We start from the raw sequence: 57,671 nt of genomic DNA on the forward strand, positions 1-57,671 counted from the left end.
ATCCCGGACCTACTAATTTCTCATCGGTCAATTTATGACAAGAAGAACATTTAACGGATTGGATTTTTTCTCCTTCGGCAGCCATTGCTGCATCCAATTTATCGCCTAAATCTACTGAGGTGTGTTTTCCAATACCTCTGTTTGGATCATACGCAACTGCATCCGTTGGGTTAGTCGCAGATTCCTCAGAAGGTGCGGCAGTATCTTTTGAAAAGTCATCATTAGTTTTGGTTTTATCACCACATGAAGTTAACATTACGAATGCAACTACAAAAAAAGTTAATTTGTACATAGAAATTGTTTTTAGAATTGTTTAACAAATTTGCGATTAGATTAGCGCATTAATTATGACTGGAATCATACTTAATCAAGTATTTTTTTGATTTTTTACTTCTAATTAGAGAACTAAACGATAAACTTTTGTTAACGATTAAACTTTTCAAACCTATCCTTGTCTTATAGCTATAAAACTTAAAACAATACAAATGAAAAAATTATTTATCGTTGCATTATTAGTTGTCGGAATGACAAGCTTTGCACAAGAAAGAAAAGCAAGACCAGAGAGAGCTCAAATGGAGCAAATGACTCCGGAGCAAAGAAACCAATTGCACTTAAAAAAGATGACTTTGGAATTAGATTTGAATGCTTCACAACAAAAAGAAATGAGTAAAATCATTGCGGAACAAAGTGCAAAAAGAGAAGCTAGAATGGCAGAACGAAAAGCAAGTAAAGATTCGGCTAAAAAACAACTTACTGCTGACGAACGTTTTGCTAAAAAAAGTAAAATGTTAGACGAGCAAATTGTGATGAAAGAAAGAATGAAAAAAATTCTTTCAGCAGACCAATACAAAAAATGGGATGACATGAAAGGGAAAAGACATCACGGAATGAAAAAAAGAATGATGCACCATAAAGATGGAAAACCTGCAGAAATGAGTGATAAAAAATAATCCGTTTACTTAAACTATTTCATCTTAGTTCATAAAAAAGCCCCAAATTTGGGGCTTTTTTTATTAAAATGTTTTCGAAACTTTATCTATCGCTCGAATGGTAAAATCTAAATCCTCATACGTTAATGCATCGGTAATAAACCACGTTTCATAAGCGGATGGCGCAATATAAATTCCTTCCTGCAATAATCCGTGGAAGAATTTCTTGAACGTTTCGTTATCGCCATTTGCAGCGGTTTGAAAGTCTATAACAGGAGCAGCGTCAAAATGAACTGAAATCATCGAGCCAATGCTGTTGATTGTAAAGGTAACATTATTTGCTTTCAACACTTTATCAATTCCTGCAGCCAAATACGCTGTTTTTTCCTCTAATCTTTGAAAAATAGCACGATCAGTATCTAAAGCTTGCAGCATTGCTAATCCTGCAGCCATTGCCAACGGATTTCCAGACAATGTTCCTGCCTGATAAACAGGACCTAACGGAGCTAGATAATTCATAATTTCTTCGCGGGCGGCAAAGGCACCAACAGGCAATCCTCCACCGATTACTTTCCCGAAGCAAACGATATCAGCCGTAATATTGAATAATTCCTGAACACCGCCGGCAGCGAGTCTGAAACCAGTCATAACCTCATCAAAAATCAACAGAATTCCGTTATCGGTACACAATTGGCGTAAGCCTTCCAAAAAGCCTTTATTGGGCGGAATACAACCCATATTCCCCGCAACAGGTTCTACGATTATAGCTGCAATTTCATTTTTATTGGCTTCTATTAAAGTAGCTACATTTTCTAAGTTATTGTATTTTGCAAGCAAAGTATCCTTGGCTGTTCCTGCCGTAACTCCAGGGCTGTTTGGTGAACCAAAAGTAATGGCTCCACTTCCGGCTTGGATTAAAAACGAATCCGAATGACCGTGGTAACAACCGGCAAATTTTATTATTTTATCTCTTTTGGTAAATCCGCGAGCTAGTCTTACAGCACTCATACAAGCTTCGGTACCCGAGTTTACAAATCTAATTTTATCAATATTTGGAACCATCGCAACGGCTAAAGCAGCAATTTGTGTTTCCAATTCTGTTGGCATTCCAAACGAGGTTCCTAACTTCGCTTTCTCTATCACGGCATGTACTACCGGTTCGTAAGCATGTCCTAAAATCATTGGCCCCCAAGAATTGATATAGTCAATCAAACGGTTTCCATCTTCATCGTACAAATAAGCACCTTTGGCACTTTTGACAAAAATTGGAGTTCCACCCACTGCTTTAAAAGCTCTTACTGGTGAATTTACACCTCCCGGAATTACTTTTTCTGCTTCAGCAAAAAGCTGACTGCTTCTTTTATACAACATTTATGAATTATGAATTATAGTTATTTAAAATTATTTTACTACCAATTTTTGTCCAATAGAAAGGGCATTGTCCGAAAGATTATTTCTTTGTTTTAAATCCTCAACCCTTAACTCAAATTTTTTCGAAATAGAATACAGCGTATCTCCTTTTTGAACCACATATGAAGTTAAACCTTGATCTATTGGCTTTTTAGATTCTATTGTTAATTCCTGCACCATTTGTTTTTCATTCGACACGTAATTTACATCTAAAACCTGATTGTCATACTCGTGCAAATTATACCGCTCAATATAAGAAATTAATTTGTCTGGATATTTTGGATCAGTAGCATATCCCGCAGCTCTAAGCCCCTTTGCCCAAGCTTTGTAATCTCCTTTTGAAAATCCAAAAAGCTTAGCATATCTGCTTCTGCCAGTTAAAAATAACGCATGATCTTTGTACGATTCTGATGGATTATCGTATTTTCTAAAACATTCCTGTGCGGCATCATCATCGTGTTTCACACTTTCTCCTGTCCAGCCAGCATGGCATTTTATTCCAAAATGATTATTGGAGTTTTTGGCTAAATCGCCTCTTCCAGCGCCAGATTCAAGAATTCCTTGAGCTAAAATAATACTTGCAGGAATTCCATAATTCTTCATGTTTCCCATTGCAATATCCTTAAATTGATAAATATAAGTTTTAATTACATCATTCGTGACAAGTGTTTTTGAAGTTGAAACGATTACCTCCGTTTCTTGATTACTCTGTTGTTGCTGTTGTTGTTTTACTGGTTTTGAAAGTATTTGTTTCGTTGTGTTAGAACGTATAGCAGCAGTTTTTTTGGTAGTCTGAACTATTTCTGTTCTTTGTTTTAAAGGCGCTTTTTTTGAAGTTACAATAACCGGCTTTGTGGCATTACAACCAATCAAAGAAATTATTGTAAAAGCTAGTAGGATTTTTTTAAACATAGATATCTATTGTTGGTAATTGTTTGCTTTTTAATTTAATGTTCATTCCTTGGATTCCCTGAATTCCACCCGTATGAATTAGTAAAATTTTTGATTTAGCCGGAAAATAGTTTTTTTTGATTAAATCTATAACGCCAAAAACCATCTTTCCCGTATAAATGGGATCCAAGGGAATTTGATTTTCGGTATAAAACTGATTGATGAATCCGATTAATGCTTCATTTACTTTTCCGTATCCACCAAAATGATACTCGGTAATTACCTCCCAATTCTCATTTTGGGTGAAATTATGAATTTCCTCTTTTAAAAAATCACCTTTTAAGGCGGGAAAACCTAAAACTTTTTGATGCGGTAAAACGCTGTTAATAATTCCCGAAATGGTTCCGCCAGTTCCAATTGAGCAACAAATATAATCAAATTCAGCATCATCTTCAGTTAGAATTTCCTGACAGCCTTTGATAGCTAACGCATTAGTTCCACCCTCTGGAATATGATAAAAACTGCCAAATTTTACTTTTAAATTTTCTAAAAATGAACTCTCACTTTTCAAACGGTATTCTTCTCTTGAAATAAATTCCAGTTGCATGCCACAATTTTGAGCGAATGATAACGTGGGATTCTCCGCGATTTTACTACCTAATTCATCTCCACGAATAATCCCAATCGTTTTAAATCCTTTTTCTTTTCCTGCAAAAGCTACTGCGGCAATATGATTGGAAAAAGCACCTCCAAAAGTAAGTAATGTTTCCTTATTTTCTTCTTTCGCCTGAAGCAAATTATACTTCAACTTTCTAAACTTATTTCCAGAAACAAAAGGATGTATCAAATCTTCCCTTTTGATTTGCACTGAAATAGAGTTCGGAAATAATGTTAGTACCTTTTGATTCAAACTATTTTATTTTTTACAAAGTAAATTTATATATACTAAAAATGCAACCTCTACAGATTGCATTTCTATTATTTGTACCAAAATCAAAAATTAATTTTTAATTATAATCTTTTTCCCAAGTTCTATTTTATCCTCTGTTGCAATTTTAACAATATAAATTCCATCACTTAAACCGGATGTGGAAAAATTATAAGTAGCATCCATGCCTAAATCTTTTTTACTAAAAATTAACTTCCCAACAATATCATACAAATTACAAGTAGCAATATCTAATTGAAAAGGATTGCTAATGGTTAAATTTTTTGCATTATTATTTTGAAAAACAACAAAATTTTCAACTGCTAAGTCTTCCGATCCTAAAGTAATTCTATTTCTAAAGGTTAATTCAAACTGTGTATTATTGACACCTCCGGGTAGCGTTAATTCATAAAAATCATTTTTTACATCGTGATAAACATCCGTAATCTTATCATGCAAATAGATATTTTCAGCTTCCGTGAAATTCAAAATTTCTTGCACTGTGATTTTGAAATTGGCTTGGTCCGTATTTTTAAAACCAATTGGGATTTTTGTATCTATGGTAAACGGTCTTGCATCAATAACATATTCTGACTCATTCATTGCAAAATAAACATCGGCTCCAGCGCTATCACCCGCTAACATAGCATCCATCGCGTGATCTACTCCATCTGTAGCATCAGGAACAAGCGCCAAAACCAATTGACGAATTCCTTGATTGTTTAATAATGTATTTAATCTAATTTGTGGGGCAGGCTTTGTGTTTACTGTGGTATAATCAAAACCGGATACTGATTGAATTACTGGCAAAAATTCATCGGTATTTTTAGTTTTATTAGAACTAGTACTTCTTTCAAATTGAGAAAAATTTAGCACATCCTCTTTTACAAACACACGATAGCTATTTTTCATTTCTACTATTCCGTCAGTAATACCATCTAACATGAAGCCCTGTCCAACAGGACAAAATCGTCTTTCAAAAACATTTCCTGAACTTCCTAAATCTGTGACTTGATTCCCGCTGCCATCATACGTGTAAAATCTTGCAGGAGTGTATACTCCCATATTTCCATTCGCACCATTTACTACACCTCCAAGTGGAGAATAGGCGCCATATCCTCCTCTGAAATTATCAATATAATGCGAGTTCGCAGTTTTATCATGCTCCCAGAAATAGGCAATCCCAGTTGTTTTTGCCGCATCCGACAAGAATAATTTTAAATCTATTGCGGATGGATATGGGTTTCCAGTTAATGTATATTGAAGATTAAGAACGTTAATTGCAATAGTTCCGTCATTAGGTTTTCCTCTAAAATCGTATCGTTGCTTACTCCCTGAATTGTTCATAACACCATTTACGGTTGTCGCATTGGTTCCCGAAGTTCCTTTCATGGTAAATCCTTCTCCTGCATTTATGGTAGATGCTGTACCCACGGAAATCCAACTCGAATAAGTATTAGAAGTTACTAATTTATTAATCCAATAAGGCGCTATCGCAAATGGACTGGCGGTGCCATTATAATTATTCATTGCTAAAGGCGTTGAACTAACACTAGAAGTCAAATCGACAATATCTTTAAGTTGGGTAATTCCAAAAGGAGAATTTCCTGCGGCAGCAATATTTCCACCAACTGGAGAACACCAATAATTATATTGGAAATTATTGGTAGACCCTTCTTGAAACACAGATAAACTACCAATTCCTTTGTTTGTACTTGTAGATTGAGAACCTTGTAACAACTGTGCATCTTTTCTTAAATAAAAGTTACTGGTAGCATCATTTAATTCCAAATCTTGTTTAACATAAACAACTTCGTTATTTGCAAAAACATAACTATTTGGACTTACATACATCTGGGCACTAACATTGTTTTGAATTAAAAATCCAGTAACAATCAACAGTGTTTTTTTAAGTATTTTTGAGTTCATAAGCATAAAATTTGTTGTTGAAAATTACAATAAAAATATAACTTTTTTAGACAAAGTACTCGATAAAAAGAACATAAATCCGTTTAAATACATGTTTACACATGTTAAACATATAATTTCTTACAAATTAATTTATTTACAAATAGTAAATTCATTTAATTATTCTTACGTTTACCAAAAATTATAAATTCATCATTTATGAAAAAAACTATACTTTTATTCTTTGGATTTACATTCCTCTTTATTTCCTCAAATGCATCCGCACAAGTTGGCATAGGAACAACAACACCAAGAGGAGCCCTTGATATTAGTTCCTCTACAAACGGGTTCGTTCCTCCTCAAGTAGCGCTAACATCTGTAAATGTGGCTGCTCCTATAGTAAATCCACAAGGTGGTATTCTAGCCTCTGGAACAATTGTTTACAATACTGCTATTGCAGGATCAAGTCCAAATAATGTAACTCCAGGCTATTATTTTTGGGATGGGAGTGTTTGGATAAAATTTAATACGGGAAATACTGCAATAGATGTAGATGACGATTTGAGAGTTCCTCTTGATAAAGGATCTGCTTCGGCATCATTAGAATATTTTTCCGGTTCATCTGGGCCACAAATTTGGGTTTTCCGAAATAATGCTGCCGTAGAAGCAATGTCATTCACCTTACAATTACCTCACAACTGGAAAGATGGCACAACAATTTATCCTCATATCCATTGGATTCCAAGAGCTACTGCAACCGGTAATATAAAATGGAATTTAGATTACACTTGGGCAAATTTAAATACTGGAACTTTTTCTGCAATTACAACAATTTCTGGTATTAATACCGGACCTTTTACTATAAACCAGCATCTTTTAGCTGATATTGGCACAGGAATAAATGGTACAGGAATGACATATTCAAGCGTATTGATTTGCCGCATTTGGAGAGACTCCAGTGCAACAGAAGATACATACAATGCAGATGCAGCTGGATTGTCAATGGACTTTCATATATCAATCAAAGATTTATTTGTAGGAAACTAATAATAATTTTTAAAATTTACAGATAATTCCAAAATTTATAAAAAGACCTTTGCTTTAGATAGTAAAGGTCTTTTTCATTTGCATAGGCTTCTCGTTCAAAACTGATATTTCTGTAGGCCAAATCGGCATTTTTATATTGAACTAACCGAACAACATACTCTGTCAAATACCATACAAAAAAAGGAATTATTAAAAGTTCTATTTGTTGCCGAAGATGGATTTTTTCGTGATTAACAAAAATAGCATTTTCCTTATCTTCCGGATATTTTACAAATACAAAAGGAAATACAGCCAATCCACGATATCCTTTAGGAATTAAATATTTAGCAACAATCAGAAACATTCGCTATAAAATTTATAAATTTGTAATGATAAAACGGTTCTATTTAATGAAAAACTCAATCCTTTGAGTTGACTTTAAGGAATTAGGTAATCCAAATGACTTATACAATAGAATAATCCCAAATATGATTGACCAAAGTAATGAAAATAAATTAATAGAAGGGGAAGATTTCTATTACACGCCCGAAGGTTATAAATGTTTTACTGAAAAACACCATTTAAAACGTGGTTATTGCTGTAAAAGTGGTTGTCGACATTGTCCGTATGGTTTTGATAAAAAAACAGGAACCAATAAAAAGTAAACAGTTTTTAGATAGCAGTTTTCAGTGTTCAATTACAAAATCAACTAACCCTAAAATATGGATAATCAATCATTAAAATATAGGATTAAAATATACAAATCCTACCATCGATCGGATATCCGTTATCCATAATCGTTTTTTTATTGGCTGCATTCCTCAAGTAAAATGAGGAACAAAATGCAAATCGAGTATAAATACAATTCGAAAATGAATTAATTTGAAGACATAAAAATGTAGAAAACATTGCTATTTTTTTAAATTTTTCAATATTTAAATTTTTCAATAAAAAAACATGACTTTTCAAGAACAAATACAACAAGGAATTCCATCGGTTTTACCAAAACCAAAACCATACGAAATAGACATCAATCACGCACCAAAGCGTAAAGAAATCCTTTCGACAGAAGAAAAAAAACTGGCGTTACGCAATGCCTTACGCTATTTTGAACCGCAACATCATGCTGAATTAATCAAAGAATTCTCAGAAGAACTGGAAACTTACGGACGTATTTACATGTACCGCTTGCGTCCGGATTATAAAATGTATGCACGACCAATTGCTGAATATCCCGGAAAATGTGAACAGGCCAAAGCGATTATGTTGATGATTCAAAACAACTTGGATTATGCCGTAGCACAACATCCGCATGAATTGATTACTTATGGTGGAAATGGAGCCGTTTTTCAAAACTGGGCACAGTATTTATTGACTATGCAATACTTATCGGAGATGACCGAGGAACAAACTCTGACCATGTATTCCGGTCATCCAATGGGATTGTTCCCTTCTCATAAAGAAGCACCACGAGTTGTCGTGACGAATGGCATGGTAATTCCTAATTATTCTAAACCAGACGATTGGGAAAAAATGAATGCATTGGGCGTTTCTCAATACGGACAAATGACTGCAGGAAGTTACATGTACATAGGTCCGCAAGGAATTGTACACGGAACAACCATTACCGTTTTGAACGGTTTTAGAAAAATAAAACGCAGTCCTAAAGGGGGATTATTTGTCACCTCTGGATTAGGCGGAATGTCTGGCGCACAACCAAAAGCCGGAAATATTGCCGGTTGCATCACTGTCTGCGCCGAAGTAAACCCAAAAATAACGCACATTCGCCACAATCAAGGATGGATCAATGAAGTCATTGAAAATGTGGATGAATTAGTAAAAAGAGTCACTTTAGCGCAAGCCAATAATGAAATTGTCTCCATCGGATATCTTGGAAATGTAGTTGATGTTTGGGAAAAATTTCACGAAGAAAACATCCATATCGATTTAGGATCTGATCAGACTTCGTTGCATAATCCTTGGGCGGGTGGTTATTATCCTGCTGATATTTCCTTTGAAGAAGCAAATGTAATGATGGCTGATAATCCTGATTTATTTAAAACAAAAGTACAGGAAACATTACGCCGTCATACGACAGCTATAAATAAACACACTGCTAGAGGAACCTATTTCTTTGATTATGGAAATGCTTTTTTATTAGAAGCTTCCCGTGCCGGTGCTGATGTTATGGCAGAGAATCATATCGATTTCAGGTATCCGAGTTACGTACAGGATATAATGGGACCTATGTGTTTTGATTATGGTTTTGGTCCTTTTCGATGGGTTTGTGCTTCGGGAACACCAGAAGATTTAGCTAAAACAGATGTAATTGCTTGCCAAGTTCTCGAAGAAATGGCAAAAACTGCTCCCGAAGAAATTCAGCAACAAATGCAGGATAACATTCACTGGATAAAAGGCGCCCAGAAAAATAAACTGGTAGTTGGATCTCAAGCCCGAATCTTGTATGCGGATGCTGAAGGGCGTGTAAAAATTGCAGAAGCTTTTAATCAGGCTATTGCCAAAGGCGAAATAGGAACAGTCGTTTTGGGTCGCGATCACCATGATGTTTCCGGCACTGATTCGCCGTACAGAGAAACTTCAAATATCTATGACGGCTCCCGTTTTACAGCAGATATGGCGATACAAAACGTTATTGGAGATAGCTTTCGTGGCGCCACTTGGGTTTCCATTCATAACGGCGGAGGAGTTGGCTGGGGCGAGGTAATTAACGGTGGATTTGGTATGGTTCTTGATGGTTCAAAAGAAGCGTCAAAACGTTTAGCATCAATGCTTTTCTGGGATGTCAACAACGGAATTTCCCGAAGAAGCTGGGCTAGAAATGAAGGCGCGCTATTTGCCATCAAAAGAGCAATGGAGACGCAACCTTTGTTGAAAGTCACCATCCCTAACATAGTAGCCGACAATTTGTTGGATTTTTAAAAATTTGAACGTATCTTTAATAACATTTAGTAATCTAATAATCAAGCCATGAAAGCAATTAAACTCCTCCCAGTACTTTTACTTTTCTTAGCTGCCTCTTGCAGTTCCGTAAAAGTATATTCCGATTATGATAATAATGTGGATTTTAGTCAATACAAAACCTATGCTTTTCACAAGAAAGGTATCGATAAAGTTGAGATTTCAGAATTGGATAAAAAAAGAATACTCAATGCCATAGACAGAGAATTAAGCCGAAAAGGAATGACCAAAAGTGAAAATCCAGATTTGCTGATTAATATACTTACCAAAGAAAGAGAACGAATAGACGTTAACCAATACAACGCCGGTTGGGGTTATGGTTGGGGATGGGGATGGAACCCTTACTTATGGGGAGGTCGTAGCACTTATGTTTCCTCATCAACCGAAGGAACATTGTATATTGATTTAATTGATGCCAAGAAAAAAGAATTGGTTTGGCAAGGTGAAGGCATTGGATATTTGACTGAAAATCGCAATGAAAAAGAAAAACAAATCAATGAATTTGTTGCTAAAATTTTAGAGCAATTTCCGTCGAAAGCAAAATAGTTTCCCATCAGAATCAAACATAAAAGTCTACCTTTGCGTAGGCTTTTTTTATACCCAATCATGACACCACAAACCGACATTACTACATTCGACGATATCAAATTATTGGTAGATACTTTTTATTCTAAAGTTCAAAAAGACGAATTTATTGGACCCATTTTCAATGAGAAAATAGGAAATCGTTGGCCCGAACATCTGGAAAAAATGTATCGCTTTTGGCAAACTATTTTACTTGAAGTGCATTCGTATTCTGGAAGTCCATTTCCGCCGCACAAACAGTTACCGGTTGCCAAAGAACATTTTGACCGCTGGATGGAAATTTTCACAGAAACTACCGATAGTTTATATGCAGGTCCATTAGCCGAAGAAGCAAAACTACGCGCTAAAAACATGGCTGAAATGTTCAATTATAAAATTGACTATTTTCGCAATCTTGAAAAAAACCAAACGAACAATTCATAGTTTCTAAAGTATTTTTTTAATCCAAAATCTGTTCCTTATTGCAAACAGCAACACATTTCTTTATGCGTAAATTAATATTTCTTGCCGTTTTTCCAGCTTTTCTATTTTCTTGTTCTAATTTAAAACAAACGACTGAAAACAAAGCAACGCCAAGTTTAAAGTTAATCAGTTCGATTGAAATTCCTTTCGAGGAAACGTTTCAAAATACAAAAGTGGGCGGATTATCCGGAATCGATTATGATGCAAAAAACGATTTGTATTATCTGATATGTGACGATAGATCTGTGTTTAACGATTCCAGATTTTATACAGCAAAGATTAATTTGTCCGAAGACAAAATAAAAAGTATTGATTTTCAAAACGTAACTTATTTGAAAGATGAAATTGGAAATAGTTATGGTAATTGGAATAACAGTCCAACCACCTCAGCAGATCCAGAAGATATGCGTTACAATCCAAAGACAAATTCTTTGATTTGGAGCAGCGAAGGCGCGCGAGTGATTACAGCAGAGAAAGAAGTTTTACAAAATCCTTCTCTTAATTTCATGGATTTAAAAGGTGACTTTCTAGGCAATGTTACCGTACCGGAAAATTTAAAAATGCAGCAACTAGAAAAAGGCCCGAGAAATAATGGAACTTTAGAAGGAATTACTTTTGACAAAAAGTATAAAAATATCTACACCAACATTGAAGAACCTTTATTTGAAGACGGCGAACAAGCCAACACCAGCAAAGGCGGTTTGATTCGGTTCTATCAATTTGATGCCAAAACAAAAAAGAACACCGCTCAATTCGGTTACCAACTAGAACCTATTGCTCGTGAACCCAATCCGAAAGGAACTTTTGCTGTAAATGGCGTTTCGGCAATTCAGTATTATGGTAAAAATCAGTTATTGGTAGTAGAACGTTCCTACTCGACCGGAACACAAGCATGCACGGTAAAAGTATTTTTGTGTGATTTGAAAAAGGCAACTAACGTTAAAAATTATCCTACCTTACAAAATCAAAAATTAGAATTGACTTCTAAAAAACTTGTCCTAAACATGGATGATTTGGGAATTTTTATTGATAATATCGAAGGACTTACTTTTGGACCAAAATTAGCAAATGGCAATCCATCAATTATTTTTGTTTCAGATAATAATTTTTCTGATAAACAGAAAACGCAGGTTTTGATGTTTGAGTTGGTGAAGTAGTAAATTCCAAAGAACATCTTTCAATCCACAACTCCCTAGCCCCGAGTGAAATGAAAAGCTTTTTGCGAAAGCCGTTTTGGTTTTTCTTGTTGCTGCAGAGCGACCAAAGGAAGCTCCTGCGGGAACACTAGAAAAACAAACGGGTTTGCAAAAACTTGCAATGAAAAGCGGGAAATAGCTCCTGAAATTCGTACTTTTGCAGTAGAACTACAACGTTTTCGATATGAACTCAACTATAGAAAGCAATCCGTTATTAGACCGATTGCCAAAGCACTTAAAACAATTCATTAAGCCTCAGGATTATAGCGATTACACGCCCATAAATCAAGCGGTTTGGCGTTATGTGATGCGCAAAAATGTAGATTATTTATCAAAAGTGGCGCATAGTTCATATCTGGAAGGACTGAAAAAAACTGGAATAGAGATTGATAATATTCCGAGCATGTACGGTATGAACCGTATTTTGACTGAAATAGGCTGGGCTGCAGTTGCAGTGGACGGATTTATTCCACCCAATGCTTTTATGGAATTTCAGGCTTATAATGTGCTTGTAATTGCTTCTGACATTCGCCAGCTCGAACATATTGAATATACGCCTGCACCGGACATTATTCACGAAGGTGCCGGTCACGCTCCCATTATTGCAAATCCGGAATACGCAGAATATTTGCGACGTTTTGGAGAAATAGGCTGTAAAGCGATCTCTTCGGATAAGGATTACCAAATGTACGAAGCCATCCGATTGCTTTCGATAGTGAAAGAAGCCGAAGATACTCCCCAAGCCACTATTGATGCTGCTGAAAAAGCGGTCGAGGATTTGCAAAATAACATGGGTGAATTATCTGAAATGGCGCAAATCAGAAACCTGCATTGGTGGACTGTCGAGTATGGATTGATTGGAACGGTAGAAAATCCAAAAATATACGGCGCCGGTTTGTTGTCATCAATTGGCGAAAGTGCGCATTGCATGACCAATGAGGTAAAAAAAATCCCGTATGATATATCCGCAGCCAACCAAAGTTTTGACATTACAAAACTGCAACCACAACTTTACGTAACTCCGGATTTTGCTTATTTAAGCTTAGTTTTAGAAGAGTTTGCGAATAAAATGGCACTTAGAACAGGCGGTTTATCGGGAATAGAAAAATTAATTGATTCGAATGCGCTTGGAACAATTGAATTGAGTACTGGTATACAAATTTCGGGTGTTTTCAGTTCCGTAATTGAACATGAAGGGAAGCCAATTTACATACAAACCTCCGGAAAAACGGCTTTAGCTTACAGAGAAAAAGAATTAGTAGGTCATGGAACTTTGACACATCCCGAGGGTTTTGGAAGTCCAATAGGAAAACTGGAAGGCATCAATCTGGCAATTGAGGACATGAGTCCAAAAGACTTGAATGCCTATGATATTCTGGAATCTAAAACGGTAAAACTAGAATTTGAAGGTGGCATTACTGTAGAAGGTGAAATCATAACAGGTTCCAGAAACTTACAGGGAGAAATTATTCTGATTCGCTTTAAAAATTGTACTGTAAAGCACGGAGAAACTATTTTGTTTCAACCGGAATGGGGCATTTATGATATGGCTGTTGGTAAAAAAGTAATTTCGGCTTTTTCAGGTCCTGCTGATGTAAATAGTTTTGATTTGATTTCGCATCTTCCGTCCAGCAAAACCATCAAAGCGAAACATACCGCAGAACGTGATGATTTAGAAGTTTTATACCAAACAATTCGAAACATAAGAGAAACAAAGGATACCGAAACTTCATTAGCACCAATTTTTGAAAAATTACATATCAATCATCCGAACGATTGGTTGTTAGTTGTTGAAATTACCGAGCTACTGAATGACCGAAACGAACCTCAATTATTGCAGGAAATAATGGTTTATCTGGATCAATTGAAAGTAAAAAGACCCCAAGTAGCGCATTTGATTACTGGTGGTTTAGACTTAATTTTCGATAAAGAAAAAGCTTAAAAAAAACGAACCGCAAATTCACAGATTTTAGTCAACTCTAATAATTTGCAAGTTTGCGGTTCATTTTTTAACTATAATTTTATTTTTTGCCCAAAATCTTTCTCGCTTTCGATAACCTTTCCTTCGTATTGCAATTTCCAACCCATGGTATTGGTCAGAATTAATATTTTAGACAATTCACTAATTAAGCGGTTTTGAGCATTTGTTTTCAAGGTTGATTTTTCTATTTTCTTGGCTAAATTCGCCTTAACTGATTTATTGATTTTATTGTAATCATCTCCCGTAAACGGATTCAATTTGCTTTGCTCGACATCATAAAACTGGATATCCGGGCTGATTTTTATTTCTTCTTTTGGAATACTTACAATCGTGATGGTTTTATTTACCTCATCGATATCGTATTTCATTTTGTGCAAATCATACGCAACAGTTACATCAGCATTGACAACAACCAAAGCTTTTTTCTCGAAAGAGAGCATATCCAACAAATATTTTTGTTGATTTTTATATGTAATCACTTCAGAGAAATGTCCTTCTGTAACGACCAATTTCCCTACGTTAAGAATTTGTTGCTGAATGAGATTTGTGTTGTACGCGATGTCTTCATCATCGTTTTTCTTAAAATCGCAATATTTGAACAATAAAAATATTCCACCGATAACTGCTATTCCAATAAGTATTCTTTTAAGCATAATTAAAATTTCATGAATGAATATTGATTTTCCAATTTAGTGATTTTTTCTCTGACTTTCGACTCAAACTTCAAATGACTTTCAGAATTTGGGTTAAAAGGCTTGTGAGAAAGGCTTTTTTGGATATTCTCTACTTCATCCATCACAGCAAAAGCAGTTTCTGAAATGGTAGTTTCCTTGAAACGTTTCCAAATATAATCGATTGCCACTTGATTGGGATGCAACATGTCTTCGGCATAAAAACGGTAATCTCGAAGTTCGTCCATCATGATTTCGTAGCTAGGAAAGTATTCAGTGTTCAGTTTGCAGTGTTCAGTGTTCAAAACACTGTGAATAGCCGAAATCAAGTTGGCCTTGCCCCATTGATTTTCGACAAAACCGTCTTTTATGTGCCGCACTGGCGAAACCGTGAAAATAATATTGCAATTAGGATTTACAGCATTAATTAATTTCAGCGTATTTGCTATACTTTTTCTTATTTCTTCAACAGAAAGCAATTCTTTCTTGAACTGCTTTTGTGGCACTTTATAACAATTCGCCACAATAGAATCGCTTGCTATATTACGATAAACCCACGAGGTTCCATACGTTATGATGATATGCGTTGATTCGGTTATTTGTTGGTTAGTTGATTTTATTAATGCATTTAAGGATATTAATAAATCCTCTTTATTTGAACTACTCAAATCCGAATGAACATCAAAACAATGCCAGCGTTCATTGTGAAAAAAGACATCTTCTTCGGTGAATAATGCTGTATTTATGGCTTTTTGGATAATTTTCTCAATAGAAACCGGATTGAAAATTATTCCGAAAGGATTTATGGTGTTTTGAAATTTTAAATACTGGAATTTATCGCCCATATTTTCAGCAAAACAAGAACCTAAAGAGACAATCTTTGAATTGTAATCTAAAGGATGATTACTTTTAGAAATGGGAATTTGGGTTCTGAATTGCATTGCTAATTTATTTACTACAAATTTGAATAATTTTAGCGAATTAAATGGTGTTTCACTCTTTTTTCATTGGTATTAAAAAACCCTTTCAGAGTTTAAATCTCTGAAAGGGTTGTTATAAAAATAAATATTTTTATTAATAGAAGTATTCAGTTTTCAAATAACCACCATTTCCAATAGTAGCAACAGTATTTTCGGAAACCCGTTCTATCGGGTAATTATCTAAATCGTATTCAAAAGAATTAGTATAAAAATTAGCCGATGATGTTATTTGGTCGTCTTTCGAAACACTCGTAATTACAGTACTGATTACGGTATTATTTATCGAAATTTTATCGTTTTGATTTAATAATTCTTTGAACCCCAAAACATTAAATAATGGATTTTTCTTAGCGTCATAATCAAAACTAATGCTGTATTTTGAGTCAACTCCAACAGGCGTATTGTCATAGGTTCTCTCCTCTTTAATCAAATTTTCATTGTCGAAGTACAATATTCCGTGATATTCTTTAATTTCCTCATTCCCTGAACCTAAAGTAAATTTCTCATAAGAAACTGTTTTGTCAGAATTATGAATGTAGTTTATTTTATAATTCCCCAAAGAAACAACCCTCATTAATTTACCTTTAAGGTAACTGTACTCAGTAGTTTCAATAAACTGATTTGTTTTATTAAGGGTTACCATTTTAGAAATCAAACCATCCGTGTAGATAAAGTCTGTGCGGTTCTGACTTCCATCAATACTCACTATCTGGCTCCCATTATACGCATATAAAAAAGTTTTTGAAGTGCCTTTATCACTTGTTTCCACAACTTTTATAAGTAATTTAAAACTCTCGTGAGAATCATTTGTACACGAGGTAAGTGTTAACACAAAAAACGACAAGAATAAAAGTAGAACTATTTTATTTTTCATAATAAATCAATCGCTTCTACCATTTATTTTTTGGTACAAAAGCTTGCAAATTTAACCAAATAAAATTTCTAGTACAAAATTCATCGTTGTAATCCTTATATTTCAGTTGAACTACTCCTTTTAAAACGAATTCCAGTGCCAGATAAAGATACAAAACAAGGTTTTTAATAAAAAACCAAACCCTTTTAGAACATAAGTACTAAAAGGGTTTTTATCACAAAGTAATTTTTTACTACTTCACAAACTCAATTGCTTTATCCAAAGCTTGTTGAATTCCAGCTACATTCTTTCCTCCTGCTGTTGCGAAAAACGGTTGTCCGCCACCGCCGCCTTGGATAAATTTACCCAATTCGCGAACTACTTGTCCAGCGTTCAGGTTTTTCTGCGCCACTAATTCTTTAGAAACATAACAGGTCAACATTGGTTTTTCTTCGTCGGCTGTAGCCAAAACTAAAAATAAGTTATTACCTAAATTCCCTAATTCATACGCCAAATCTTTTGCTCCTTCCGGATTCAAATCCACTAGTTTTGCCAAAAATTGAACACCGTTTATTTCCTGTATTTCAGCAATTAAACTGGTTTTCAAATTTTTGACTTTATCTTTTACCAAAGCCTCAATTTGTTTCGCTAATTTGGCATTTTCTTCTTGCATCGAATGAACGGCTTTCAGAATATCCTGAGGATTTTTCAAAGCTGATTTTACTTCATTCAATGTATTTTCATACGAAGCAAAATGTGCTTTAACAGCATCACTCGTAATCGCTTCGATACGACGAATTCCTGCAGCAACCGCTCCTTCAGAAACGATTTTGAAATGCCAGATTTCAGCTGTGTTTTTTACGTGAATTCCACCGCACAATTCCATGCTTTCGCCAAATTTAATCGCACGAACCTCATCGCCATATTTCTCTCCAAAAAGCGCCATTGCTCCTTCTTGAACCGCTTGCGCAAAAGGAATATTTCTTCTTTCGACAAGTGGTAATTGCTCTTGAATTCTTGCGTTTACAAAATCTTCCACTTGCTGCAATTCGGTTTCCGTCATTTTAGCAAAATGTGAAAAGTCAAAACGCAAATAGTTTGGATTTACTAACGAACCTTTTTGTTCTACGTGAGTTCCCAAAATACTTCTCAAAGCTTGGTGCATCAAGTGCGTAGCTGAGTGATTTCTAGAAGACAAGCTTCTCAAATCCTGATTTACTTTAGCAATAAAACCAGCGTTTACATTCTCTGGCAATTTTTTTGCAAAATGCAAAATCAGGTTATTTTCTTTTTTAGTATCGATGATTTCGATGGTTTCATTTGCAGAAACCAACAATCCTTTATCGCCTACTTGTCCTCCACCTTCTGGATAGAATGGCGTATTATCTAAAACGATTTGGTATAAAACCCCGTCTTTTTTACTGTCCACTTTACGGATACGAGTAATTTTTACGTCACTTTCTGATTGATCGTAACCTACAAATGTTTCTACATTTCCTGGAATCAATACTGACCAGTCTTCGGTAGAAACTTCTGACGCTGCGCGGGAACGATTTTTTTGTTCTTGCATAGCAGCATTAAAACCAGCTTCGTCCAGTTCGAATCCTTTTTCTCTTAGGATTAAAGCTGTTAAGTCAATTGGAAATCCGAAAGTATCGTATAATTCAAATGCTTTTGTTCCAGAAACGGTTGAACCTTTGGTTTCGGCAACTACATTTTCCAATAATTGCAATCCTTGGTCTAGTGTTCTTAAGAATGAAGCTTCTTCTTCACGAATCACATTTATAACCAATTGTTGTTGCGATTTGATTTCCGGAAAAAATTCCCCCATTTGATTCGCCAAAACAGCAACCAATTGATTGATGAAAGGTTCTTTGGTATTCAAGAACGTAAATCCGTAACGAATTGCACGACGTAAAATTCTACGAATTACGTAACCAGCACCAGTGTTTGATGGTAATTGTCCGTCAGCAATAGCAAAAGCTACGGCACGAACGTGATCAACCACTACACGAATAGCAATATTAGTTTTGTTTTGCTCTTCGCTAATATTTAAAACTTCGTTTGAAGTGTATTTTAATCCTGTAATTTGTTCTACTTTTTCAATAAGTGGCATAAAAACATCGGTGTCATAATTCGAAGTTTTTCCTTGTAATGCCATACACAAACGCTCAAATCCCATTCCGGTATCAACGTGTTTTGCAGGCAATTTTTCCAGAGAACCATCGGCTTTACGGTTAAATTCCATAAATACATTGTTCCAAATTTCCACTACTTGCGGATGGTCATTGTTTACCAAACTTTTTCCAGAAACTAAAGCTTTCTCTTCTGCAGAACGAATGTCAACGTGAATTTCTGAACAAGGTCCGCAAGGTCCTTGGTCGCCCATTTCCCAGAAGTTGTCTTTCTTGTTTCCAAGAATGATGCGGTCTTCGTCAATTAATTCTTTCCAAATATCCCAAGCTTCCTGATCGAACGGTACGTTTTCATCTGGATTTCCTTCGAAAACGGAAACGTATAAGTTTTCCTTTGGAATTTTATACACTTCTGTCAAAAGTTCCCAAGCCCAGTTGATAGCTTCTTTTTTGAAATAATCTCCAAAAGACCAGTTCCCCAACATTTCGAACATCGTGTGATGATAGGTATCAAAACCTACATCTTCTAAATCATTATGTTTTCCTGAAACACGAAGACATTTTTGCGTATCGGCAATTCTGGTGCTTTTTGGAGTTCCGTTCCCCAAAAAATATTCTTTGAACTGTGCCATTCCTGAGTTATTGAACATCAATGTTGGATCGTCCTTAAGAACTATAGGTGCCGATGGAACGATTAAGTGTCCTTTTGATGCGAAAAAATCCAGAAATTGTTTACGTACGTCTTGTGATGTCATTTTTTTTATTTAAATATTTAAAGATTCAAAAATTTAAAGATTATTTACAATTGAATTTTTCAATCTTTTAATCATTAAATCTTTTAATTTCTTTTGCCCCAGATAAAAGTGAAAAGCTTCTAGTTTTATACATCTATTTTTTCTTGAGGTGGCAGAGCGACCGGAGGAAGCTCCTGCTGGCTCATTAGAAAAAAAGATTTATAAACGAGAACTTGTAACGAATAGCTGGAATAGGCACATTATTTTATTTATTCCTGAAAAAAGGGTGTAACAAATGAAACATTTCTTAAATTTGTTCGTCTAACCTTTTTACAGTGTGCAAAAATAGGGTATTTTAAAATATGTCGAAAGTAAAATATTATTACGATTCCGAAAATCTAGCCTATAGAAAAATAAAAACACGAAAAAGAAGAAAACTTGGTGTTATTATGCTGTTTTTATTGGCATCGGCATTGTTTGGTTTTTTGAGTTTTGTAGTTTTATTGAACACTCCTTATTTTGAAACGCCAAAAGACCGTTTGCAAGCGCGCGAAATTGAAAATTTGAGATTGAATTATGCGCTGCTGAACAAAAAAATGGATCAGATAAATGGCGTTGTTGAGGCTATTGAGGATCGAGATAATAATTTGTATCGGGTGTATTTCAACAAATCGGCGATTCCGGATTCTATTCGAAAAGCGGGATTACCAGGAAAAAACAGATACCAATTATTAGAAGGATATGACAATTCACAATTGGTCATTAATACCACTAAAAGGATTGATGTCCTTAGCAAGGAATTAGCGATTCAGTCAAAATCACTGGATGCAATTTTGAAATTGGCAGAAGCCAAAAGTGATTTTTTGTCAGCTATTCCTGCCATTCAGCCAGTACGAAATGAAAATTTAAAACAAATGGCTTCTGGTTTTGGATACCGAACGGATCCTTTTACAAAAGCAAGGAAGATGCATGAAGGCATGGATTTTACAGCTAAAACAGGCTCTCCCATTTATGCCACTGGCGACGGAGTTGTAGCAAAAGCAGACAATACTGCCTCAGGATATGGAAATCATATTGTTATTCGGCATGGATTTGGATACGAAACTTTATACGCACACTTGAGCAAATATAAAGCGAGAGCGGGACAACGTGTAAAACGAGGCGACGTTATAGGATATGTGGGAAGCACGGGAAGATCCGAAGGACCGCACTTGCATTATGAGGTTCACAAGGACAAAAAAGTGGTGAATCCGCTTAATTTTTATTACGGAAATATTTCGGCTGTAGAATATGTTGTGATTGCACAATTAGCAAATCAAGAGAATCAATCATTAGATTAATGCTCCAGAAAGTGATCAGTTTTAAGTTTTAAGTGATCAGGTGTAGGAGAAAAAAAGTCTACAGGTTGCAGAATTAAAAGTCAAATAAAAGAAACATGCATATTGAGCTTTCTAAAGATAAAAGATATTACAGTATTGGCGAAGTAGCCAAAGCATTTGACGTGAATGCATCGCTGATTCGTTTTTGGGACAATGAATTTGATATTCTGAAACCAAAAAAGAATGCGAAAGGCAATCGAATGTTTACTCCTGAGGATATCACTAATTTACAACTGATCTATCATTTGGTCAAAGAAAGAGGTTTTACGCTGGAAGGTGCCAAAACCCATTTAAAAGAAGGACAAAAGAAGACTTTGGATAAGTTTGAAATTATTCGAAAATTAGAAACGATACGCACACAATTAACAAATATTAAAAACGAATTGTAGTCAGCACGACTACTTCCCAATTAAAAATTTTAAACAATTAAATAATAAACATTAAATTAAGTAAACATGAGAAGATTTTTGCCTTGGATTATCGGAGCGGTTGTAATTTTTGTAATTTACAGCTGGGTTAAAGGAATTAATAATACTGCAGTAACGTTAAACCAAAATGTAGAACAATCTTGGGGTGATGTGCAAACCGCGTATCAAAGAAGAAATGACCTTATTGGGAATTTAGTAAACACCGTGAAAGGTGCCGCTGATTTTGAAAAAAGCACGTTGACAGCAGTTATCGAAGCGCGTTCTAAAGCTACTTCTGTAAAAATTGATCCAGCAAATATTACTCCGGAACAATTAGCGGAATTCAACAAAGCGCAAAGTGGCGTGAGCAGTTCATTGTCTCGATTATTAGTAACTGTTGAAGCATATCCTGAATTGAAAGCCAACCAAAATTTCTTGAAATTACAAGATGAATTGGCAAGTACAGAAAATCAAATTCTAACGGCGAGAACGCGTTTCAACGAAGCGGTAAAACCATATAACTCTCACATCAAAACGTTTCCAAACAGCTTATTTGCTGGATTATTCGGATTCAAAGAGAAAGCATACTTTACTGCAGTTGAAGGTGCAGATAAACCAGTTGAAGTAAAATTCTAATCTAAAAAACAATGTCAAAAGTAGAAGATTTTTTAACCAAAGAAGATGAACAAGAAATTGTTGAAGCTATTCGTATGGCTGAAAAAAATACTTCTGGCGAGATTAGAGTTCATATAGAAAAAACAACTTCCATGGATGCATATGATCGCGCCATGGAAGTTTTTCATGAACTAAAAATGGATGAAACCGAACTTCAAAATGGTGTTTTAATTTACTTAGCGGTAGAAGACAGACATTTTGTAATTTGTGGTGACAAAGGCATTAATGACGTCGTACAAGATGATTTTTGGAATTGTACACGAGACATTATGGTGACTGAGTTCAAAAAAGGAGATTTCAAGCAAGGTCTTATCGATGGAATTACAAGAGCCGGAGAACAATTGCAGAAATATTTTCCTTGGCTGGAAGGCGACACAAATGAATTATCAAACGAAATATCTAGAGGATAATGCTATTACAAAAAAAGAATACTACAATTTTCCTAATGCTCTTTGTTTGTTTGTTATTCACACAAATTGGCTTTGCGCAATTTACCATTCCTGAAAAACCAACTTTACAAACTTCTGTTTATGATTATGCGAATGTTTTAAGCGCAACAGAAAAAGCTCAATTAGAAGAAAAACTGATTAAATATTCTGATTCTACAACCACTCAAATTGTGATTGTTACGATAGAAACCCTCAAAGGGGAAGATATTGGTATTCTTACTCCAAAATGGGGACAAACTTGGGGAATTGGAGGAACAGCAAAAAATGATAATGGCGTTCTTATTTTATTGGCTAAAGCCGAAAGAAAAATATGGATCTCAGCAGGTTATGGTCTTGAAGATCGATTGACTGCAGGTATTGGTGGAGAAATTACCCGAAACATTATTATTCCTGAATTTAAAGCAGGAAGTTATTACAAAGGACTTGATAAAGGAACGGATGCTCTATTTGATGTTTTCAAAGGAAAATACAAAGGCGAACGAGTTAAAGCAGCCAAAGATAAAGGATTCCCTATTTTGCCTATCATTATTATTGTCATCATTATACTGGTGCTGATATCGCGAAACAAAGGTGGCGGCAATTCCGGTAACAGAGGTGGCGGAATAGGACCTAGTTTATTAGACGTCATTATCCTTAGTAGCTTAGGCAGAAATAGTGGCGGAGGTGGTTTCGGCGGAAGTTCATCTGGTGGTGGATTTGGCGGAGGCGGTTTCGGCGGTGGATTTGGTGGCGGAGGTTTCTCTGGCGGTGGATCTGGTGGAGATTGGTAAAATATATAAAATAATTAAAAGCTGCAATCGCAGCTTTTTTTTGTCTATAAATAGCACTTCATAATAGTTTTTACTGCTTAAAAAACAACTTCACCATACAAAAAATTAAATGTCTTTTTAGTTAAATTAGTAGTAACAATTTTATCTTTGAATAAGAAACTAAATTTTTAAATAATGAAAAAATTAAAATTATCGCATGGTATCGTGATCCTAATTTTATGCACTGGATTGCAAGGATACGCACAATTTAGTGGTTGGAAAGAAAAAGCATTACAAGCAGGCGCTGCTTTGGGTGCCAAAAAAATGGGACTTGATCAAGTGCTGAAAAAACCAGAATCGATTACCACTTCATTTGAAGATGTGGACCAAACAGGATCAAAATTGCCTGATTTACTAGTAGTCAAAAACGCGCAACCATTGTATTTGTTACCAAAAGCTACTGAAGGTGGTTATGTATTGTGCGATGGTTTTTATGAAATGAGTGCGAAAAGTTATTGTTTAAAAGCAGGTACCTTTGCACCATCTCAAGGCGATGGATACATGTACGCACCTACTCTAGGTCCTAAGCAAGAAATTGTAACTACTATTTTAAAAAATGGCGAAAAACATCCTGAAATAAAGCAGCACAACATACAAGAATTATTGTGGGCTATTATAGCTAGAGCCCGTTTTGCCGATTTCAGTGGGCAATTGAAACTTACTGCTGTCGCACTATTGAGTACAGCCGAATTAACACACCTTGAAGGTGGCATGCTAGGTGTATTGCCTGCGAGCATTATGAATCAAGCAAAATCAAAACTTCCTGAAGCGGTACAAAATGTTTTTGAAGCCGAAAATAACATTCGACAAATGGTAGCTAATGGGAATTATACCTACGCCGAAATGGAAAAATACGCGATCATTGCCGGTATGGCACCTGTACGCACGGATATTCCAAGTGGGATTTGGACTTTACACCCAGATGGATACTACATTCGGTATTTTCCCTCTGGTTATGCAATAACCAAAGTACAACTTTATGTTCCCAAAACACTATTAGTTACAGGAAAACGAATTGTTTATGACGCTACTAATGACATTGCATGTCCGGCAAATGTGGGTTCGCAACGACTAGCACAAACAAATGAACCCTTAAATCCAGATTACACTATTAAATTAAAAAGCACTTGTAAATAAACTTGTGATTTAAGCCAATACAGTAAAAGGATGAAGACTGCTGTACGCCTCTTTATCCTTTTTCAAATTAGAGTAAGGAATCACAATAATAAAACACACATCCTGAACGTCTAAAAACTTCATAAATTAGAATTGTTTCGTTTAAAAAACAAGTACCTTTAGCCTAGTTTTTAATAGACTTAAAAAGCGTAATACGAATACCAAATGCTTTCACAAAAAACCAAATATGCACTTAAAGCACTGCTCTATTTAGCAGAACAAGACGTAAACCATATCTCTAAAACAGTAGAAATTGCTGAGGCAGCCTCTATTCCAAAAAAATTTTTGGAACAGATTCTGTTGGATTTAAAGCGTGGCCATTTCGTAGGAAGCAAACAAGGGAAATTTGGTGGTTATTATCTTTTAAAATCTAAAAACGACATTACTTTAGCTGATATTCACCGACTTTTTGATGGTGCAATTGCATTACTTCCTTGTGCATCATTGAATTTTTACGAACGCTGTTCTGATTGTGTCGATGAATCGGAATGCCTGCTACGACATGGATTGATTACCATTAGAGAGGAAACTTTAAAGGCCATGCAAGGTATTACTATTGCTTCATTGGTAAAAAAATAAAAAAATATATTTTAAACCCTACTAGTTTTATAGAATTAATTATATATTTGCCTCGAATTTAATATATCATTAACAATCCAAATTTAAACGTATGAAAACGTACCGAAGTAAGCTTGCTTTTTTGAATAGGCAAACCCGAAAAAATCCACTAATTATAATTGAGAAAAAGAGTTCCCAAATGATGTGTATGTGTTAGTAAAAAAAATTTAAATTAAATTCTACTAATTACATATACTTAATATAAATGAAAAATTCTGTAAAAAATATACTTACAATACTATCTGTTTTAACATTCTCAATATCATTTGGACAAAATATTGAAGGCGTGATTACCACAAACCAAAACAATCCATTAGAAGCCGCAAATGTTATAATAAAAGGAACAACTTCTAACACAATTTCAGATTCTAGCGGAAAATTTACAATCGACACAAAAGGAAAACTCCCTTTAACTCTTTTAGTACAATATGTAGGATATAAAACCGCAGAAATAGAAATCACTGCATTACCAATACCTTCATTACAAATTAATCTTACGGAAGAAAATACTTTGGTCGAAGTGGTAGTTTCTTCAAGACGCCGAATAGAAAAAGTACAAGATGTTCCAATTGCAATATCAGTAATAACGGGAAAGCAGGCAGAACAAACGGGAGCTTTCAACGTTAATCGCATAAAAGAACTTGTTCCATCAGTTCAATTGTATTCGTCAAACCCCAGAAATACTGGAATTAATATTCGAAGCTTAGGTTCCCCTTTTGGACTTACAAATGATGGAATCGATCCTGGTGTTGGTTTCTATGTTGATGGCGTTTATTATGCACGTCCAGCGGCAACCACTTTAGATTTTATCGATATCGAACAAATTGAGGTATTACGTGGCCCGCAAGGATCTTTATTTGGTAAAAACACAACTTCGGGAGCCTTTAACATCACAACTCGGAAACCGAGTTTTACTTCAGGTGCTGACTTTGAAGTGAGCTATGGAAATTATGCATTCCTACAAGCCAAAGCGTCTGTTACAGGAGCATTAGGACAAAAAATTGCAGGTCGTATCTCTTTTTCCGGTACGCAACGTGATGGTCTAATTGATAATGTTGCAACAGGAAGACCTACAAATTCCTTCAATAATCAAGGAATCAGAGGACAATTGCTTTATACGCCTTCAGAAAGAACCAATATTATATTAGCTGCAGATATCACAACACAACGTCCTGACGGATATGCACAGGTAGTTGCTGGTGTCGCACCTACACAAAGAGCGGCTTACCGTCAATTTGATGCTATTATTGCTGATTTAAATTATCAACTTCCGAGTTTGAATGCGTTTGACCGTAAAATTGACCACGATACGCCATGGCGTTCCGGACAAGATATGGGAGGTATATCTCTAAATGTAGATACAAAAATTGGAAATGGAACACTAACGGCAACAACAGCGTGGCGTTTTTGGAATTGGGATCCATCAAACGACAGAGATTTTACAGGATTACAAGTATTAGCAAAATCACAAAACCCAACCAGACAGACTCAAATAACGCAAGAAGTACGTTATGCAGGTCAGCTTACCTCTAAACTAAGTGGTGTTGTAGGTGTGTTTTTTATTGACCAAACATCACAAACAGATGGCACAGAAGAGTCTGGTAATGCACAATGGAAATTTGCACAAAGTACCACCAGTAATTTATGGAAAACACCAAATCTATTTGAAGGTTACGGTATCAAAACCGATGCCCGCATTAGAGCTTCCAGTGCAGCAGTATTTGGCCAGTTAGACTGGGCTATAACAGAACGTTTACATGTATTACCAGGTATACGCTATAATTTTGACAAAAAAGATGCTGATTATAACCGTACCACATACGGAGGACTTCAAACGAATGACCCAGCCTTAATTGCCTTGAAAAAACTAGTTTATACGGATCAGTCTTTTTCATCTAACACAGATGATACTGACTTTTCTGGAAACATAACCGTTTCTTTTAAAGCTACTGACAAGATTAATGCGTATGCGACTTTTGCAAAAAGCTATAAACCAGTTGGAGTAAACGTAGCAGGACTACCTACTCTTGCCGGACAACCAATTCTTGAACTTGCTGTAATTAAACCGGAAGAAGTAAATCATTATGAAATTAGTGTAAAAACAGCACCGTTTAAAAACTCAATATTTAATTTAACCTTCTTTAATACGGATATCAAAGATTTTCAAACTAATGTACAGGCAGCTGAATTAGGCGTAAACCGTGGCTATCTTGCCAATGCAGATAAAGTACAGGTAAAAGGGGTAGAACTGGATGCTAGTTTTGTAATCAGCAAACATTTAACCATCAATGGAGCAGCGACCTATACAGACGGTAAATATATCAAATTTACAAATGCACCTCTTCCTTTAGAAGAAACAGGAGCAACAGTATCCTTTAAAGATGTTTCAGGAACTGCTTTACCGGGTGCTTCAAAATGGGCAGGTTCTTTAGGAGGAGAACTTTCAGATAAAGCAAGATTCTTTGGAAATGCAGGAAAAATATTCTTTAGAATTGATTCTTATGCACGTTCTGAATTCTCTTCAAGTCCATCTGCTTCAAAATATTTAGTAGTTCAGGGTTATGCCCTATTTAATGCTCGTTTAGGTTTCCGTGCAACAGATGGTTTGTCTGTACAATTCTGGGGACGTAACCTTTTAGATAAAGATTATTATGAACAACTATTACCTGCTGGTGGAAATTCAGGACAATATGCAGGTGTATTAGGCGATCAAAGAACTTATGGAATTACATTAAAATATTCATTATAATAGTAATCTACTCTTTAAAAACCATAAAATCAAAAACAGCACTATTAAAACTTAGGTCTTAATAATGCTGTTTTTTTTATTCAATGTTCCCTCATTCAGCATTTGAATACTGTAAAATATTTTTAAAAAAAATACAATCCATAGATTTAATAGCGTTTTTGTAAATTTGCCAAAATTGAAATAAAACTCCGTGAAAACTATTAGAATCATTTTCTTTTTATTTGTATCAGTTCTGTGTCAAGCGCAAACGGAGAAAAATATAGATCACCAAAGTATTCTTTGGACACGCTATTACAATCAATTACTGTTAAATGAAAAATGGTCTTTGCATACAGAATTTGACAATAGGGTCTTTTTGAAACCAGTAAAGGAAAATTTATATGTCATACGAATTCAAGGCCGCTATAAAATCAATGAACATCTAGAAGCCGGAATTGGCTTTACTCATTTCTCCGTTGCTACACAAGAACCTGAAGTATCCAATACTTTTAAAACCCCGGAATACAGAGGACAGCAAGATATTACTTGGAAGCTAAACGTTAATAAAGTAACATTGCTGCAACGATTACAAGCAGAAGAACGATTCATTCATAATGCCAATAAAGAATCATTGTTACCCGGCTCTACATTTACATGGAGATTTAGATACAGACTTCAAGCCGATTACACTTTTTGGAAAAAAGAAAATCAATATTTAAAAACTATTCTTTCAGAAGAAATAATGTTCAATGCGGGGAAAAGTATCGTTAAAAACACATTTGATCAAAATAGAGTTTATGCTGCGTTACAATATGGCATAAACAAAAACATTGCATTAGAATTGGGTTATCTAAACAGTTTTCAACGCCGAGCTAATGGAATCGATTATTTCAACAGAGACATCATCCGATTTAGTGTTTTTCACAAAATTAAAATCCCAAAAAAGGTTTAAACAGTATTTATGACTTTTTATTGATAAAAAAAAATAATTAATTTTATTTTAAATATTGATTACCAATACATTAACTTAAAATTTGCAATTCCTGGCGTAACTTTAATAAAAAGATATAGCCATGAAAAATTTTGCAATTAAACTCGTGTGGTTTACTACCATTTATGTTTTTGTATTTGCCGGTTTATGTCAAACTAACGTACCTTTGCCGGTAATAATGACCTTATATTGTGTTGGCATACCATTAATCCTGTTTATGGTTTATACAGTGCTACATGATGATTATACAACCTCAAAAACATTTAAAGATTGGTACGGAGATCATCCAATGGAAACTTTGGAAGAAGATGAAAATTAGGAATATTATAGTTTTATTAAATAACAAAAATCCCGATTGCTCGGGATTTTCTATTCATATGAATTTCTGATTTAAATTTTCATTAGCTACTATTAAAATTTATCTCACTTTGCTTTTTAAAACAAAATGATGCAACCACTTAGGAAAAAATCGTTTCAAATAAACGCCTAGAACTTCTTTTCCTCCAATGTAAACTTCAAACGTATTCGATTCAACTGCTTTCACAAATTTTTTGGCAAAAACACTTGTTGGCATTCCATTTTGAGTTGCCGCATCATCAACATTCTGTTTTGATCCATCAGCAGTAAGTGCATTAATAGCCACATTTGTTTGAATAAATCCAGGACAGACAAGCGTCACACTTATATTGTCTTTTTGATGTTCCATTCTTAAAACATCAAAAAAACCATGTAAGGCATGTTTTGCCCCACAATATCCGGAACGGTATGGCGACCCAAATTTCCCCATCAAACTGGTTACAGTAACAAAATGTCCTTTCTTATTTTTGATAAAATGAGGCAATAAAGCTTTTGTCAATGCAACCGTACCAAGATAATCTACTTCAATGAGTTTTTTATCCACCTCAAAATCGGTTTCTACAATCAGTGAGCGCTGGCTAATCCCACCATTATTGATAAGCACATCCACTTTTCCAAAAGCAGCAATGGCTTTTTCTGCATGATTTTTAGCATTGTCAAAATCAGACAGATCAAAAGGCAAAATCACAACTTTTGCTGTTGAACACTTCGATTTCACAGTTTCTAAAGCTTCCGTATTTCGAGCTGAAAGAATTAGTTTGCAATTTTTAGTTGCTAATTCATACGCTAAAGCTTCTCCTATTCCGCTGGAAGCGCCAGTAATCCAAACCACTTTACCATTTATTGCGTTCATATTTTTTTCCTAAAAATAAAAAAAGTTTATCGAGCTTTTACAAACTCAATAAACTTTCTAATATAATTATGGAAATAAAGATTATTTCTCTCTAATATAAATATCGATTGGCACTCCTGAAAAGTCCCAGTTCTCTCTAATTTTATTTTCCAGATAACGTTTGTACGGTTCTTTTACATATTGTGGCATGTTGGCAAAAAACACAAATTGAGGTGTTGGAGTTGGCAACTGCATGCAATATTTAATTTTCACATATTTACCTTTTGTTGCAGGTGGCGGATACGCTTCAATCACTTTCAACATAAATTCATTGAATTTTGAAGTAGCAATACGTTGTTGTCTGTTTTCAAAAACTTTTACGGTTGCTTCTAATGCTTTCAACAAACGTTGCTTCGTTAATGCCGAAACAAAAAGAATAGGCACATCCGTAAATGGCATTAATTCTTCTCTGATTTTAGCTTCATAATCACGAGTTGACATCGTTTCTTTTTCGACTAAATCCCATTTGTTCACTAAGATGACAACTCCTTTACGGTTTTTCTCAGCCAACCAAAAAATACTTTGATCCTGACCTTCAAATCCACGTGTGGCATCTATGATTAAGATACAAATATCAGCATGCTCAATCGCACGAACGGAACGCATTACCGAGTAAAACTCTAAATCTTCCTTCACTTTTGCTTTACGACGGATTCCCGCAGTGTCCACTAAGTTGAATTCGAAACCAAAACGGTCAAATTTTGTATCAATAGAATCACGGGTTGTTCCCGCAATGTCCGTAACAATATATCGGTCTTTACCAATTAATGCATTGATAAAGCTTGATTTTCCAGCATTAGGACGACCTACAACTGCAAAACGAGGCAATACCACTTCTTCCTGCGTTGGTTCTGGTTTTATAGGAAAAGCATCAATCAATGCATCCAATAAATCACCTGTTCCACTTCCAGAAATACTGGCAAACGTATAATATTCCCCTAAACCAAGGTTGTAAAACTCAATTGCATCTTTCTCACGCATTGCATTATCCACCTTATTTACAGCAAGTAAAACCGGTTTCGTCACTTTACGCAACAATCTCGCAACGGCATCATCCATTGGAGTAATCCCCTCTTCTACATCAACCACAAAAATGATAACATCAGCTTCATCAATGGCAAGTTCCACTTGTTTACGGATTTCTCCTTCAAAAACATCATCAGAACCACGCACATATCCGCCGGTATCAATTACAGAAAACTCTTTTCCGTTCCACTCGCTTTTACCATAGTTTCTATCTCGGGTCACCCCAGATACTGAATCTACAATAGCTTCTCTTCTTTGTATCAGCCTATTAAAAAGGGTTGATTTCCCTACATTAGGTCTTCCTACTATCGCAACAATATTATTCATAATATAAATTCAAATATTTTGCAAAGGTAGTGTTTAAAACCATGAATATCAATTTTTTTGATATATTAGCAAATCCTTATCTTTTTAATACTTACAAGTTTACTACTATGGATGCTAATAATGAGCTCAGACTTCGGTTACGGTTTTACAAAGATGTTCCGCAAAACATAGATTCTTTGCGTGTTAAATTTGCCAATTACACCCAAATCAAGTCCAAAGATTACTTCGTTAAAATTCGTGGTTATCACATTTGGTTAAACATAAAAGGACCTAAAAAAGCGTATTGGTCTCCTCATTTACATATAGAAATGGAATCAAAAGACCAAAACGAAACTCATATCAGAGCATTATTTGGCCCTGACCCAACCTTATGGACACTTTTTATGTTCTTCCATTTTATTATTGCGGGAATATTTTTGATTTTTTCGGGAATTGCTTATTCTGATTATATTCTGAAAAATTCCGTAACATTCGATCTAGTCGTAATGGGATTAATGATTTTCGCTTGGTTTTTACTCTATATCGTAGCCAAACAAATCCGAAGTAACGGCCACAACCAAATGAATGATTTGGAAAATTTATTTTTGGAGATTATAGAATCTTAGTTTTTATTTGGAGCAATTCCAGCTCTCCGCTATATCTTTTGTGCTGTCCCGAAGTTTCGGGACTGCACAAAAGGATACCGCTGCTATCTGGGCTAAAAAAAAAAATCAATATCAGAAATTGAATTCTAATATTGATTTTTCAAAAATACGGACCAGAAAAAATTACTGGTTATAACCAAAACGCTTCAACATGTTCACGTTGCTTCTCCAATTTTTATTTACTTTCACATACAACTCAATATGGATTTGTTTGCCAAAGAATTTCTCTAAATCAGCACGGGCTTCCATTCCTACTTTTTTCAAAGCGGCACCTTTATGTCCGATAATGATTCCTTTTTGGGTATCGCGTTCCACCATAATCAAAGATCGGATTCTAATGATGTTTTCATCTTCAAAAAACTCTTCGGTTACGATTTCTACTGCGTATGGAATTTCTTTGCTGTAATTCAACAATATTTTCTCGCGGATGGTTTCATTTACAAAGAAACGTTCCGGTTTATCTGTCAGTTGATCTTTTGGGTAATACGCAGGCGATTCCGGTAACAATTCTATTATTCGTCCAAAAACTTCTGGAACATTAAAATTCTGTAAAGCTGATATTGGAAAAATTTCGGCATTAGGAACTTTCGCAGTCCAGAAAGCCACCTGCTCTTCGAGTTGTTCTTGGTTAGAATTATCTATTTTGTTCAATAAAAGCAGAACTGGGATTGTAGCGTGAATAATTTTATTAAAAAAAGCTTCATCTTTCAATTCTTGTTCTCCAATTTCCACCATATAAATCAGGATATCAGCATCTTCAAAAGCGGATTTAACGAAATTCATCATAGAAGCCTGCATTTCGTAGGCCGGTTTGATGATACCCGGCGTATCTGATAAGATCATTTGAAAATCTTCTCCGTTTACAATTCCAAGAATTCTATGACGTGTTGTTTGTGCTTTTGAAGTAATAATTGATAATCTTTCTCCAACAAAGGCATTCATTAGTGTTGATTTCCCAACATTTGGATTCCCGATGATGTTTACAAAACCTGCTTTATGTGACATTTCTATTATAATTTATTTTGCAAAGGTAGACATATCAAGTCAATAGACGAAATAAAACATTTTTAAAAATTTTTATTGGAAATACGGAAATTCGTTGTACATTTGCACCCGAAACAACGCGGGATAGAGCAGTAGGCAGCTCGTCGGGCTCATAACCCGAAGGTCACAGGTTCGAGTCCTGTTCCCGCTACTAAGAATTTTATTGAAATTACAAACGCACATCGCGGGATAGAGCAGTAGGCAGCTCGTCGGGCTCATAACCCGAAGGTCACAGGTTCGAGTCCTGTTCCCGCTACTAGAAAGCTTCAGAGAAATCTGGAGCTTTTTTTGTTTAAAAACCTTTATACCCATACTTTTGTTGTAAACGATTTGTAAAATCTTTTTAGACTTAGGCAATGGAAGAAAACGTACTACATTTAAAAGCCAAAACGATATCAATAATACCTTTCGGAATTATATATATGCTCTCTTTACCTCTATTAGGAATTCTTTTGGCAGAAACAGGAATTCGAAATAGCCTTCTGATCTATATTCTGGCTTTTACAATTACTATGGTTTCTGCAATTATTCTATTTAGATTATTTTCCGGCACGCTACTTCTAGAACTTCAAAAAGAGAAAATCAGAATGGATTGGATTAAGAAACCTATTTATAGTTCGATTAAACCGCAAACGATTAATTTGAAAGATATTAGTCATTGGAAACATCAAGAAGGAAAAGGTGTTGACCGATTTAAAATTTATTTAAAACACAAAAAAAAGTATGTATTTAATTCGATAACATTTCAAATTCAGCTAAAAATTCTGAAATAGTAAACACGTTAAAAAACTTCCTAACATCTAATAGGATAAAGTAAATAAAAAAATTATTCCATAATGGTCTTATTCCAGAAGCAAATCTAAAAAAACCTGGTAATTTCAAAACTTATATCCAACCTGTTTTTGTTTGATTTACGCCTATTTTTGTGTCTAACATACTGTTTTCTATTTTTGATCGAAAATAAAAAATTCAGAACGATTATACGTTTATTTTCTATTTCCTTTCTTCAGCTTTTTAACCAAAGGACTTTCTAATAATCGTATTTGATCTATAACCAATTTTGCGATTGCTGTAGCCCCTTTTACAGAAAGATGGGTATTGTCTTCTTTACCTTTGGGATAATATGGATGTTCACCCACTTTAAAATGCAAATGCAATTCTTTTGATTTTTCGGGACCGTACGATTCTTCTAATTGTTCTGTAAAATATTCCAAGTCAATAAAAGGTACTTTATATTGCTGGGCTACCAAACGGGTTTCGAGCGGATAATCGCCATGTGTTCCAATTAATACGCCTTGTTCGTTAAAATTTCGTCGGACAATGGAAGAAAATAAAATTGGAATAGCTCCTTTTTCTCTCGTTTCTTTTACAAAACGAATTAGATTATAGCGATAACTCGTATGCGGATTGGTATATCGGGCGGAATCGGCATTTTTTTGATCGTTATGCCCAAATTGTATGAAAACATAATCTCCGGGCTTCAACACTTTATAAACCGAATCCCATTTTTTTTCATTGATAAAACTGCGTGTACTGCGACCGTTGACTGCTCTGTTATCAATCACAACATCTGCACTAAAAAACTGCGATATCATTTGCATCCAGCCGCGTTCCGGATTTTCTTCCGGTTTGATTTTATTGGCCATCGTAGAATCGCCTATGCCGTAAATCGTTGTTTTTTGAGCGAAACAGTTGAGCGAAATAAATAAGAATAAGAAAAACGAGTATTTCATAATCTTCTGTTTAATGTTTGACGGACTTACTTGCTGAAGTGGGAATTGTAGCCTTTTGACCAACTATAACATCATTCATGGATACATTTTCCGTGTTCAGAATCGTCATTCCGTTTTTTGCGGATTGTACTTCAATGGTGTCCAAATGTACGTTTCGTACTTTCTTTTGGGCAAATCCCTGAATAATAATTGCGGTTTCTCTAGCCTTTTTACAGAAAATATTGGACAAGAAAATATTAGATACATCCGATGGAAAATCACCTGAGCCTTCCCCCATATAATTCGCAGTGATATAAATACAATCCTCAACCTCATCCAATTGAATGTTTCTGACATAAATATTTTTGATAAATCCACCTCTGTCGGCATTGGTTTTAAAATAAACTCCCCGTTTCAAATACCCAACAGTCTTGCAATTATCAATAAAAACGTTTCGGATGCCCGCTGACATTTCACTGCCCATAACCACTCCGTGCAATCCTTTGAAATTGCAATTGCGAATCACGATGTTTTCACTCGGGGTTTCGCTGTTTGCTCTGCCTTCATGATCTCTGCCTGCTTTAATCGCAATATTATCATCCGCATTATCAAAATCAATATTTTCGATTAAAACATCTTTGGCATATTCCGGATCAATTCCGTCATTATTAGTGTTAAAAGCTTTGTATCTTAATCCTCTGATGGTAATGCTTTGTGATTTCAATAAATGAAGACACCAAAAAGGAGAATCCTCAATTTTTATATTCTCCACCAAAATATTTTTGCAATTAAAAAACTGAATTAATTGCGGTCTCAGAAAATGTCCCGGTCCAAATTTTCGGTCTTTCAAAGACACATTGTTATGGTTCATTTCCCGGGTTAATAGTTTGTCAGCTCCTTCTTTTGCCTTGAAACTATGCCAGACTTTACTTCCTTCTCCATCAATGGTTCCTTCTCCAGTTATGGCAATATCAGTACAGCCGTACGCATAAATAAGTGGACTATAATTGTAAATCATGGTTCCTTCCCAGCTCGTTAGTACCATGGGTAAATAATGTTTCGGATTATCACTGAAACGGATTTTAGCGTCTTTTTCAATTAAAAGCTTCACATTACTCACAAAGTGAATGGGTCCGTTTAGCGTATAAACGCCTTTAGGAACTACGATTGTACCTCCATTATTCTTTTTACAAAGTGCCATCGCTTTATCAAAAGCGGGTTTCGCATCACTAATGGAATCTCCTTTTGCACCTAATTCAGTAACTAAAATTTTAAAGGATGGGATTTGAGGCAATCGAATCCGTTTTAGGATTGAATCAACGCTATCCGATGGAAAACTGTTGTTTTGGGCAAAACAGTTTAACGAAACCAGCAATAAAAGGAGAAGTTTATATTTCATGATTTTTAATCTTGATTTAAAAAAACGTTGTTTAATACTTTATTTTTGATTCCAACAAACCTGCTTTTATCGCATTGGAAAAATCCGAACCCAAACACTTTTCTAGCGTATATTTCTTGGCTTCTGATTTCCGTAATTGATGCGACCAAGTCACTCTGCTTTTAGGAAGAAATCCTTCCCCAGTAGAATTATATTCGGCATAAAACGCCGTTTTTTCAGCTTCTGGTTTGGACCAATTGTGCCATCCTTCCGGTTTGATGTGTTTTCCCATTTCACAATTTAAAAAAACTGTTTTGGCGTGAATGCGCCAAGGGCGTCCGAGATAAACAGCCGTAACTCCAGGAGCAGCAGTCAATTTACAGTTTTTAAAAACAAATCCATAAGCAACGTCTTCCGGAGTAGCAGCCGCCGTTATATAGGAATCTTTCAAACTATGCAAAGTGCAATTTTCAAATAAAACAGTTGCTTTTCCAAAAATAAAATCCGTGGTTCCTTCGATATAACAGTCTTTCACATACTGTTTATTTCCATTTCCTGTTGCGTATAAAGTATCCTGATTCCCTAAAATAATACAATTCGAAATCAAGACTTTGTTGGCATTTAAAGTCAAAGCTACCGCCTGCCCCACTTCTCCAGAGGAATTTTGTATGGTTAAATTTTGAGCCACAAAACCTTCCCCTTCCACTAACATCGTGTAGGTATAAAAAGTACTGTTTTTGCCTAAATTTATCTTGTTGAAATAATCATCGTAGGTAATTATCGTCTGCTCTTTACTTTCACCAATCAAGGAAATGTTAGTATTCCACTCGTTAATTTTTACTTTCTCATAGTAAATTCCGTTTTTTATAAAAATAGTTTTCCTTTGATACGGAAATGAATTCGAATCGTTTATTGCTTCTTGAATCGAACTGTAATCACCGCTTCCATCCTTTGCAACGACACTGTACCATTCGTTTTTTGAATATTTAGTATTTTTTGTACTCGATTTGTCAAGCGAAACCATATGTGTTTTTTTCCAAAGCGGATACTTTTTCAAAACCTCCTTTGGTTCATTGGTATACCAAGCATAACCATTCCTGCGCTCTGAACCAATTTCTGATAAAGATCCTTTTTTGACACCATCGCGATCACAGAAAAAAGGGATATTGTTATCCAATTCCATAAATCTAGCCCATAAAGGAGCTGCATTTAAATCTTTCACCATTACTTTATCGAAGACTTTAGTATTCCCAACCCTCTGACGGTCCTCTCTAATTCCTGTTATTTTTGTTTTTTCGAACCAAACCACTGCACTATTTACTGCAGTAATTATTTCCTTGGATGGATTTTCAATAGCCATCAAAAGCAGCACTATTTTAGCCGATTCTTTTCCGCTTAATGATGGTAATTCGTAAGCCCGAGCTTTAGCAGGAAGCAAGGTAAACTCATCATGCTGGGCACACCACACCGTTAACTGTCCGTTTTGCTTGTATTGTGTTTTTAGAATACAATCAATTCCTTTTTCAAAAGCTTTCTTTAGTCTCAAAAGCGTTTCTTGTGAGGGTTTTATGGAATAATAATCCGTTCCGTCTATTAGATTTTTTAAAATATTCAAAATATTCACCATCGAATCATCATTGTACGTGATGTGCGAATAATATCCTTTTTTTAAAGGATAAAATTGTGGCCATCCTCCATTTTCATATTGAGCGGCCAGCAAATAATCTAAACCATTTAAGAATGCTTTTTTATATTTTTCATTGGGAACTTGTGCATATATTTTAGACAAAAAAAGCATTTCCATACAAGTCGCACCATTATCAGTAGTCGAATCCATCGGATCCGTTTTAAGCGCTTCCAGTTTTTGTTTTTCTTCCTCTGAAAGTGTTTTCTGCATTTTAATGTTTTTTGGCCATCCGCCAATGTTGCGTTGGTAAAGCAACACATTTTCGGCAATCTCTCGCGCTTCCATGGAACTGAACCAAGCTTTGTCATCAGTGGCAACAATATCTTTCCAATTTTTATTCAGTATTTGTGACTGAAGACCTGAGCCTGCAGTGCAAACAAATACGAACGCAATTATTATTTTTTGAAAACAACTCATTTTTTAAACTTTTAGGAAACAATTTTACTTATAAAATTCAAGTTTATTTATTCAACTCTAAAGCCGCTAAAATAAAAGGTCCGGTAGCTTTTGGGTCGTTGTCTTTTTTTCTTTCATTTACATAATATTCAAAAGAGCCATCACGATATGGATTACCTCCTAAACCTGCTACGGCACAGGCTTGTGTAATAGTAACTTCACCATTTTGACCAACCTTAATTAAGTGCTTTGTCATACCTGAAAATGCTTTTTTAGCCGCAGTTTTGAATTTCTTCGGCAAATACCCTTTGTTCACCCCTTTTGCAAAAGCATACGTAAACATTGCAGTTCCTGAGGCTTCCAAGTAGTTTCCGCCCACGGAACCTTTATCTGTAACTTGGTACCAAAGTCCCGATTTATCCTGAAACTTCACTAAAGTATTGGCTAATTGATTCAAGTAACTCACCAATTCTTTTTGCTTGGGATGGTCTTTTGGAAAATAATCCAATACATCTACAAGAGCCATTGCATACCAACCCAAAGAACGCGACCAAAAATTAGGGGAAGTTCCGGTTGTTTTGTTTGCCCAAGGCATTTGTTTGCTCTCATCCCAACCATGATAAAACAATCCTGTCTTTGAATCGCGAGCGTTTTTTTGAATCAATTGAAATTGTTTGGCGACATCATCCAAGTTTTTTCCGTCTTCGAAGGTTACGGTGTATTGCGCATAAAAAGGTTCCCCCATATACAAGCCATCCAGCCACATCTGGTTTGGATAGATTTTCTTGTGCCAAAAACCGCCACTGGCTGTTCTGGGTTGCTCTTCAATTTGTTTTCGTAGTGTTTGAAGTGCTTTTAAGTATTTGGCTTCTTTGGTAGTTGTATATAAATCAAATAATAAGCGACCGGCAACAACCATATCTATGTTGTAGCTATCTAATTTATACGTGTCAATGGTACCATCTTCTTGAACCAGTTTATCTACGTATGTTTTACTATACACACTGTATTTTTGGTTTGGATATTTTTTGTTCAATTCATCAAAAGAGATCAACACTAAACCATGCACATAATCCCATTTTGGGGTAGTGGCATCATCTATCATATAGGATTCTTTGTGTTGCATCATGATTGACAAAGCCATTCGCTCCGACCATTTTAATTTTTTTGAAATGGTTTGGTCCTTTTGTGCGTTGATTTGCAATGAAACAAAAGCGATTAAAAGGACTGCTATTAGTAGTTTTAAAATGTTGTTTTTCATAGTAGGATTGTAATAGTAAAGGATTACATTTTTCTTTTTTTATTCAAAAGGGCTAATTTTTCATCTAAGTATTTCACGAAATCTTCCTTGTATTTAATCCCGTTTACTTCTTGTTCCCATGCACCTAAAAAATAAAAAGAAGTAGGTTTTGTTGTCGGTTTAAAAATTAAAAGGTGGTCAAATTCAGCCTCCACTTCAGATTCGATGGTTTTGATTTCATAGAAAATAGCCATCCCCAATTTATCTGGTACCAAAGTCTGTGCGCCATAAGTAGCTAAGTACGCCCATTTTTTGTTTCGGCTTACTTTTTTAAGTACTTCGGTGTTTTTTTGTTTTACAATTCCGGTACAAATCCCAGCAATTGCTTGTGAGGCTTGAATAGTGTGTTTGGTATAACGCTGATCAGTATTAATAGTTAATTCTGAGGTGAAATCAATTTTATCCGAAGCTGATTTCCATCCGTAATAATTAATTTTCACACCGGACGATTTCACTTTGTTTTCTACTTTGGCAATGGTCGAATCCACTTCATAAAAGTGTAATCTTTGTTTATTTAAATACCTATCGATGGAACCAATTCCGATTCCTTTTCCGGCTTTTAAAATATCCGAACCCCAATCGCTCATTTCGTGGTAGGAATCAAAACCATCCTGACCAACTTGCGGAAGAATGATCGCTTCGGTTTTTTTTCCAAAAATATCAATAGCATTTCTCCAGTCCAGATACAATCGGTATCCAATTTTGTTGCTTTCCCAACCCGGACCTTCATAGCGAATATCAAACGAATGATCTGTATGTTCCGGAGCTAATTTGAGTTTTTCAACATTTTTGAAAGTCCCACCAATGTATTTTCGACCTTCCCATTTGCCACCTTCCTTTACGGAGATTTCAGCATAGGTTTTTGCATCATTCTTTTTTTGGGCTTGACTATTTAATACTCCAAGCAACGTAAAGCAAGCTATTATTTTTACTGTTTTCATCTTTTTTATTTTAAAATTCTATCTAAAAAATCAGTTGTATCTGTTACAATTTTTTCGAACCAGGGATGGAAAAACCAAAAGGAATGTGGTGCATTTGGTAATTCTTTAGTTTCATTATGAATTCTATTTTGCTTCAAAATGGCAATCATATCCTCTCGTCCTGCATGAAAACGCACCATATCACTGTTTATAAATAATACGGGCGGAGTATTTTTGTCCGTATGTGTCAAGGCTGATGCGTGCTTCCAAATGTCCGGTTTTTCTTCAAAAGTTCCGCCTAACCATTCACCGGCAACTTTCCCTTCTTGAGATTCCGGATGTTTAAAAGCCAGAATACCATCCATATCTATAATGGCTTGCACATTTGCGTTTTGGTTAAAATCACTTTTTTGATCTTCAAATTCTAGATTATCATTTGTCGTCCCAATCAAAGCCGCCATTTGTCCGCCTGAAGAACAGCCTAACACAGCAAATCTGCTTGGATCTGCATTAAAATTTTTAGCATTCGCTTTAATGTACTTAATGGCTTCTTTTACATCAAAAATTGCTGCTGGATATGCTGCTTCCGGAGATAATCTATATTCAACAGCAAAACAAGAATATCCTCTTGAAGCGATTTCTTGTGCTAAAAATTTCATCTGTGATTTATTCCCTGATTTCCATCCGCCACCATGAATTAATACTACCGCTGGTTTTAATGAATTCCCTTTTTTAAAATAGGCATCTAAATGCAGTTCCCTTGTCTCCGTTTTTTTATAAACCAATTCCTGTATCTGATTCACACTTTCATATTCTTGTTCCTTAACGATTTCAATAAAGGGAAACTTGATTTTGTCTTTATTAAAAGTGCTTTGCACCGTATAAGAAGTATCACTATTAAATTGAATCTGTGAATGAAGCAAATTTGTAAATAAAATCAAAATGAGACAGCAAGGTTTTATCATTTTATTTAAAATAACGGATTAAATGTATTCCTTATGAAAAAAGGAGCTTGATAAACCAATCAAGCCCCTTTTTTAACAAACTCAAAAAATTCAACCAAAAACTAATTTTATTATTTAGTACGCAGGATTCTGTGGGTAACTTTTATTTTGATTCAAATCTAATGCTTCCTGTGGAATTGGTCTTAAGATTTTCTTCTCTCCATTAGCTCCGTCAAAGTTTGAAGCTTTGATTTTTGGATTGTACAAAGACGCTCTTTCAATCAATTTTCCAGTACGTTTCAAATCGAACCAGCGGTTATATTCTCCAATCATTTCTCTTGCTCTTTCATCTAAAATATAATCAATATTGAACTGCCCACTTGTAGCAGCTATAACACCAGCTCTCCTTCTTACTTCGTTAAGCCTTGCCAATCCAGTTGTCGGATTGGTGCGCAAATAAGCTTCGGCAGCAATCAAATAGGTATCCGCTAATCTTGAAACTACAAAATCACGTGTACTTGTTCTTGGACTTGATGCGCTAGTGGCAAAAGGTGCTTTTGGATCATCGAATTTACGAACAGGTATGGTTTGATAATCATTACTGAAAGTAACCGAAGTACCGTAAGAACCATATAAATGTATTGTTGCTTTAGGATTTGCCAATTTATAAGCTGCTAGTTCAGCATCTGTCATCCATTTTGGCACATAAAAATGTGCTACTGTTAAACCTGTTTTATCTGCTTTTGTATAAAAATCATAATAGGTCGCATACGCTTGCGTCATAAACGTTCCTTCCCATCTTTTATCTCCTTTTTCATATAGTCCAATAGCGAAATCCGTTGGTAATAAAGTATAAGATCGGTAAGGTGCTTTCGTAGCCACTTCTGAACCTCCTAAATAAGAACTGAAATAACTGGCTTGACCATTACCCGTGGTTTGTGGATTAGAACTATTAGAACCAGCGCTGAACTGAACTGAGAATATAGTTTCTTTATTAATATCTATAGCAGTAGTAGACGGAAACCATAAATCATTATAACTAAGCGTTAATGTTTCTCCTGCAATGGCCTCATCTGCATATTTAGCCGCAGTTGTAAAATCACTGGCTGCTCCAAAAGTTTCATATCCTCTTGTCAAATACACTTTTGCTAATAAATCTTGTGCAGCTCTTTTAGTAACGCGACCTGTAAAAGCTCCTGCTGGTAATAAAGAAAGTGATTCTTCTAATTCTTTAATAATAAAAGTATAGACTTCTTCAGCGGTATTTCTTTCAAAAGAAAGCACTGGTGAAGCATGATACTCCGTATCTAAACTTACTCCGCCATAGGTTTGCACCAACAAGAAATAAGCATTTGCTCTTAAATATTTTACTTCGCCGATACGAGTTGTTAATGTAGTCGTTTTTTCGGTTAATGTACTATAATACAATGCCGTATTAGCTCTCTGAATAGCTTTATAACACTCTCTGTATAAGTAATCAACATTTGGAGATGCTGGAGTTAGTTGTGTATATTGACTCAATTCTATCGGTTCTCTATTTCTCCCTTCGGAATATAAATCAGTACCTGCAACAAATAACCATGGTTCACCACCATAAATATCTTTTAATTGCGCATAATTTGCATTAATTAAAGACTCAAATCCGGATGCCTTAAGATATTCATTCGTTTCTGCATTAGATCTATTATCTTCTTCTATGAAATCGCTACAAGAACTTAGTGTTAATAAAGCTATTGACAGGCTTACTATTATTTTTTTCATTTTGATTTTGTTTTAAAATTTAATACTCATTCCCATTTGATAAGTAATCGATGCTACACGTCCTACACCAAATCCTGCGGCAGCCCATTCTGGATCATAGCCGTCATAACGAGTAAATACAAACGGGTTTAGAACATTTACATAAAAACGCAAATACTTCATTTTAAATTTCTCTATGATATTTTTATCAAAAGTATACCCTAGAGTAATATTTTTAATTTTCACAAATGAGTTGTCTCTGTAGTATCCTACACCATTAGAATTCCAATACGTCCCTTCGTTTTGAGCCATTGGATATTGGTTTGAAGCTTGAGCTGGCAAACCAGCATCATTAGCGGGAATATACCAATTGATATCTGATTTTTGACGACCTCTATCACTTGTATTAGTAAAGTTAGCATGAAATGCACTGTATACATAACCACCTTGACTAGTTATTGCTGAAGCTGCTAAATCAAAATTACCCACTGTTAATTTCGTAGAAATACTTCCTGTCCAATCTGGATTTCCCTGCCCTAAAATTTGTCTATCCGCAGAGGTGATTTTTCCATCTCCGTTCAAGTCTTCCACTCTGGCTTGTCCTTCCGTTTGTCCAAAAGATGCAGCTTCCGCTTTTTGATCAGCTTGCCAGATTCCAGTGAATTTATAATTGTAAATAGCATCGATTGATTCACCAATAAACAAATTATTCCCTACATCATCGGATACATCATCATAAATAGATTCAATTTTGTTTTTGTTTGCAGAAAAGATGAATGTTGTTTCCCATTTTACAAAATCAGTATTGATATTTTTTGTGGTTACAAGTACTTCAACTCCTTTGTTACTTACTGAACCAATATTATTAGTATAGGTAGCGAATCCATTTTCTACCACTAATTTTTGTTTCAACAATAAATCTGTAGAAAGTCTGTCATAAACATCTAAACTACCTGTAATTCTGTTATTAACGAATCCAAAATCTAATCCTACGTTAAATTCTCTTGTTTTTTCCCAACCTAACTCTTTATTAGCTGGAGAACCTTGCAACCATCCATTTGCAGTAGTATTATTAAAATCATAATACGTTTGTTGATCTAATTTGTTTATCGTTGAATATTCGGCAACTTTATTGTTACCTGTAAATCCATAACTAATTCTGGCTTTTAAGTCTGAAACTGCTTTTTGGTTTTTCATAAAACCTTCATCACTTACTCTCCAAGCTAAAGCTGCTGATGGAAATGATCCCCATTTATTATTTTCAGCGAATTTTGAAGACCCATCCCATCTGTCTGATAGCGTCAATAAATAACGACCTTTGAAGTTATAATTCAAACGCAAAGCATATGAAAGCAATGTGCTTTTCACAAAACTAGAACCCATTAAAAAAGTAGATTGTTTTCCTGAACCTAAATTATTATAGGAAAGATCGAATGGCTGATCCGTGGAACTAGCAGACAATCCTTCTGTCTTATCATAATACATACTTTGTAGTCCTAATAAAGTAAAGGAATGATCTTTATTCAAATCATAATTAATAGTAAACTGATTGTCAAAAGTAGAATTAAAATTCTCTTCTTCGTAAATAGAAGCCGAAGGTAAATTTCTATTAGCTACACCTGTATTAGTCAAAGCTCCCCACGATTTTCCGTTTTTAAATTGATCATATCCAACTGCGTATGATGATCTTAAAGTAAGCCAAGAGATTGGTTTATATTCCACAAATAAATTTCCTACACCATTCCATCTGTTGATTGAATTAGTACTATTAGCAATTTCTAATAATGGATTGTACGTACTTGTTTTATTAATCAAAAAAGCGCCTGTTGCATCTGTCAATTTTCCAGGTAATGGAAATAAATTTCCATTTAAATCGTAAGGCGTATAAAACGGACTTAATCTAAAAGCCTCTTGCATTGCTAAAGCACTCCCTAATTCTTGTTCAGTTTTAGCAAGCGTTAAATTAGTTCCAACAGTAAATTTATCATTTACTTTATGAGTCAAGCCTACTTTAAAACTGTATTTATCTAATGATTCTTTGTCTACGTTTCCAGTTTCACTTTGAACACCTACAGCTAAATTATAAGATAATCCATTGTCACTACGACCTGCAATTGACAAATAATTATTTTTTTGAATCCCGGATTTTAATACAGCATCATACCAATCAAATGTATCATTATTTGCTACTCTGGTTCCTAACAATGTGTTTTGAGTTCCGAGTACAGTCGCATCTAAAATAGACGCAGTAACTGTTCCGGTAATCGGATCTTTTTTAGCCGTTGGTAAATAGGCTGCTTGATGATACAACCACCATTTTTGACCATCCATCATTCTAGGTAATCGAGCCACTTCTTTTCCTCCAATATAAGAATCAAAAGAAACCGACATACTTGACTTCACAGTACTTCCTCCTTTGGTTGTCACAATTACAACACCATTTGTACCACGTGATCCATAAATAGCTGTAGATGAAGCATCTTTTAAAATGTCAATTCGAGCAATATCTTGCGGATTTAAAAAGTCAATTCCATCAGTAGGCACTCCATCAACCACAAATAAAGGTGAAGCTTCACCGCTCATTGTACTTTTTCCTCTAATTGAAATAGTAAAAGGGTCCCCAATACGACCAGTTGAAGCATTAATTTGAACACCCGCAACATTTCCTTGAATTCCTTCTAATGCGTTAGTAGTACTTCTTTCTGTAATTGTTTTAGCATCTAATGTACTTACAGAACCTGTCAAATCCGTTTTTTTAACCGATCCATATCCTACAACTACAACTTCCTGTAAAGTTTGAGACTGCTCAATAAGGGCTACTTTTATATTATTTTTACCTGCAACATTGATTTCTTGTGTCTCAAAGCCTATGAAACTAATCTGTAAAATAGCTTTGACATTTGATAGTTTCAAAGTAAAATTTCCATCAATATCAGTTACCGCATTGTTTTGAGTTCCTTTTTCAATAACATTTACTCCAGGTAAAGTTAAACCTGCGGCATCAGTGATTATACCGCTAATTGTTGAAGCCTGCTGAGCCTTCATTTCCTGACCCGTGAACAGGCTCAGTAAAAAGAAAAAGGCAAAGCAGCATATTGAGCCTTTTTTAAATAAATGTCTGAAATTCATAATTTAATTATTTGGTTAGTTAGTATATAGATAATAGTTTAATTCAATTTTTAGGGCTTTCCGCAAGTACCCCGTTGATATACGTATCGATTAATGTAAGACCTTCCAGGTTTTCGATAGAATATGCTTCTTTTACTTTAATAATTTTTACGTTTTTTAAAGTAACATTTTTGATAGGTGATTCTTTATAGCCTTTTGCCAAGATACCATACATTCCACCATCTTTAACCGTTATGTTTTCTAGAAAAATATTTTGTATCTGAGGGATAAATGTCCCTGGTTTAGCGCCATAGACTTCATAAAACATATTCAATTTCAAAACAGCCTCTTTGACCTGACCAACTTCTAAATTTCTTACGTACACATTCTCGATGAGTCCACCTCGATTTGAATTTGTTTTAATTCTAATCGCTCTGTCAAGGTTTGGACTGTCCATAATACAATTCTCCACAAAAACATTTCTTACTCCACCCGAAATTTCACTTCCAATTACAACCCCGCCATGACCATCAATCATTTTGCAGTTTTGCACTACAATATTTTCACTTTTCATAGCCACTCGCCTACCATCAGCATCCCTTCCAGATTTTATAGCGATACAGTCATCTCCAGTATTAAAAGTGCAGTTTTTTATGATTACATTTTTGGAATATTCCGGATCACATCCGTCATTATTAGGACCATGGCTTTCAACCGTTATTCCATCAATTATGACATTCGAAGATTTTATAGGATGAACAACCCAAAATGGCGCATTCACAATTTTCACATCCTTTAGAAGAACATTTTTACAATCAAAAAACTCTACAAAATTTGGTCTTAAATAATGTCCCTCACCAAAAACACGTTCCGAAACAGGCACTCCTTCTTCAGCCATGGCAATAAGACGCAATCGATTGAGAGGATCGTTCTGATTAGGCTTTCCTTCTTTCCAACCGTATTCCTTTTTCGAACACCACCACCACCAATTTTCATTATTGGCTTGACCGTTTAATATTCCTTTTCCGGTTACCGCCACATTCGTTTTTTGGTAAGCATAAATTAAAGGAGAGTAATTCATCAGTTCCGTTCCTTCCCATGAAGTATGTACTATTGGATAATCAGAAGAATTTGTGCTAAACAAAATTTCAGCGCCTTCTTCTAAATGAAGGTTTACATTATCTTCTAAATGTATCGGACCTGTGAAATATTTTCCGGATGGAACTAAAACTTTTCCCCCACCATTTTTAGCACAATTTTGTATTGCTTTTTTAAATGCCTGAGTATTGTCGAAAACACCTCCAGACTGAGCACCAAAATCAGTAATTACATATATTTTATCTCTAAAAGAAGGCCCCTTTACACTATCAATTATACGCTGCATCGTTTTCCAAGGATCAGCAGACACAATTGTTTTTGTTTGCTTTACTCCACAAGAAACAAAAAGCATCGAAAAAAGAACGAGAGACAGTTGGAGGCTTGTTACAAAAAAATGTTTTTTTGTCATTTGATTTTATTTAAATTTCTTGAAATTAAATTCATTCTTTTTGTTCAAAAAAACAAATCATGCAATCGATTACACAAACGTAAATATTAATTTCCAATTAACCAAAATAAAATCGATAAAAATATTGGTACCATAAAAAATATCCTATATTTATACACTTATTATAAAAAAAAAGCATTAAAAATACATTATAACTAGAAGCTTTTTAGACAAAACCTATGGAAAATAAGATTTTATACAATCGATAACATTAAATAAGTATTTAAGAAAAAAAGTATTAATTTTACAAATTCATAACAACTATTGATTCATAATGAGTGAGAAAACAACCATTTACGATATTGCCAAAGAACTCAATATATCTGCAGCTACAGTGTCTAGAGCTTTAAATAAAAACCCAAAAATAAGTGAAAGCACCTGCAAACTTGTGATGGAGACAGCGGCAAAAATGAATTACAAGCAAAATCAATTGGCCTTAGCGCTTCGAAGCGGAAGAAGCAATAATGTGGGTGTGATTGTACCGCGTATCGACAGTAACTTTTTTGCATCGACTATCCGTGGGATTGAGGAAGAGCTACACCCAAATAAGTACAATGTTATTATTTGCCAAACGCATGAAAATGAAAAGAGAGAAATTGAAAATATCAACACACTCCTAAATGCACAAGTAGATGGCATAATGATATCAATTACCAATGAGTCTAAAGAAAACGAAAAAATTATCCATCGCGTCCTTGAAAAAAATGTTCCGCTGATATTTTTTGACCGAAAGAAAAATATTGACGGCGTGAGTTCCGTAACTATCAATGACTACAAAGGAGGGTATATTGCCACAAAACATCTCATTGACGAAGGCTGTAAAAGAATTGCGCATTTGTCCGGAGACCAATCTTTGGAAATTTACGAAAACCGTTTCAAAGGATACAAACAGGCACTGCTGGATCACGGAATAGAATTTGATGAAAATTATGTAATCCAGACAAAAAGTAATGTTGAAGCTGGCGGTGTTGCTGCTGATAAATTGCTACAATTAAAAACACCCCCGGACGCAATCTTTTCCTCTAGTGATTTTGCCGCTTTGGGAGCCATTCAGGAACTAAAAGCGCAAGGAATCAAAATTCCGGAAGATTTTTGTGTAGTCGGTTTTGGTAATGAACCTTTTACGAAATTCATGGAACTTTCTATATCCTCCGTAGATCAATCCCCTTTGGAAATGGGCAAAATGACGGCTAAAGTTTTCTTGGAACAAATTAACAATACCGAAAATTTTAAAATGGAAAAAAAGGTAGTGTTGAATCCCGAATTACACATAAGAAAATCATCATCGAGACAAAATCTCTAAAACAAAAAAAGGGTGAAGTTTAAAAACTACACCCTTTTTTATATATCAACAACTTCTTTTTCTATAACGAAACGCCTCTTTTCCAAGGAATAAAATCGTTCTGATTCAAAATTGCCGCTTTAGTTTTAATTTCGCCACTAGCTACATTTATAATAAATTCCAGCATTTCATCCGCCATTTCATCAATTGTTTTTTCACCTGTAATAATTCCACCAGTATCAATATCGATGATATCCGACATTTTTCTGGCTAATTCAGAGTTAGAGGAAACTTTCACTACCGGTGCAATTGGGTTTCCTGTTGGTGTTCCTAAACCTGTTGTAAACAAAACCATATTGGCTCCGGAACCCACCATTGCAGTCGTACATTCCACATCATTTCCTGGCGTACAAAGCAAATTCAAACCTGGTTTTGAAATGTACTCTCCATAATCCGAAACACCTACTATTGGAGATGTTCCTCCTTTTTTTGCAGCTCCTGCTGATTTCATGGCATCCGTAATCAATCCATCTTTGATGTTTCCTGGTGAAGGGTTCATGTCAAATCCAGATCCGGCATCTACAACCGTTTTTTCATACCATTTCATCAATTCTAAAAAACGTACTCCAGCTTCGTCTTCAACACATCGGTTTACTAATTCCTGCTCCACTCCACATAATTCGGGAAACTCTGAAAGAATGGTTGTTGCTCCAAGCGCTGTAAGCAAATCCGAAGTAACTCCCAAAGTTGGATTAGCCGAGATTCCGGAGAACCCGTCTGAACCGCCACACTCTAAACCAATCGTCAATTTAGACAATGGCGCTGGTGTTCTTTCTATTTTATTTGCTTCTTTGATGGCTTCAAAAGTATCTTTTACCACACTGCTCAACATTGCCTCAATGGTACCAATTTGTTGCTGATCATAAATCAAAATGGGCTTAGTACTTGTTGGATTAATTTCATGCAAAGCGTCTTTGAATATTTGGATTTGTAAGTTTTGACAACCCAAACTCAAAACCGTTGCTCCAGCCACATTGGGATTATTGACATATCCTGCCAAAAGTTTAGCCAAACTGTGTGAATCCTGACGAATTCCACCACATCCGCCTTGATGCGTGATGAATTTCACTTCAATATTGTTGAATAAATCTGCTTCCGCCGATTTTCCTGCCACTTCTGTGGAACCGTTTTCAGAACTTACTAACGAACGAAGTAACAATTGATAATCGTTTTCTTTCGGCTTCATTAATTCTTTTTCAAAAATATCCTTTAAGATTTCGATATTTCTGTTTTCACAAAAAACCAACGGAAAAAACAACCAAACATTCTCGGTCCCTACCTGTCCGTCTTCCCTGTGATATCCATTGAAAGTTCTATCTTTCCATTTATCAATATTCGGAACATCCCAACCAATAGTTTCCGTTTTTCCAGTCACTTTATCACTTTCATGCTTAACATTTAAAGTAGAAAGAAGACCTCCTTTTTCGATTTTAGCACTTGCTTTACCCACCAAAACACCATACATTATAATTCGATCACCGGTATTCAAATCGTTTAAAGCGATTTTATGTTTCATTTTCACATCAGTGATAATCGTGATATTTTCACCTTCAAAGTGTATAACCTCGCCAGCTGCTAGATTAACCAATGCTACAGCGACATTATCTGAAGGATTTACTTTAATTAATTTCTTTTGCATTTTAATAAATGTGATAAGTTTATAAAATATTAATATTGTTGACTGAAATTGGCAAAACCTTTTTCAATACCATTCGCTTCAATTTCGTTCAAAGCCAATACCAAAGCTTCTAATAATCCGCTTATTTTAGTTAAATCTTCACCCCAGAATTCGTCATTAGATAAAATTTTAGTCGCAACTAAATCTAAAGTTCCTAATTGCCAAGCATTTTTGAAGGCTTTAACTGCCTCTGGAGAATCTTTTACAGGTAATACTTCGTTATTCCAAGTTCCTTTGTAGAATTGGATTAAACAAGCTAATGAAAAAGTCAAATTAGTAGGCAATTTTTTATTCGAATTATAATATCCTAATAAACTAGGCAAAACTCTTACTTTGAATTTTGAGATTGAATTTAAAGCAATATCAGCCAATGAGTGTTTGATAAATGGATTTTTAAATCGATCCATTACCTCTTCAGTATAGGCAAGGATTTCATTTTTGTCCATATCAAGGGTTTCACTAATTTCACCAATAACGCCGTTTACGAATTTCCCGGTAAAATCTCCGTTAACGGTTTCCATAACTAATTTGTTACCGTGCAAAAGTGAAAAAGGAACCATTGCTGTATGCGCACCGTTTAAAATACGAACTTTTATCATTTTAAAAGGTCGTATATCGTCAACAATCTTTACATTCAAATTCGTTTTATGAAAAGGCAGCTTTTGTTTTAAAGCATCACCGCCTTCGATAGCCCAAAGAAAAAATGGTTCAGCAGCAACAATTAAATTGTCTTGATACTCTAATTTGTTATTGTATTCTTCAATCTCAGCTCTTGGATATCCAGGAACAATTCTGTCCACCAAAGTACTGTGATACGTACAAGCATCTGATAACCAAATTTTAAAATCAACTCCTAATTCCCATAGATCGCAATATTGCAAAATATATTTTTTTAGAGTTTCTGAGTTATAATCGATCAATTCACAAGGAATGATAGTCAATCCTTTAGAAGCGTCTCCATTGAAATGTTTGAATCTTTCATATAATAAAACAGTCAACTTTGCAGGAAATGCAACTGGTGGTTGCATATCTGGAGTATCACTTTCGATGAATTCAATTCCAGCTTCGGTAGTGTTTGAAACAATAAATTGAAGTTCCTCTTCTTTGGCTAACGCTAGATAATCTGCAAAATCAGTATATGGATTTATAGCTTTTACAATATTAGAAATTAACTCAATATCCTGTATTTTTTCGCCTTTTTTGATTCCATTCATAAACAAAGTGTAAAGACCATCTTGATCGTTAATCATGTTTATCATACCTTCTTTCAATGGCTGAACTATTGCGATACCAGCATTGAAATCAACTTCTTTATTTAGTTTTTGAAAAGCGTAATCTACAAATGCTCTTAAGAAATTACCTTCTCCAAATTGTACCACTTTTATGGGTTGTAATTTTTCTAATCCTATATTTATTCTGTTTAATTTTTTCATTTTTTATATCTTTAATACTCCAAAATCTTATTTTTTAGCAGTAAAATGTTTTGTTTTTTTAAGCCGGAAATACGCCTTAATTAAGGGTACAATAAACGACTTAACTCCTTTGCGATTTAACATTTCAGTCCATTAGAGGAATAAGGAACAATCCTTTAAAACGCATTTCTTTAAGTCGCTTATTGTACCCTTATTTTATAATTTAAAATTGAATTTTCTTAAACGCCACTGTAAATCGTAAATCCGCCATCAACAGTAATTTTTGATCCTGTAACAAATTTTGAGGCATCACTTAACAACCAAACCAAGGCTCCTGCGAGTTCCTCCGGATTTCCAAAACGTTTAAATGGTGTGTTTTGAAGTACCAAATTCCCTCTATCCGTTAAGCTCCCATCGGCGTTCGTCAACAACGTTCTGTTTTGTTCCGTAAGAAAAAATCCCGGTGCAATTGAATTCATGCGTATTGCATCGCCATATCGTTTGGCGAGCTCCACCGCAAACCATTGCGTATAGGAATCTATGGAAGATTTGGCTAGGCTGTAGCCCAATACTTTGGTAACCGCTAATTGTGACACTACCGATGAAATATTTACGATACTTCCTGAGCCTCCATTTTTTATAGCTTCCCCAAAAACTTGTGTTGGTAAAATAGTGCCAACCAGGTTTAATCGCATTACATCTTCCAATGCAGTAACGTTCAACTTGAAAATATCCTGTTCCGGTTGTACTACAGCTTCCGGAAGGTTTCCGCCGGCTGCATTGACCAAACCATCAATTTTTCCAAATTCGGCAAGCATTTTTTCTTTTGCAGCTAAGAGTTGTAATTCATCAGTTACATCGGCGATCAGAGCGATAGCTCGTCCGCCTTTGGCAATTATATTTTGAACTCTTTCATTGGCTATTTTCTCATTTCTGCCCAAGATCCCAACTTCTCCTCCTGCCTGAATAATACCATTTATAAAGGCTTCACCGAGTATTCCGGTTCCGCCGGTTATCACTATTACTTTCCCTTTTAATGAAAAATTATTTTCCATCTGTTTTTGTTTTTTAGCTTCTAATTTCTTTAATTGTGGCTAAAGTTGCTCTGACAGTTGCCTCTAAACCATCAAAATCCTCACTTTTCAAAACTTCATTTGAAATCAACTGAGAACCGATACCTACACAAGTTACTCCGGCGTCAAACCAACTTTTTAGGTTGTCTTTATCGGTTGAAACACCTCCCGTTGGCATAATACTCGTCCATGGACAAGGGCCTTTGATTCCTTTGACAAATTGTGGTCCGTAAACATCGCCTGGGAATAACTTTACTATTTCACAACCCAATTCTTCGGCGCGTGCAATTTCAGTAAGTGAAGCGCAACCTGGTGACCACAATACTTTGCGACGGTTGCAAACCAATGCAATATCTTCTCTCAAAACCGGAGTTACAATAAAATTTGCTCCTAATTGCATATACAATGAAGCAGCAGCGGCATCAGTTATCGAACCAACTCCCAAGATCATTCCCGGCAATTCAGCTAATGCGTATTTATTTAATACACTAAAAACTTCAAAAGCAAAATCGCCTCTGCTGGTGAATTCCATCAAACGTGCTCCACCATCATAACAGGCTTTGATCACTTTTTTTCCCAATTCAACATCGGTATGGAAAAATAAGGGAACCATTCCCGTTTCCGCCATTACATTTGCTACTTCTAATCTTGAATATTTTGCCATACTTCTGTTTTTATCTAGAAACTAATCCGGCGCCATCACCGTCTAGCATATTTTCAACTTCTTTTAAGGTCACTAAATTATAATCACCTGCAATCGTATGTTTTAAACAACAGGCCGCAACTGCAAAATCTAACGCTCTTTGATTGTTATTTTGAAATTCCAACAAACCATAAATCAATCCGCCCATAAAAGCATCACCACTGCCTACACGGTCTACCACAGGAGTTACTTCTTTTACGGCAGCATCATAAATACTTTTTCCGTCAAATAAAATGCCTCCAATTCGTTGGTGCGATGCACTCACAGAGTAGCGTAATGTAGTAGCTGCTATTTTTAAATTTGCACATAATTCAAATAACTTATTATATAAAGCCGGTAGTGATTTTGTGTCCTGATAATTAGGGTTCACTTTGGGGATTCCTAACATAAAATAAGCGGTATCAATATCTCCTAGAATTACGTTGCTGTAGTGCAATATTTCAGGCATAATCTCGCTGGGTGTTTTGCCATATTGCCACAATTTTGACCTGTAATTCAAATCGCATGAGATTGTTAAACCTAATTTATGCGCCACTTTTACAGCTTCTAAACATGCTTCCGCAGCGCTCTCAGATATCGCTGGCGTAATACCGCTCCAATGAAACCAGGTAGCACCTTCGAGTACTTTTTCCCAATCAACTGCTCCTTTTTCAATGGTTGCCATCGAGCTATGCGCACGGTCATACACTACGTTGCTGCCGCGTGTTCCAGCACCCGTTTCGAGATAATAAATCCCTAAACGATCGCCTCCAAAAATGATGTTTTTGGATTCAACATTCATCTTTCGCATTTCTTTTAGCGCACAAGTACCTATTTCATTCTCTGGAATTCTGGTTACAAATTCTGCATTTACACCATAATTTGCCAAAGAAACGGCCACATTAAATTCACCTCCACCATAGGAAGCGGTAAATGCTTTTGCTTGCTCAAAACGCAAATGCCTTTCTGTTGAAAGTCGCAACATTATTTCGCCAAAAGTGACTACTTTATTCATTTTATACCTGAATTAAATGTTCTCTATTTTATAAAATCTTCTCTCATAGGGCTAAAAACATCGATTAGAATTCCTTCCTCCAAACAAACAACTCCATGTATTTTATTGGAAGGAATATAAAAGGAATCTCCTTTTTTTAGTATTCTTATTTCCTCTTCAATAGTCACTTCAAATGTACCATCGGCAATGTGGGTAACTTGTGTGTGATGATGATTATGCAAAGGGCCAATTGCTCCTTTCTCAAACTTCACATTGACCATCATGACCCGATCATCAAATCCCACAATTTGACGTTGCACGCCTTCCCCCACAACTTCCCATTGAGTTTCTTCTTCTTTAAAAAAGCGCGTACTATTTGCCAATACCGTCATACTATCCGAATCTGATTATTAGAATTTAAAATATTCTTTGGCATTATTATAACTGATATCCGAAACCATTTTACCAATCCATTCCATATCATTTGGCAGTTCACCTCTTTTGATTTCATCCCCTAAAAGATTACAAAGAATGCGTCTGAAATATTCGTGTCTGGGAAACGATAATAAGCTTCTGGAATCGGTCAACATTCCTATAAAACAACTAATTAATCCCATATTAGACAGGGCATTCAATTGTTTGGTCATTCCGTCTTTCTGGTCTAAAAACCACCATCCGGATCCAAACTGCACTTTACCCTTTACACTTCCATCATTAAAATTACCAATCATCGTAGCCATAACTTCGTTATCGGCAGGATTTAGATTGTAAATAATGGTTTTTGCCAATTTATCTTTACGGTCTAAAGCATTTAAAAAACGAGATAATTTTTGAGCCTGCGGATAATCTCCAATGGAATCCCATCCGGTATCAGGACCTAAAATACGATGCATGCGCTCATTATTATTTCTTAGTGCTCCCAAGTGAAACTGCTGTACCCAACCGTATTGGTGGTAGGTTTCCGATAAAAACAATAAAATAGCGGTTTGAAATTTTAACGCTTCTTCATTACTGATTTCCTTGCGCTCTCTTTTCTTTTTGAAAATTGAATTCACTTCACTTTCGGTAAAATTTTCAAAATAAATTTGGTCCAAACCATGATCGCAAAGTTTGCAGCCATTTTTATCAAAAAAGTCAATCCTGTTGGTAAGCGCAGTACACAAATCAGAATAAGAACTAATCGTAATTCCTGCAACTTCACCTAAAGTGTCTACGTACGAATTATATCCATCATTCGAAATTAGAATCGCTTTATCCGGTCTAAAGGCAGTGCTGACCTTGGTTCCAAAAGGATTTTTGGCTAATTCTTGATGGTATTCTAAAGTATCAATTGGATCTTCGGTAGTACATACAAATTCAGCATTTACTTTTCGAAGCAAATTTTGAGTGCTGTATTCTGCCGAATTTATTTTGGCGGAAGCCTCCATATATATTTTCTCAGCTGATTTTTCATTTAACAAATCATGAATATCAAAATAACGGGCCAATTCCAGATGCGTCCAATGGTATAAAGGGTTGCGCATGGTATACGGAACTGTTTTTGCCCAATTCATAAACTTATCTTTATCCGAACCGTTTCCTGTTATAAACCGTTCGTTGATCCCCAACGTACGCATCGCTCGCCACTTGTAATGATCGCCGTTGATCCAAACCTGCGTTATATTGTCAAAAATTTTATCTTCAGCAATAAACTGTGGCGACAAGTGATTGTGATAATCGATTATAGGCTGATTTTTAGAATAATTATGATATAACTCTTCCGCAAATTTATTTTCTAATAAAAAATTGTCGTTTATAAATGGTGTACTCATTATAAATTTCTTAAATATTAATTTTCATTTGATGGTTTTCCGATAGTAGCCAATATTCCACCGTCGACATATACAATTTGTCCGTTTACAAAATCACTCGCTCTTGAAGCCAAAAAGACAGCTGTTCCCGCTAAATCTTCCGGATTTCCCCAACGTGCAGCCGGCGTTCTGTTGATTATAAATTCATTAAACGGATGTCCGTCTACTCGTATAGGTTCTGTTTGTGTGGTTGCAAAATAACCAGGACCAATTCCGTTGACTTGAATATTGTATTTTGCCCATTCGGTAGCCAGATTTCGGGTCAGCATTTTCAGACCACCTTTTGCAGCAGCATAAGCCGAAACACTGTTGCGTCCCAATTCGCTCATCATGGAACAAATGTTGATTATTTTGCCTTCCTGCCTTTCAATCATTTGATTTGCAACCAATTGCGACATGATAAAAGGGCCTACTAAATCCACATCAATCACTTTTCTAAAATCAGAGACCGGCATTGTGATGGCTAATTCTCTTTTTATAATTCCGGCGTTGTTCACTAAAATGTGAATGTCTCCTAATTCTTTGGTGATTAATGCAACGTTGTCTGCCGCTGCTTTTTCATCGGTAACATCAAATAAATAGCCAGAAACTTTGTATCCTTTGCTCGAATAATACGCCAGCGCTTCCTCCATTTTAGAAGGTGTTGTTCCCGTAATTACAAGTTCAGCACCTGCAATTGCCAAACCTTCCGCCATTGCCAAACCTAAACCGTGCGTTCC

General features: G+C 35.4%; 51 protein-coding genes and 2 tRNA genes (2 of these 53 running past the window's edge). 23 read left to right on the forward strand and 30 right to left on the reverse strand.

The window, feature by feature from the left end:
• Positions 1–292 carry the 5' portion of a c-type cytochrome gene (locus BMX64_RS01015; RefSeq protein ID WP_091164959.1) on the reverse strand. Its footprint begins 197 nt before the window's first position, so the window shows 292 of its 489 coding nt (coding positions 1–292); it begins with the start codon at positions 290–292; its stop codon lies off the left edge, out of view.
• A gap of 193 nt (positions 293–485) precedes the next feature.
• Between BMX64_RS01015 and BMX64_RS01020 the strand changes: the two genes are divergently transcribed.
• The gene (locus BMX64_RS01020; RefSeq protein ID WP_208630801.1) at positions 486–950 is read left to right on the forward strand and encodes a hypothetical protein; all 465 of its coding nucleotides are present in this window, start codon (positions 486–488) and stop codon (positions 948–950) included.
• 63 nt (positions 951–1,013) lie between these two features.
• Here BMX64_RS01020 and hemL read toward each other — a convergent pair whose 3' ends face one another.
• The 4 genes from hemL to BMX64_RS01040 form a co-directional block, all read right to left on the reverse strand.
• A complete protein-coding gene (gene hemL / locus BMX64_RS01025) occupies positions 1,014–2,300 on the reverse strand; it encodes a glutamate-1-semialdehyde 2,1-aminomutase (protein WP_091164963.1) in 1,287 nt (428 codons plus the stop codon).
• Between the two features lie 30 nt (positions 2,301–2,330).
• Entirely contained in the window at positions 2,331–3,251 is a 921-nt protein-coding gene (locus tag BMX64_RS01030; RefSeq protein WP_091164966.1) for a glucosaminidase domain-containing protein, read from the reverse strand.
• Complete coding sequence (locus BMX64_RS01035; RefSeq protein WP_091164969.1) at positions 3,244–4,140, reverse strand: 1-aminocyclopropane-1-carboxylate deaminase/D-cysteine desulfhydrase; 897 nt, start codon at positions 4,138–4,140, stop codon at positions 3,244–3,246. The genes BMX64_RS01030 and BMX64_RS01035 overlap by 8 nt, the downstream gene beginning before the upstream one ends.
• Positions 4,141–4,230: 90 nt before the next feature.
• Positions 4,231–6,087 (reverse strand): T9SS type A sorting domain-containing protein, encoded by a 1,857-nt coding sequence (locus tag BMX64_RS01040; protein ID WP_091164973.1) that lies wholly within the window; start codon positions 6,085–6,087, stop codon positions 4,231–4,233.
• A gap of 198 nt (positions 6,088–6,285) precedes the next feature.
• On the opposite strand from BMX64_RS01040, the gene BMX64_RS01045 reads away from it, so the two are divergent.
• A complete protein-coding gene (locus BMX64_RS01045) occupies positions 6,286–7,113 on the forward strand; it encodes a hypothetical protein (protein ID WP_091164975.1) in 828 nt (275 codons plus the stop codon).
• Positions 7,114–7,129: 16 nt separating this feature from the next.
• Here the strand turns inward: BMX64_RS01045 and BMX64_RS01050 are convergent, their stop codons facing one another.
• On the reverse strand, positions 7,130–7,456 hold the full coding sequence (locus BMX64_RS01050) for a hypothetical protein (RefSeq protein WP_091164978.1): 327 nt from the start codon (positions 7,454–7,456) through the stop codon (positions 7,130–7,132).
• Positions 7,457–7,580: 124 nt separating this feature from the next.
• On the opposite strand from BMX64_RS01050, the gene BMX64_RS15620 reads away from it, so the two are divergent.
• From BMX64_RS15620 to BMX64_RS01075, 6 genes are all read left to right on the forward strand, one after another.
• Positions 7,581–7,757 carry a C1orf53 family protein gene (locus BMX64_RS15620; RefSeq protein WP_158634650.1) on the forward strand — a complete coding sequence of 59 codons (177 nt, stop codon included), beginning with the start codon at positions 7,581–7,583 and terminating at the stop codon, positions 7,755–7,757.
• 292 nt (positions 7,758–8,049) lie between these two features.
• Positions 8,050–10,032: a urocanate hydratase gene (locus BMX64_RS01055; RefSeq protein ID WP_091164982.1), complete on the forward strand. Its 1,983-nt coding sequence runs from the start codon at positions 8,050–8,052 to the stop codon at positions 10,030–10,032.
• Positions 10,033–10,080: 48 nt separating this feature from the next.
• The gene (locus tag BMX64_RS01060) at positions 10,081–10,617 is read left to right on the forward strand and encodes a DUF4136 domain-containing protein (protein WP_091164986.1); all 537 of its coding nucleotides are present in this window, start codon (positions 10,081–10,083) and stop codon (positions 10,615–10,617) included.
• A 60-nt stretch (positions 10,618–10,677) separates the two neighbouring features.
• Entirely contained in the window at positions 10,678–11,079 is a 402-nt protein-coding gene (locus tag BMX64_RS01065; protein WP_091164990.1) for a group III truncated hemoglobin, read from the forward strand.
• A gap of 62 nt (positions 11,080–11,141) precedes the next feature.
• Positions 11,142–12,275 (forward strand): esterase-like activity of phytase family protein, encoded by a 1,134-nt coding sequence (locus BMX64_RS01070; RefSeq protein WP_091164993.1) that lies wholly within the window; start codon positions 11,142–11,144, stop codon positions 12,273–12,275.
• Between the two features lie 223 nt (positions 12,276–12,498).
• Entirely contained in the window at positions 12,499–14,256 is a 1,758-nt protein-coding gene (locus BMX64_RS01075) for an aromatic amino acid hydroxylase (RefSeq protein ID WP_091164995.1), read from the forward strand.
• A gap of 71 nt (positions 14,257–14,327) precedes the next feature.
• Here the strand turns inward: BMX64_RS01075 and BMX64_RS01080 are convergent, their stop codons facing one another.
• The 4 genes from BMX64_RS01080 to alaS all read right to left on the reverse strand — a co-directional run bounded on the left by BMX64_RS01080 (position 14,328) and on the right by alaS (position 19,689).
• A complete protein-coding gene (locus BMX64_RS01080; RefSeq protein ID WP_091164998.1) occupies positions 14,328–14,948 on the reverse strand; it encodes a DUF4230 domain-containing protein in 621 nt (206 codons plus the stop codon).
• Between the two features lie 2 nt (positions 14,949–14,950).
• Positions 14,951–15,907 carry a GSCFA domain-containing protein gene (locus BMX64_RS01085; RefSeq protein WP_091165000.1) on the reverse strand — a complete coding sequence of 319 codons (957 nt, stop codon included), beginning with the start codon at positions 15,905–15,907 and terminating at the stop codon, positions 14,951–14,953.
• Between the two features lie 133 nt (positions 15,908–16,040).
• On the reverse strand, positions 16,041–16,820 hold the full coding sequence (locus BMX64_RS01090) for a hypothetical protein (RefSeq protein WP_091165004.1): 780 nt from the start codon (positions 16,818–16,820) through the stop codon (positions 16,041–16,043).
• A gap of 232 nt (positions 16,821–17,052) precedes the next feature.
• Positions 17,053–19,689: an alanine--tRNA ligase gene (gene alaS / locus BMX64_RS01095; protein WP_091165008.1), complete on the reverse strand. Its 2,637-nt coding sequence runs from the start codon at positions 19,687–19,689 to the stop codon at positions 17,053–17,055.
• A gap of 341 nt (positions 19,690–20,030) precedes the next feature.
• Between alaS and BMX64_RS01100 the strand changes: the two genes are divergently transcribed.
• From BMX64_RS01100 to BMX64_RS01145, 10 genes are all read left to right on the forward strand, one after another.
• A complete protein-coding gene (locus BMX64_RS01100) occupies positions 20,031–21,008 on the forward strand; it encodes a M23 family metallopeptidase (RefSeq protein ID WP_091165011.1) in 978 nt (325 codons plus the stop codon).
• Between the two features lie 95 nt (positions 21,009–21,103).
• Positions 21,104–21,436, forward strand: a complete 333-nt coding sequence (locus tag BMX64_RS01105) for a MerR family transcriptional regulator (protein ID WP_091165014.1) — start codon at positions 21,104–21,106, stop codon at positions 21,434–21,436.
• A gap of 66 nt (positions 21,437–21,502) precedes the next feature.
• The gene (locus BMX64_RS01110) at positions 21,503–22,090 is read left to right on the forward strand and encodes a LemA family protein (protein ID WP_091165018.1); all 588 of its coding nucleotides are present in this window, start codon (positions 21,503–21,505) and stop codon (positions 22,088–22,090) included.
• An 11-nt stretch (positions 22,091–22,101) separates the two neighbouring features.
• Entirely contained in the window at positions 22,102–22,539 is a 438-nt protein-coding gene (locus tag BMX64_RS01115; RefSeq protein WP_091165021.1) for a TPM domain-containing protein, read from the forward strand.
• A 35-nt stretch (positions 22,540–22,574) separates the two neighbouring features.
• Positions 22,575–23,348, forward strand: a complete 774-nt coding sequence (locus BMX64_RS01120; protein ID WP_244273190.1) for a TPM domain-containing protein — start codon at positions 22,575–22,577, stop codon at positions 23,346–23,348.
• A 174-nt stretch (positions 23,349–23,522) separates the two neighbouring features.
• Positions 23,523–24,524 carry a hypothetical protein gene (locus BMX64_RS01125; protein ID WP_091165028.1) on the forward strand — a complete coding sequence of 334 codons (1,002 nt, stop codon included), beginning with the start codon at positions 23,523–23,525 and terminating at the stop codon, positions 24,522–24,524.
• A 204-nt stretch (positions 24,525–24,728) separates the two neighbouring features.
• Positions 24,729–25,142 (forward strand): RrF2 family transcriptional regulator, encoded by a 414-nt coding sequence (locus tag BMX64_RS01130; RefSeq protein WP_091165031.1) that lies wholly within the window; start codon positions 24,729–24,731, stop codon positions 25,140–25,142.
• 244 nt (positions 25,143–25,386) lie between these two features.
• Positions 25,387–27,930 (forward strand): TonB-dependent receptor, encoded by a 2,544-nt coding sequence (locus BMX64_RS01135; RefSeq protein ID WP_091165035.1) that lies wholly within the window; start codon positions 25,387–25,389, stop codon positions 27,928–27,930.
• A gap of 190 nt (positions 27,931–28,120) precedes the next feature.
• The gene (locus BMX64_RS01140) at positions 28,121–28,861 is read left to right on the forward strand and encodes a DUF2490 domain-containing protein (protein WP_091165037.1); all 741 of its coding nucleotides are present in this window, start codon (positions 28,121–28,123) and stop codon (positions 28,859–28,861) included.
• A 121-nt stretch (positions 28,862–28,982) separates the two neighbouring features.
• On the forward strand, positions 28,983–29,219 hold the full coding sequence (locus tag BMX64_RS01145) for a hypothetical protein (RefSeq protein WP_091165040.1): 237 nt from the start codon (positions 28,983–28,985) through the stop codon (positions 29,217–29,219).
• A 99-nt stretch (positions 29,220–29,318) separates the two neighbouring features.
• On the opposite strand, the gene BMX64_RS01150 is transcribed toward BMX64_RS01145, so the two are convergent.
• Both BMX64_RS01150 and der read right to left on the reverse strand, forming a co-directional pair.
• A complete protein-coding gene (locus BMX64_RS01150) occupies positions 29,319–30,110 on the reverse strand; it encodes an SDR family oxidoreductase (RefSeq protein WP_091165044.1) in 792 nt (263 codons plus the stop codon).
• An 81-nt stretch (positions 30,111–30,191) separates the two neighbouring features.
• Entirely contained in the window at positions 30,192–31,502 is a 1,311-nt protein-coding gene (gene der, locus BMX64_RS01155; protein ID WP_039109002.1) for a ribosome biogenesis GTPase Der, read from the reverse strand.
• A 41-nt stretch (positions 31,503–31,543) separates the two neighbouring features.
• On the opposite strand from der, the gene BMX64_RS01160 reads away from it, so the two are divergent.
• On the forward strand, positions 31,544–32,107 hold the full coding sequence (locus BMX64_RS01160; RefSeq protein WP_091165048.1) for a hypothetical protein: 564 nt from the start codon (positions 31,544–31,546) through the stop codon (positions 32,105–32,107).
• A gap of 162 nt (positions 32,108–32,269) precedes the next feature.
• Here BMX64_RS01160 and era read toward each other — a convergent pair whose 3' ends face one another.
• The gene (gene era / locus BMX64_RS01165; RefSeq protein ID WP_091165051.1) at positions 32,270–33,151 is read right to left on the reverse strand and encodes a GTPase Era; all 882 of its coding nucleotides are present in this window, start codon (positions 33,149–33,151) and stop codon (positions 32,270–32,272) included.
• Between the two features lie 117 nt (positions 33,152–33,268).
• On the opposite strand from era, the gene BMX64_RS01170 reads away from it, so the two are divergent.
• From BMX64_RS01170 to BMX64_RS01180, 3 genes are all read left to right on the forward strand, one after another.
• Positions 33,269–33,341 (forward strand) — tRNA-Met (locus tag BMX64_RS01170).
• 32 nt (positions 33,342–33,373) lie between these two features.
• Positions 33,374–33,446: transfer RNA gene (locus BMX64_RS01175), tRNA-Met, on the forward strand.
• 100 nt (positions 33,447–33,546) lie between these two features.
• Positions 33,547–33,963, forward strand: coding sequence for a hypothetical protein (locus tag BMX64_RS01180; protein WP_091165056.1), 417 nt, complete (start codon positions 33,547–33,549; stop codon positions 33,961–33,963).
• A 213-nt stretch (positions 33,964–34,176) separates the two neighbouring features.
• On the opposite strand, the gene BMX64_RS01185 is transcribed toward BMX64_RS01180, so the two are convergent.
• The 9 genes from BMX64_RS01185 to BMX64_RS01225 form a co-directional block, all read right to left on the reverse strand.
• Positions 34,177–34,923 carry a rhamnogalacturonan acetylesterase gene (locus tag BMX64_RS01185; protein WP_244273192.1) on the reverse strand — a complete coding sequence of 249 codons (747 nt, stop codon included), beginning with the start codon at positions 34,921–34,923 and terminating at the stop codon, positions 34,177–34,179.
• Between the two features lie 10 nt (positions 34,924–34,933).
• Positions 34,934–36,301 (reverse strand): glycoside hydrolase family 28 protein, encoded by a 1,368-nt coding sequence (locus BMX64_RS01190; RefSeq protein ID WP_091165063.1) that lies wholly within the window; start codon positions 36,299–36,301, stop codon positions 34,934–34,936.
• Positions 36,302–36,332: 31 nt separating this feature from the next.
• Positions 36,333–38,384 carry a pectate lyase gene (gene pelA, locus BMX64_RS01195; RefSeq protein ID WP_091165067.1) on the reverse strand — a complete coding sequence of 684 codons (2,052 nt, stop codon included), beginning with the start codon at positions 38,382–38,384 and terminating at the stop codon, positions 36,333–36,335.
• 43 nt (positions 38,385–38,427) lie between these two features.
• Positions 38,428–39,624, reverse strand: a complete 1,197-nt coding sequence (locus BMX64_RS01200) for a glycoside hydrolase family 88/105 protein (RefSeq protein ID WP_091165071.1) — start codon at positions 39,622–39,624, stop codon at positions 38,428–38,430.
• A gap of 23 nt (positions 39,625–39,647) precedes the next feature.
• Positions 39,648–40,604 (reverse strand): DUF4861 family protein, encoded by a 957-nt coding sequence (locus BMX64_RS01205; protein ID WP_091165075.1) that lies wholly within the window; start codon positions 40,602–40,604, stop codon positions 39,648–39,650.
• Positions 40,605–40,609: 5 nt separating this feature from the next.
• Positions 40,610–41,506: an alpha/beta hydrolase gene (locus BMX64_RS01210; protein ID WP_244273194.1), complete on the reverse strand. Its 897-nt coding sequence runs from the start codon at positions 41,504–41,506 to the stop codon at positions 40,610–40,612.
• Positions 41,507–41,662: 156 nt separating this feature from the next.
• Positions 41,663–43,288, reverse strand: a complete 1,626-nt coding sequence (locus tag BMX64_RS01215) for a RagB/SusD family nutrient uptake outer membrane protein (protein ID WP_091165078.1) — start codon at positions 43,286–43,288, stop codon at positions 41,663–41,665.
• Between the two features lie 12 nt (positions 43,289–43,300).
• On the reverse strand, positions 43,301–46,396 hold the full coding sequence (locus BMX64_RS01220) for a SusC/RagA family TonB-linked outer membrane protein (RefSeq protein ID WP_091165082.1): 3,096 nt from the start codon (positions 46,394–46,396) through the stop codon (positions 43,301–43,303).
• Positions 46,397–46,439: 43 nt separating this feature from the next.
• Complete coding sequence (locus BMX64_RS01225) at positions 46,440–47,882, reverse strand: glycoside hydrolase family 28 protein (RefSeq protein ID WP_091165086.1); 1,443 nt, start codon at positions 47,880–47,882, stop codon at positions 46,440–46,442.
• A 313-nt stretch (positions 47,883–48,195) separates the two neighbouring features.
• Here BMX64_RS01225 and BMX64_RS01230 point away from each other — a divergent pair, with 313 nt between their 5' ends.
• Positions 48,196–49,224: a LacI family DNA-binding transcriptional regulator gene (locus BMX64_RS01230; RefSeq protein ID WP_091165089.1), complete on the forward strand. Its 1,029-nt coding sequence runs from the start codon at positions 48,196–48,198 to the stop codon at positions 49,222–49,224.
• 61 nt (positions 49,225–49,285) lie between these two features.
• Here BMX64_RS01230 and BMX64_RS01235 read toward each other — a convergent pair whose 3' ends face one another.
• The 8 genes from BMX64_RS01235 to BMX64_RS01270 form a co-directional block, all read right to left on the reverse strand.
• On the reverse strand, positions 49,286–50,902 hold the full coding sequence (locus tag BMX64_RS01235) for a UxaA family hydrolase (protein WP_091165093.1): 1,617 nt from the start codon (positions 50,900–50,902) through the stop codon (positions 49,286–49,288).
• A gap of 29 nt (positions 50,903–50,931) precedes the next feature.
• Positions 50,932–52,374 (reverse strand): tagaturonate reductase, encoded by a 1,443-nt coding sequence (locus tag BMX64_RS01240; protein ID WP_091165096.1) that lies wholly within the window; start codon positions 52,372–52,374, stop codon positions 50,932–50,934.
• 218 nt (positions 52,375–52,592) lie between these two features.
• On the reverse strand, positions 52,593–53,408 hold the full coding sequence (locus BMX64_RS01245; RefSeq protein WP_091165100.1) for an SDR family oxidoreductase: 816 nt from the start codon (positions 53,406–53,408) through the stop codon (positions 52,593–52,595).
• A 13-nt stretch (positions 53,409–53,421) separates the two neighbouring features.
• Positions 53,422–54,090, reverse strand: a complete 669-nt coding sequence (locus BMX64_RS01250; protein WP_091165103.1) for a bifunctional 4-hydroxy-2-oxoglutarate aldolase/2-dehydro-3-deoxy-phosphogluconate aldolase — start codon at positions 54,088–54,090, stop codon at positions 53,422–53,424.
• A gap of 10 nt (positions 54,091–54,100) precedes the next feature.
• Positions 54,101–55,123, reverse strand: coding sequence for a sugar kinase (locus BMX64_RS01255; protein WP_091165107.1), 1,023 nt, complete (start codon positions 55,121–55,123; stop codon positions 54,101–54,103).
• A 23-nt stretch (positions 55,124–55,146) separates the two neighbouring features.
• Positions 55,147–55,494 carry a cupin domain-containing protein gene (locus BMX64_RS01260; RefSeq protein ID WP_091165112.1) on the reverse strand — a complete coding sequence of 116 codons (348 nt, stop codon included), beginning with the start codon at positions 55,492–55,494 and terminating at the stop codon, positions 55,147–55,149.
• Between the two features lie 18 nt (positions 55,495–55,512).
• The gene (gene uxaC / locus BMX64_RS01265) at positions 55,513–56,913 is read right to left on the reverse strand and encodes a glucuronate isomerase (protein ID WP_091165117.1); all 1,401 of its coding nucleotides are present in this window, start codon (positions 56,911–56,913) and stop codon (positions 55,513–55,515) included.
• Between the two features lie 17 nt (positions 56,914–56,930).
• On the reverse strand, positions 56,931–57,671 hold the 3' portion of the coding sequence (locus BMX64_RS01270; RefSeq protein ID WP_091165121.1) for a gluconate 5-dehydrogenase. 45 nt of this gene lie beyond the right edge of the window; only the last 741 of its 786 coding nucleotides appear in the window; its start codon lies off the right edge, out of view; it ends in the stop codon at positions 56,931–56,933.

The organism is Flavobacterium sinopsychrotolerans, assembly GCF_900110375.1.
GTDB classification, from domain to species: domain Bacteria; phylum Bacteroidota; class Bacteroidia; order Flavobacteriales; family Flavobacteriaceae; genus Flavobacterium; species Flavobacterium sinopsychrotolerans.

Coding starts and splice junctions, on each gene's coding strand:
- BMX64_RS01070 (WP_091164993.1), top strand. CDS start 11,142: ATGCGTAAATTAATATTTCTTGCCGTTTTTCCAGCTTTTCTATTTTCT.
- BMX64_RS01085 (WP_091165000.1), bottom strand. CDS start 15,907: ATGCAATTCAGAACCCAAATTCCCATTTCTAAAAGTAATCATCCTTTA.
- BMX64_RS01060 (WP_091164986.1), top strand. CDS start 10,081: ATGAAAGCAATTAAACTCCTCCCAGTACTTTTACTTTTCTTAGCTGCC.
- BMX64_RS01205 (WP_091165075.1), bottom strand. CDS start 40,604: ATGAAAACAGTAAAAATAATAGCTTGCTTTACGTTGCTTGGAGTATTA.
- BMX64_RS01125 (WP_091165028.1), top strand. CDS start 23,523: ATGAAAAAATTAAAATTATCGCATGGTATCGTGATCCTAATTTTATGC.
- BMX64_RS01110 (WP_091165018.1), top strand. CDS start 21,503: ATGAGAAGATTTTTGCCTTGGATTATCGGAGCGGTTGTAATTTTTGTA.
- BMX64_RS01080 (WP_091164998.1), bottom strand. CDS start 14,948: ATGCTTAAAAGAATACTTATTGGAATAGCAGTTATCGGTGGAATATTT.
- BMX64_RS01245 (WP_091165100.1), bottom strand. CDS start 53,408: ATGGAAAATAATTTTTCATTAAAAGGGAAAGTAATAGTGATAACCGGC.
- BMX64_RS01215 (WP_091165078.1), bottom strand. CDS start 43,288: ATGAAAAAAATAATAGTAAGCCTGTCAATAGCTTTATTAACACTAAGT.
- BMX64_RS01090 (WP_091165004.1), bottom strand. CDS start 16,820: ATGAAAAATAAAATAGTTCTACTTTTATTCTTGTCGTTTTTTGTGTTA.
- BMX64_RS01105 (WP_091165014.1), top strand. CDS start 21,104: ATGCATATTGAGCTTTCTAAAGATAAAAGATATTACAGTATTGGCGAA.
- BMX64_RS01200 (WP_091165071.1), bottom strand. CDS start 39,624: ATGAAAAACAACATTTTAAAACTACTAATAGCAGTCCTTTTAATCGCT.
- BMX64_RS01250 (WP_091165103.1), bottom strand. CDS start 54,090: ATGGCAAAATATTCAAGATTAGAAGTAGCAAATGTAATGGCGGAAACG.
- BMX64_RS01185 (WP_244273192.1), bottom strand. CDS start 34,923: ATGAAATACTCGTTTTTCTTATTCTTATTTATTTCGCTCAACTGTTTC.
- BMX64_RS15620 (WP_158634650.1), top strand. CDS start 7,581: ATGATTGACCAAAGTAATGAAAATAAATTAATAGAAGGGGAAGATTTC.
- hemL (WP_091164963.1), bottom strand. CDS start 2,300: ATGTTGTATAAAAGAAGCAGTCAGCTTTTTGCTGAAGCAGAAAAAGTA.
- BMX64_RS01130 (WP_091165031.1), top strand. CDS start 24,729: ATGCTTTCACAAAAAACCAAATATGCACTTAAAGCACTGCTCTATTTA.
- BMX64_RS01115 (WP_091165021.1), top strand. CDS start 22,102: ATGTCAAAAGTAGAAGATTTTTTAACCAAAGAAGATGAACAAGAAATT.
- alaS (WP_091165008.1), bottom strand. CDS start 19,689: ATGACATCACAAGACGTACGTAAACAATTTCTGGATTTTTTCGCATCA.
- BMX64_RS01240 (WP_091165096.1), bottom strand. CDS start 52,374: ATGAAAAAATTAAACAGAATAAATATAGGATTAGAAAAATTACAACCC.
- BMX64_RS01120 (WP_244273190.1), top strand. CDS start 22,575: ATGCTCTTTGTTTGTTTGTTATTCACACAAATTGGCTTTGCGCAATTT.
- der (WP_039109002.1), bottom strand. CDS start 31,502: ATGAATAATATTGTTGCGATAGTAGGAAGACCTAATGTAGGGAAATCA.
- BMX64_RS01055 (WP_091164982.1), top strand. CDS start 8,050: ATGACTTTTCAAGAACAAATACAACAAGGAATTCCATCGGTTTTACCA.
- BMX64_RS01220 (WP_091165082.1), bottom strand. CDS start 46,396: ATGAATTTCAGACATTTATTTAAAAAAGGCTCAATATGCTGCTTTGCC.
- pelA (WP_091165067.1), bottom strand. CDS start 38,384: ATGAGTTGTTTTCAAAAAATAATAATTGCGTTCGTATTTGTTTGCACT.
- BMX64_RS01255 (WP_091165107.1), bottom strand. CDS start 55,123: ATGAATAAAGTAGTCACTTTTGGCGAAATAATGTTGCGACTTTCAACA.
- BMX64_RS01180 (WP_091165056.1), top strand. CDS start 33,547: ATGGAAGAAAACGTACTACATTTAAAAGCCAAAACGATATCAATAATA.
- BMX64_RS01020 (WP_208630801.1), top strand. CDS start 486: ATGAAAAAATTATTTATCGTTGCATTATTAGTTGTCGGAATGACAAGC.
- BMX64_RS01225 (WP_091165086.1), bottom strand. CDS start 47,882: ATGACAAAAAAACATTTTTTTGTAACAAGCCTCCAACTGTCTCTCGTT.
- BMX64_RS01065 (WP_091164990.1), top strand. CDS start 10,678: ATGACACCACAAACCGACATTACTACATTCGACGATATCAAATTATTG.
- BMX64_RS01260 (WP_091165112.1), bottom strand. CDS start 55,494: ATGACGGTATTGGCAAATAGTACGCGCTTTTTTAAAGAAGAAGAAACT.
- BMX64_RS01145 (WP_091165040.1), top strand. CDS start 28,983: ATGAAAAATTTTGCAATTAAACTCGTGTGGTTTACTACCATTTATGTT.
- uxaC (WP_091165117.1), bottom strand. CDS start 56,913: ATGAGTACACCATTTATAAACGACAATTTTTTATTAGAAAATAAATTT.
- era (WP_091165051.1), bottom strand. CDS start 33,151: ATGTCACATAAAGCAGGTTTTGTAAACATCATCGGGAATCCAAATGTT.
- BMX64_RS01100 (WP_091165011.1), top strand. CDS start 20,031: ATGTCGAAAGTAAAATATTATTACGATTCCGAAAATCTAGCCTATAGA.
- BMX64_RS01150 (WP_091165044.1), bottom strand. CDS start 30,110: ATGAACGCAATAAATGGTAAAGTGGTTTGGATTACTGGCGCTTCCAGC.
- BMX64_RS01040 (WP_091164973.1), bottom strand. CDS start 6,087: ATGAACTCAAAAATACTTAAAAAAACACTGTTGATTGTTACTGGATTT.
- BMX64_RS01050 (WP_091164978.1), bottom strand. CDS start 7,456: ATGTTTCTGATTGTTGCTAAATATTTAATTCCTAAAGGATATCGTGGA.
- BMX64_RS01045 (WP_091164975.1), top strand. CDS start 6,286: ATGAAAAAAACTATACTTTTATTCTTTGGATTTACATTCCTCTTTATT.
- BMX64_RS01075 (WP_091164995.1), top strand. CDS start 12,499: ATGAACTCAACTATAGAAAGCAATCCGTTATTAGACCGATTGCCAAAG.
- BMX64_RS01160 (WP_091165048.1), top strand. CDS start 31,544: ATGAATATCAATTTTTTTGATATATTAGCAAATCCTTATCTTTTTAAT.
- BMX64_RS01135 (WP_091165035.1), top strand. CDS start 25,387: ATGAAAAATTCTGTAAAAAATATACTTACAATACTATCTGTTTTAACA.
- BMX64_RS01030 (WP_091164966.1), bottom strand. CDS start 3,251: ATGTTTAAAAAAATCCTACTAGCTTTTACAATAATTTCTTTGATTGGT.
- BMX64_RS01190 (WP_091165063.1), bottom strand. CDS start 36,301: ATGAAATATAAACTTCTCCTTTTATTGCTGGTTTCGTTAAACTGTTTT.
- BMX64_RS01235 (WP_091165093.1), bottom strand. CDS start 50,902: ATGCAAAAGAAATTAATTAAAGTAAATCCTTCAGATAATGTCGCTGTA.
- BMX64_RS01230 (WP_091165089.1), top strand. CDS start 48,196: ATGAGTGAGAAAACAACCATTTACGATATTGCCAAAGAACTCAATATA.